Origin of the sequence: Bradyrhizobium sp. UFLA01-814 (assembly GCF_046718885.1) — a bacterium.
Lineage (GTDB): Bacteria > Pseudomonadota > Alphaproteobacteria > Rhizobiales > Xanthobacteraceae > Bradyrhizobium > Bradyrhizobium elkanii.
Window position 1 is genome coordinate 1 of record NZ_JAQOSR010000007.1, and the last position, 56,132, is coordinate 56,132.

Consider the following 56,132-nt stretch of genomic DNA (forward strand, 5'->3'; position numbering starts at 1 on the left):
GGCCGGCAGCGAACTTGTCGCCGCCGGGATCTGCAAATGACGGCCTGACTGGCGATGAACGTCGATCGACTTGGGCCTGTCCGTCAACGCGAAGCGAAGCACCTTCGCCTCCCCAACGGCGCGCGGCTGGCGCTTTGGGTTTGCCCGAATATTGAACACTACGAGTTTCTACCTGACCCCGTGGGAGCACGAGATCCGTGGCCGCGAACACCCCACCCCGACATCCTTGGCTACAGTCTTCGCGACTATGGAAATCGTGTCGGTCTTTGGCGAATGCTCGAAGTGCTAGACGAGCATCACGTGCCATGTACGGCATCGCTGAACGCGGCTGTCTTTGCACATTATCCAGAGATTCTCGATGCGTGTGAAAGACGACACTGGGATTACATGCTTCACGGTGTATACAACACTCAATACCTGTGGAATCTGAGTGAGCAAGAGGAGCAGAACGCAATTTATCAATCGTTGCGCCTCTTTGAGAACTACACCGGACGGCGGCCAGCTGGCTGGTTTTCTCCATCCGTCTCACACACTTTAAGAACGCCTGATCTGGTAGCGGAGGCCGGCTTTCAGTACTACTGCGACTTCTACCATGATGACCAACCGACGCCGATAACGGTGCGCAATGGCACTCTGGTGTCATTGCCGTATCAGATGGATTTGAATGACGCGGTTTTGTTCGTTCGTTCTTGCGAGGGAGAGGATTTCCTTCGCGTAGCCCGGGACATGTTCGATACCCTCTATGAAGAAGGTGCTGAGACCTGCCGAGTCATGAACATGGCCATTCACCCGTATATTAGCGGTCGGCCTCAGCGAATACGATTCCTCGATAAGGCACTCGACTACATTCTGTCGCACTCGGGCGTGTGGCTTGCTACCGGCGCCGAGCTAGCCGGCTGGTATCGCGACAGCTTGCTGCATCATGGCGATTCAGGAGAACGAAATGCCGACCAGACCTGAACGAGGAATGGATCACGACCTATATAGCTTCACTCCAATAAGTACTCGAGGGCATATTCAGGCGCAGGGCGCCCGTAAGGTATATTTCTATATTCTCCTTTACCTGGAATACTGGGCCATTGAACGTGCTCCTGACGTTTATTCCGATCCTCGTTTTGCAACTGAGTATGGATCTTATTTTCCAGAATTCAGAACTTGGTCCTACCGAGAATACGGCAATCGCGTCGGGATCTATCGCATCCTCAAGCTTTTCGATCAGGCCGACATAAAGCCGGCGGTTCCGATCAACGCACTTATTCCACGGGTTCATCCGGAGCTCATTGACCAGATCAAAAAGCGTGGTTGGGAAATCATCGCCCATGGACTGAGTGCGAACAGAATGATCACGAGCCAAATGGAAACTGAGGAAGAGCGGAGTGAGATTTTCACATCCAGAGACCTGCTAACGGCGGCGTTTGGGTATCGGCCTCGGGGATGGCTTGGACAAGACTTCGGGGGAACGAATAAAACAAGCGCGATCCTGGCCGAGGCAGGATTCACCTATACGCTGGATTGGGCCAACGATGAATTGCCATACCGACAATCCGGCAGCAACGGCTTGTATGCCGTTCCCGCATTTCCGGATTTTGATGATGTCGAGGCGCTCTGGCTGAGGCGGGTACCCTTGGCGCGGTTCACGAGTCTCATCTCCGAAGCCGTGAATAGGCTTGAGCATGAACAGGCTTGGGGTAGGGTTCTTGGCCTTGGTGTTCATCCCTGGGTGTTCGGGGCGTCTCACCGGATCAAGTATTTGAGTGCCATCCTGGACTCTCTCAAAGCAAACCCGAAGGTCGAGATCGTTACGCCGGGCAACGTAGTCGATCACCTTGACGAACGGACGATTAACTCAGGATGCTTCAAGACAGTTGCGGACTTCTAATGCAGAGGGACATCAGCTTCAAAACGCGAGATCGTGTAGAGCTCCGAGGTTGGCTCTTTACTCCGGATCCGAGCGCACCCCGGCTTCCGACCATCGTTATGACGCACGGATTGACGGTCCAGATCGAGCATGGACTGTCGCAATTCGCCGAGTATTTGGCCGAGAGAGGGTTCGCCGTTCTGGTGTACGATCATCGCGGTTGGGGGCGAAGTGATGGCGAGCCGCGCCGTGAGGCTGATCCGTTTCGTCAGATGCATGACACTCGAGACGCCATCACGTTCGCGACAATGCTGTCGGAGATCGATCCCGAGCGCATTGGCTTGTGGGGAACAAGTTACTCTGGCGGAACAGCACTGATGGTGGCAGCGGTCGATCGCAGGGTGCGATGCGTCGTAGCAGTCGGACCGCTGATCAGCGGATCTGCCATGGCGAAACATCATGTCGCATCCGCCGATTGGAATCGGTATCGAACGGAATTTGAAGACGCCCGCCGTCGAGAACTGTCCGGGGGGGACATACAATATCGAGTTCATACAACCGTGCAGGAGACGATCGACTGGTATAAGGACGTCGATTTGGATGGCACCTGGAAGAATGAGATCTCCGTCATCTCTCACGACATGATGATGGAGTTCGAACCCGGCGACTACGTTTCTCGCATATCGCCGACCCCACTATTGATGATCGTTGCAGATGAAGACACCCGTTGCCTGACCGATCTCCAGCTCGACGCCTACAACCGAGCCCGCGAACCAAAACACCTCGTGCTCATTCACGGAGGGCACTATGAAGCCTATGTGCGTCAACTCCCAACTGTCAGCAAGGCGACCTACGACTGGTTCAGCAAACATCTAACAAAGCAACCTGATCCTGCCGTCCTATGACCCTGTCGATTGGCATTCGACAGACTGCTCCGCAGTGAGCGACAGCATGTGCTTTTCGGCAAACGTCGGCCCAAGAGGCCGCTGTAGGAGCCACTGCCCATGATCGTCATGGATTAGTGAGAAAGCGTTCTGACCGGAAACACTATGCCGGAGCCCGAGGATGTGGATTCGTCGCCTTCGCACTCTGCTTCGTCGGGGACGCGATGGCGGGACTGGACAAATTCTGGCTTGAAAAACGGAAACGTTCCGTGTCGGTAATCAGGACTATGGATTCCGTTCAAGAGGCGTCGCAAAAGATCGGAGCATCGAATGAAGGTCGCTTCGGTTGGCTCAGACCCGACGAAGAAGTGGCCGAGCTTGGCAAGCGCTTATTTGCGGCGGGTTCGCGATCAGCCATAGAGATCGGCTGTGGAGCCGGTCGTCACGCGCTCGCATTGGCAGAAATAGGTTTTGCAGTTTCGGCTATAGATCTTTCGGAACTTGCGCTGAACCAGCTAAGAAAAGAGGCTAAGGCAAGAGGGCTCGAAATCGACGTCACCTCGGCGGCCATGACAGCGTTGCCCTACCCAGATGACTGTTTCGACTACACGCTAGCGTACCACGTCTTCTGGCATGGGGACGGTGATATCGTGAGAGCGGCAATAGCGGAAGTCCGCCGGGTCCTGAGAAAAGGTGGCATTCTTCAAGCCATCATGCTGTCCACGCGAAGCACGGCGGTGCAGAACCGTCGCAAGATCGTGCGAAGGACATTTGGCGATCATGGCGATACAGATCACGTCCATCCCGAGTTCTTCTGCGGCACCGAAGCCCTGAAGGAGCTCTTCGCTGGTTTTCACTGGTTCAAGATCGAAGACCGACGCGATGGAATGCTACCTGAGTGCTGGCGTTGGCATGTAGTCTTGGAGTGCGCTTAGTTAGCGATGTTGGATTGTCCTTGGAAAAACGCAATCGTGGCCGTGGCGACGGAAAAGACCAATTGGGGACACGCCACAGAGCGCTTCCGCTCGTCAATGCAAGGCTATCGGCGCTCCCGCGCACGCTGCAGCGGATTGCAGAATATGTTTTGGAGAATCCCGCTCTTGTAGTTCGCCAAACAGCGAACGAGTTGGCAACAGCGACCAACAGCGGCCCGGCAACCGTTGTCAGGTTCTGTAAGGTCGTCGGTTTTGACGGTTTTAAGGAATTCAAGCTGGCATTGGCGGGGGATTTGGCAGCCCGATGCTTAGCCTCAGCCGAGGGAAATGCCGACGCGCGAGCAAACACAGGCCTTACAGGCGAATTGACTGAACGCATTGTCCAAGCAATCCAAGAAACGCAGTTTGTGCTGGATCAAGCGGCGGTCGACCGCCTCGCCAATGCCATGCTGTCAGCTCGAAGGATCGACGTGTATGGCAGCGCCGTTTGCGGGCTCGTTGCTCAACACTTGGCATTTCGCCTGCTCCGGATCGGCATGCCGGCGCACGCAATCGTCGACCCAGTTTACGCAGCATATGTAGCAACCGGCCTCGGTCCGACCTCAGTGGTAATCACGGTATCCGACTCAAGAATGGTTGTCGAAGCACTAAAAGGTGCAAAATCGGCCGGAGCTTTTACCGCGGCAATAACACACCGAAGCGATGGCGCAATCGCGAAATACGCCGATGAGGTGGTCCTTACGGCAGGCGCCGACTATCGCTCAAAGGATGAGAAGCCGATCGTCGTTTTTACCAACCTGATCGCGATCGAAGTTCTGGTTTCGCTGTTGACGGCCAAGCTCGGCAATCCCTCTTCAACGGAGAACCTGACTTGACGGGGTGATATAGGTCTAACCACAATCCATTCGCTCCGTTCCTCGCGCTTCGCGAGATACCGCGTGAGAATTGGGACGGAGAGTTTCTGATGGTCCTTGGTCGGTCCGGCGGGCACGTTTGCATTTTCGCGAACCGTCGCCGGGCCCGAAGTGCCGGTTTAGGACATTTAGCGATCGCATCCGGCGATGGCCCCGTACAGTCGAATTGAGCCGTAGGCCTCCAAGCATCCGGCTGCGGGACCGAGTACGACCAAGCTTCTTAGAGTGGGGCGGCCGCACACTAATTCCCAAAGGCCGGACAATTCAGCTATCGCTCCCAGGATTACGCAAACCGCCCGATGATGCGCGGAAGATTCGGCTGGCCAGACAATACTCCCCCACGGGAATCGGGCCCCTGGCGGGCATGCCAAAGGCCTTCTTGGAGGTCACACGTCGACGGTATAGAACTTCTCTTCTCCTTTCAGCAGAAAAAACTTACCAGTTGCGTTGAGCTCGGAGCATGAGCGTGAGGCTAGTTTGGTCTTTCAGCTCGTACGCAGCACCCGGCTTGGCGACAGTCGCCTGCAGGGGCAGACTCACGGTGCTTCCGCTCGCATAATTCTCGTTCAGCATAGTGTAAGTGAAGTCGGCCGAGAAGGTCAGGTTTTTCACGGGAGTCCAGCGCGTGATCACACCGACTGCCGAATAATCGAAATCGGGATTACAACCAGCACTACCACTTGACAGTGCCAGGCCTGGGACGAAAGCGCCGCAGATATAGCCCTTGGCTTTGCTGTTATAGTGCACTGCAGCCCACGCACCGTAGACGCCAGTGCTCCAGTACGGATCCCAATTGTGGTTGTACCCGGCGCGGAACCCATACGTTGTAGTCAACTCTTGGCCAGCGCCTGCGACGAATACGCTATCAGAGACACCACCGATACCGAGGCTCTGGTAAGCACCCGGGAGCCCGGTGCCACCATACATCGCGTACGTGGCGGCCATCAGGTCCTGGAAATTGTAGCGGCTCGCACCATTCGTATACACACCCGACAAGTTGATTGAGTCGCCCGCACCCGTGGGAACGTTCTTGATCGACAACGTCAACTGTGTGGCCCAGCCCCACTTGTCGGCGGGATAACCGCTCGTCTCGGCCGCGCCATAGTAGGCAGCGTGGTTGTCGTGCGCAGCGAAGGAGGCTTGGAAGAGGCCCCAGGCCTGATCAATGCGAACCATAGCGATCAAGTCCGGAGCGCGCGAACCACCGATGTCGTTTGCGCCGTAGGCGCCGGTCGCAAGACCGGTGGCCGTCGCGCCGCTGATGTTCCAGATGTTCGTCGTATTGTAGGCGACCTGATCCTGCGCTGAGAACGAAGCCGTGATGCCGTGGCCGAAGTCAGCAGTGTAGGTGAACTGATTCACGCCAGTGACCGCGCTTCCGCCGCCGGGCAGCCCGTCGAAAAGGTTCGCCGGATAATTCGTCCAAGGTGCGGAGAACTGTGAGACCGCTTTACCCATTGTAAAGCCGCCGAATTGGATGAAGGCATAGTAGACGCCCAGCGAACCACCCGAGATCGCGCCGGAACCGCTGGCGCCAGTATAGCTTGTAGAGCCGTTCACGGCGGTCGTACCGGCGCCGGTATAGCTACCCGCCGTCCAGGTGAACACACCATTGAAAAAGGTGCGGAGCATGCCGTACTCGGTCGCCGTGCGCGTATCGATATCGAGGCTTTCACGAGAGCGCGTGCTGTAATAGTCGCTTAGGCGATTGTGTGCGCCGCCCACACTGCTATTGGCGGCATCATAGTGCGCGCTGCTATTGAGCACTGTCTCAACGCGCAGATACCCTCCCAGTTTAATGCATGTGTCAGTGCCAGGAATATAGTAGAAGCCGGCACCATACGGCGAGCAACTACTGACATACTCAACCGCTTTGGCCTTGACCGGGAGATCTGCAGCTTGCGCTCCGCCCACGGCGATTAGACACGTCGCAGATCCGAGAAAAAGCCTTTTTGCCATCTTCATAAAAAGTTCTCCAAACTGTTGCGCTTCAGACGCGGTCGCTTAGCGCTCGCTCTCGACCTTTACGGCCTTCTCGGGGGCGAACTGATTGAGCGAACCAGTGAACGTTGCAGCGCCGACCATTCCGCTGCTCGCGTGCCTACATGTGTCAGTTTTCTCTCGTAAGTGACGCGCAGACTTTGTACGGAACAAACCAACCTGGTTGACCGCTCGGCAGGAGTGATCCAATTGCGCCACAACGGTACACTCACGTGCACATCGTACGCTGCGGTTGCTATTCGCCGCCCGAAAGAGCCCGCCAACTTCAATTGGTCCGAAACTGCTGGCGAACGACTAAGCATGCACCGCTGCTACATGCCTTCTGCGCCATCCACTTATCCATATATCTGGGAAGTCATTCGCACGGACTGCGAGCGCGGGATATTGTCAGCAATGAGGAACGTCTCGCAGGAGCCTGAAAATATGAGAGCGCCGAAAGCATGATCCGCTAAACAGAGCGTCCAGCGAGCAGCTTTCCACCATACCGTCTAGACACGATGCAAGTTTGGCGTTTGCACTTTACGCGGCAGTCATCACTCGGCAACTCCGGGAAACGGAGCCTCGCTGCCGTGCTTCATGCCGAGAGTGGCATCCATGCGGCAGTGATCACCGGATTACGTTCCGAATGCGGTCATCCACTGTAGATTGGCTCTGAGCATCGCGTCGATCTCAGCCACTTGTTCGTCGCCAAAGCCATTTCGAATCCGATCTCTTCGATCAAATGTCTTCACGAAGTCGCCAACCAACAAGTACGATCACGCTCTCGTTTTCCATACCCCGGACCTTCCGGCGACGCGTACGCGTCTGTGATAGCGCCATAACAACTACATGCCTTCAGGCGCAGTTGCTTGTGGTCGTCGACCTTCAGGACACCTCGACTCTTTCGGATCAAGCCTTGTTCCTCAAACCGGATGAGCGTCTCCGTTATTCCGGCACGCCGTAGCCCTAAGGCGGTGGAAAGGTAGTCGTGGGTAACCGGAAGAACGTGGTAGTCGAGTGCATCGCATGCCAGGCAAAGCCATAACGCCAAGCGCTGCTCGCGGGTGTGCCGAGCGGCACACAATCCAGTTTGCGCGCTGTGCAAGGCGAGCGACTGTACATATGTCGAGATAACGTCTTGAATTTGAGGGCGCTCGTCCATAATACGACGCAAATCGTCGACCTGGATCCTTAACGCAGTTCCTGGAAAGAGAACGGCGGCTTGGTAAGTCGGAAGATGTCCCCCCAGCAAGAACGAAGCCCCGACCGCGCCGCGATGTCCTTGCAGGGCTGTCTCTAGAATGCTCCCTCCCGCAACAATCCTGAGCGAGATGAGGCCGATCTCTACAAAATACACATGCTCGGGTCGTCTCTTTGGCTCGTGCAGGACCGTGCGGGCTCTCAGGACGATCGGCTCAAGACATGAACTGATTGCCGCAAGATCCTGCACGGAAAGACGAGCTAGAATTGTATTTTTCACGCATGACTGCGTCCTGGAAGACGCAACCACCTTGCCTCTCTCGCCATCAAGTCTCAGCATTCGGTTTCGGTGTTTCTCTGCATTCTCGATCAGCATTGCACTCACCATGGAGAAAGCGAGGGAAAATTTTGCGACGCGAGCACGGCCTCGATCACGTTCGCAGCCACTGGAGCCGTCGTATCTCGTCCAGCCGCATTGGATACATGCGAAACAAAGATAAGCGAAAAGCGGTCCTTCACTTGACGGCGCCCTTTGCAAGCCCTTCGACAAACCATCGCTGAGCGGCGAGGAATGCGATGATGAGGGGCAGCACTATGAGCGTGGATGCGGCCATGAGGGGTCCGTAGTCGTTGCCGGCCTCCTGGTTGGCGAAGCTCATGATGCCGAGCGCCGGCGGCATAAGATTTTCGTCGCGCACAGCAATGAGCGGCCAGAACAGGTCGTTCCAGTGGCCAACGACCGAGAAGATCGCAAAGGCGATGATGGCAGGCATGGCCATCGGCACCATGATTCTCCATATGATGGCCAGCTCCGAGAGCCCGTCGAGCCGGGCGGCATGGATGATATCGTCAGGGATCGACCTGAAGAACTGTCGGAACAGGAAAATGCCGAAAGGAGAGACGATGAAGGGGAAGATCAGCGCAGCGTAGGTGTTCAAAATTCCGATGCTGTAACAGAGAATGAACAGCGGCAGCGACAAGACTTGGTGCGGCAGCAGGAGCCCGATCAGAACGAGGGAAAAAAGGGTGTCGCGGCCCCGGAATTCGAGCTTGGCAAGGGCGTAGGCGGAGGAAGCGCAGACCAGGATCTGCAACATCAGGATGGCGGCGCAGACGATGACGCCGTTGAGCATATATTGCTGCAATGGGGCGGCAGTGAGCGCCTTGGTGTAGTTCTCAAGGGCGTACCAGTGCTCGGGCAGGATCGAGAAGGAGCCTCGAAAGATCTCGCCGGGCGGCTTCAGCGATAGCGAGACCATCCATACAAAAGGTGCCATGATCAGCGCTCCTGTGATGAGCAGGATGGCATGGCGGACGATGGCCGCGGGGCGGGACAGACGAACGCCGCTCATTGGTAATGCACCTTCTTATCCATGACGTGCACTTGAACGAGGGTAAGCATCATAACGATCACAAGAAAGACGATGGTGATGCAGGCACCATAGCCGGTTCGAAGATATTGGAAGCTCTCGCGGTAAAGGGTGTAGAGGAGAACCTCGGAGGAATGCCCTGGTCCGCCGCGGGTCAGTATCTGCACGGTGTCGAAGGTCTCGAAGGCTCTTAAGGCGACCACGATGACAACGAACATGGAAACTGGCCCCAGCATAGGTAGCGTCACCGTCAGCAGCCGATCAAGCCATCGGTCGGCGCCATCGACATCGGCAACATCGTAGAGGTCCTGCGGGATCGCCTTCAGTCCAGCCAAGAACAGCACCATGGCGAAGCCGAGGTTCTGCCAGATCCCGATGACGGCCAGAACCGTCAGCACAGTGTCGTCGTCGCGCAGCCAGTTGGCAGTGGGCAGGCCGATCGCGAGAAGCGTCTGGTTGACCAATCCGATGGTGGGGTGCAGCAGCGCCTCCCAGGCGATTGCCATGGCGGCGAGCGTCGCCATGAAGGGCAGAAAGTGAGCGGCGCGGTAGAAGGCGCGGAGGGATTGTCCGCTCTCGATCAGGAGGGCTAGGAAAAGTCCAAGGACGACCGTTCCCGGCACCACGATCAGGACATAGAGAACCGTGTTGAGGAGCGAGGCGCGAAATCCTTCATCGACGAGAACCTCACGAAAATTGGCCAACCCCACGAATTTCAGGCTGAGCGCGCCGAACTGCCAGTCCGTCAGCGCGATAATAAAGATGGCGAGGACCGGGAGAAAGTACAGCACGATGAGCAGCAGCAGCGCTGGAGCGGTGAGCGCCCAGCCAGCCAGCGCCTCGGCGAATTTCTGCGCCCGCGCCGCTTTGTATAGCGAGCGGCTCGCTACACCGGGAGGCTGAGCAGGAGATGATCCCACCGGCTCTACTCCTCGTTTGCCGGAGACGGCGATCGCGCCGTCGCCGGACGACCGTGGCTCGATCATAGCAGTCATCGCACATACTCCCGCATCATCGTCGTGCTCGCCATACCGCGGACTGAAGATGGCGCACACAAGGAAGCTCGCGATCGGATGCGTGAGCCGTCACCGGCAAACAGCAGCACACGATCAGGCCGCACGTTGAGATGAAGCGTATGGCCTGTCGCGATGTCGGTTGCACGTTCGGCGGCCAGCCGCGCGATCACCGGTTCGGTCATGCCCGGCATCTCCAAATGGACATAGAGATCCGCGCCCATGTGCTCGACCAGCCGCACTGAACCTGTCAGCGAGCCAGGCCGGGCAGCCTCGGTCACATGGAAGGCTTCGGGACGGATCCCCAACGTCACGGCCTCTCCTGGCTTGCGATCGACCTCGATGGCAAGCGCGGAGCCCGCTACATCGACTTGCCCGCGCTCGCGCACGATGCCGTCCAGCATGTTGATGTTGGGCGAGCCGATAAATTCCGCCACTCGTCGCTCGGCCGGATCAGCATAGATCTCTTGCGGCGGCGCCACCTGCAGCAACTCACCATCAAGCATCACGGCGACTCGGTCCGACAAAGTCATCGCCTCGGCCTGGTCGTGGGTGACGTAGATGAAAGTCACACCCAATCGCCGGTGCAATTCCTTGATCTCCGCCCGCATCTGAACCCTGAGCTTGGCATCGAGGTTGGACAGTGGCTCGTCCATCAGGAATACCGCCGGCTGACGTACCATCGCTCGGCCGACTGCCACACGCTGGCGCTGGCCGCCCGAGAGCTGCCTGGGCTTCCTCAATAAGAGATGCCCGATGCCCAGCGCATCAGCCGTCTTTGCCACGTCGGCAGCGATCTCAACGCCGGCTCGCCTGGTCCCCGGCACCAGGCTGCGAAACACCGGCAGCCGCTGCCAGGCAGTCAGGCGCCGCATCCTGAGCGGAAGCGCCATGTTGTCGGCGACCGTCATGTGCGGGTAGAGCGCATAGGACTGGAATACCATTGCCACGTCCCGGCGCTTCGGACGCAGTCCGTCCATCAAGAGCCCGCCGATCATTACCGACCCGCCGTCCTGCACTTCCAGACCCGCCAGCACCCTGAGCAGCGTTGACTTCCCGCATCCAGAGGGTCCGAGGAGTGTTAGGAACTCGCCATCGCCAATCTCGAGCGAAACATCTCGCAAGACCCGAACGCAGCCATAGGACTTGGTAATGGATTGAAAAGAACAAGCGGCCATCAGTCTAATTTCTCCGCCGGACGTAGCAGACCGAGCTTGATAGTCAGCATGGAAGCCAGAACCTCGATCGCGATCAGATTAGTGAACGCGATGACAGATTTGGCTTCGGTCAAAGGAGAATTGACGCCCGCGGTAAGTAGTACCTCGTCGGCATATTTGACAATCGGTCCATCATGACGGTGTGTAATCACAGCAGTGAACGCGCCCGCAGCCTTTGCACGACGTAACGCCTCTACCGTTTCCTCGGTCATGCCGGATTCAGAGATTGCGATTGCCACGGACGTTTGACCCAAGCCGCTCGCGACATACGCGGCGTAGGTGGTATCGACGATAGCGTGAGCCGGCAGGCCAACACGCAGCAGCCGAAAAGCCAGATGTTGGCCTACCAGCCCGGAAACTGCAGCGCCGTAGACGTCGATGCGACGAGCTTTGATCATCGCATCGGTCAGACGATCAACGGCATTCTGGTTCAGCAGAGATTGTGTCTCGCGTGTTGCCCGTACAATTCGGTCGGCCAATTCGTCAGTCAGGCCGATATTTGCATTTGCTTCCTGGATTGCATCCCCCGCTTGGAAGCGCTGGGATGCCAGGTCGCCGGCCAAGGCGAGCTTGAATTCCTGCAATCCGCCAAAACCAACGACCTGACAGAGCCGGACGATACTGGCCGGAGCGCTGTTGGTTACGATCGCGAGTTCGCTGGCGGTCTGGCGGATCACCAGATCCGGGTTTTCAAGAACGTATTTTGCAATCCGCTGCAGGGCCTTGGGGAGGTTCGCCATATGGGCACGGACCAGAGGCAGCGCTCCATATCCTTTGGCACGCTGGACCGGCTCCGCACGAGATCCTTCGTGTCCTTCTGAAGCTGTCTCGCTCGCGTCATTCATCCTCTTCGCTCCGCAATCAAGTGCCAGTGCCAATATTCTGGTAGGGCAACATCCTGTCGATCCTCGACACGAAGCCAATCGAAGCCGTCGAAAAGCGCGTTGAGCCGAGCGGTGTCGCAGAAATAGTGCGGATGGTGATGGTCGGCCTCGCCGTCATCCCACACAAATGTGTCCGGCGCGACTTCGCGCCCACGATTCGGCGCCGTGCTGCGGGTGGAAAGCATGGTTGATTGCAGAATACCGCCGTCGCGCAGAACACGTCGTGCTTCAGAAATCGCCGCAGCGACGACAGCCCTGTCACCGTGACAGAATACATTGTAGGAAACAATGTAGTCGAAGAACTGATCATCAAAGGGAAGGCTTGTCATCGACGCGTGGTGCGTTTCAATGATGAGGTTCCGAGCCGACGCGGCTGTACGCAGTTCATTGAGGCCGACTTCGGACATATCCATCGCGCAAACCGAGTATCCGGTCTGCGCGAGTTGGAGCGCATGGCGTCCAATCCCGCATCCTAGATCGAGCGCCCGCCGAAACCCTTTTTTAAAGAGATGCGCCGCCGTGTCGACTACCTCGCTTTCAGGTCGGGTCCAGTCCGAACGGCCTCTTTCGGTTTCCCATTGTTCATCCCATGCGCGATAGGCCGTATCGGTTACAGTCTTTGGCATCGAAAATTCTCTCCGAGTAGATCGAAATGTCAGGCCTTGGGCAGCAATGCGTCGACGTCGGCTCGCATGGCCCTCAGCGCGTCTTCCGGGGTGACTTTGAGCGTAATGATGCTGCGCAGGCGCTCGAACAGCACGTCGCCGATTTTGATCGCATTCGGCCCGGGAAAGGAGTACCAGCTGCTGACGATTGGTAGTTGCTCAAGGCCAGCCCTTGCCTGTGGCGCCTTGGCATAAAAATCGTCCAGATTGGATGCAGCGTTGATGTTACCGGGAATGGCACCTGTCATGCGGACCACGATCTCCTGACCAACCGGGCTCGTTGCGAACTTGAGGAATTCCCAGGCGGCCTTCTGCTTCGCCGGATCGGATGTCGTCACGCTGAGAAAACCGCCGCCGACCGGAACACGCCCGCCTTCCACTTTCGGCAGCGGCGCCGCACCCAATTCGAACCGGCCCTGGATTGCCTTTTGATAGGCGCCAAGGCGCCGGTTCGACGTGAAGATCATTCCGGTCACGCCCGCGGCAAAACTTTGCCCTGCCTGGTCCGCCGTCATGTCCACCTGACCTGCCTCGCCGAATTTTCTCAGGATCTGAAGGGCCCTGAGTCCGATCGCATCATCGAAGACGATCACCCTTTCGTCGTTCGACATCATGCGCCCGCCCAAAGAAAACAGCAGGGCCTGATACATCCAGTTGCCATCGGCGGTGTAGTCGAAGAATGCGCCCATCTTGCCGCCACCGAGCGCCGTGATCTTCTTTGCGGCGTCGGTCACGCTGTCCCAGCCTGCGGCGAAGATTTGCGGATCGACACTCGCTTCCTTTAGAAGATTGGCGTTATAGAAAATGACCGGACTGGAGAGCGCGAGCGGAAGCCCCCATTGTTGGCCTTGAAACTCACCGAGGCTCATCAGGGCCGGAGAGTAGCCCTGCGCCGCCCAGTCCGACTCTTTGGCAATCAGGGGGTCCAGCGGGATCGCGGCCTTGTTCTGGGCAACGATCCGGAGCCGGTTGTAGCCCTGCACCGCGAGTTCCGCGGCGGCCCCGGTCCGCATGTCGAGGATTGTCCGCTGAAGCTGGGCGTCCCAGGTTTGGGCAGGAGTTTGGACGCGGAGTTCAATCTGCGGAGTCTGCTGGTTGAATCTGCGGATCAACGCCTGCATGACCGGCTGGAAAGCCGAGTCAAAAAATGAGACCTGAATCTGAAGATTACTCCGCGCGCGCGCGGAAGGTCCGCCGAAGGCAAGACCGATCGTACCGCCCGCCGCCATAGCAGCGGCCGAAGCCATGAAAGCCCGTCGCTTCATCGTCGTTTACCCCCATTGAAATGCCAAATCCGTCCTTCGTGACAACTTTCGATGGGAGGATATCGGAATAATGTTTCAGATTAACGACAGAAATTCGGAACGTCATTCCGACGTCATCATACGCGTGCTATGGGACAATTAGGAACTTCTGCACCGTCGGGATGAATGCCAATGTTGAAAATCATACAGATAACGGACCTGCATCTGACGCCGCCAGGCATTCAGCACATCGGTTGCGATCCGCGGCAGCGGTTGGAGGCGGCAATTGCGAGCATTAACGCTGAGCATGCGGACGCCGATCTGGTCGTCTTTACCGGCGACCTCGCCGCGCTTGGGCAAGCTGCAGCCTACCGACAACTCGGCGAGTGTCTTGCGAAACTAAAGCTGCCTTTCCAGCTTTGCCTTGGCAACGGCGATCATCGCGCGCGCTTTCGGGCTTGCTTCCCTGACGTGCCGACTGACGAAAATGGCTTTGTTCAATCGGTCACGGAAATCGATGGGCAGCATCTCGTTTTTCTCGACACGCTCGCTGCCGATGGTGACCATTGGGGCGAACTCTGCGATGCCCGTCTGTTATGGCTGAACGATCGTCTCGGCGAGATCGATGGCGCTCCGATCCTACTGTTCCTGCATCATCCGCCATTTCGCGTTGGCATACCTCTTCTGGATTCTCTCGCGCTCAAAAATCCCGAACGACTGGCGTCGGTACTTGCCGGTAGGAACATCCGGCACATGTTCTTTGGCCATCTCCACATGGCGATTGCTGGATCCTGGCAGGGCATCCCCCTTTCGGTGCTGCGAAGCACCGTTTCGCAATTTGCACTTCGATTGGGAGTGGATCCAGCAGCGCGCAGCCTGGAGGCACCGTTCTATGCCATCGCGCTCGTCTCAGCGGACAGCGTCGTGGTTCACTTCCATGACTACACTTATGAAGGGCCTCTTCTCGAATATACCCCAGTTCCTTCAGTGATCGTCGATGACGAAGCGATCGCCTACAGTTTTCAGAAGGCCAGCGCTTCGTGACCGGAAGCTGCGCTCATGCGCCTCAGCTGATCATTTGGGATTGCGATGGGGTGCTGATCGATTCGGAAAACATTGCCGCGTCTGTCCACGCGCGCCTCTTGAACCGGATCGGACTTCGAATAACGGAAGACGTGATCTTGCAGCGATTTGCCGGCGCAACCGACAGCGATCTTTACGCAGCATTCGAACGAGAGCTGGGCGCGCCTCTGCCGATTGACTATCACAGCACCGTCCAAGACAGGATCGCACAGCTTTACCAGTCAGCTCTTCGGGCAACTTCAGGGATCCACGACGTGCTCGGGATGGCTGGAAGCCGCAGCAAGATGTGTGTGGCGTCCAACAGTTCTCCTGAAAAGCTGCGTCTCGGGCTGGCCGTAACCGGACTGGATCGCTGGTTCTTGCCGCACGTATTCAGCGCGGCTCAGGTCACCCGAGGCAAGCCCGCGCCCGACCTATTTGTCTTTGCCGCAGAACGAATGGGTAGCTCATCGTCCGACTGTCTTGTCGTTGAAGACAGCATCAACGGCGTCAAGGCCGCCGTCACGGCTGGGATGACTGTGATCGGCTTTTCTTTTCACTCGTCAAGCCGCGAGGAACATGCTCGTCAGCTTCTCGCAGCAGGCGCGATTGCTGCCGCACATGACTGTACCGAACTGCTGGCCTTGATCGGCGGTATTGGCAAGCGCTCTCTCGGTGAGCACCCATGAGTGGTCCATCGCAAAAGGTCTGCGGATGGCCTGCTGCTCGACCGGAAGCGCCACAACAAGGTCTGCTTCGGCGACTCGGAACACGTAGGCGCTGAAGCAGCACAAGCAAATGGAGTGATCCATTCAAGAAAAAACATGGTCACCGACACCTCCCACAGGACATCGACCGTGCCTGTGGAAATTCGAGAGCTTCGATGAGCAATCACCGCGTCCCAGCACCGAAGCATACACCAGGCGGCAGAGACGCTCAGAATCAAGCAGTCGACGCTTAGTCGCCGCCTGCGAAATCTCGAATATAAATTGGGCGTCACGGTCTTCGAGCGCACCAACGGTGGCACGCGACCGACCATCGAAAGACAGGAATTCCTCGATGCTGACGGACGCATCGTGTAGGATACAGAAGCGCTGACGGTTCGCCTCAAGAACCGCTCGCGTGATGAGAGCGGTCGATTGATCATCGGCGTCCATGCCTCATTTCTCAGGCGGTAATCTCCGGGCCACGTTCCTCGACCACCGGAACCGCTTCCCAGATGTCGATCTACATCTGGTGGACGGATCGAGAGACCATCTCCGACCTCGCCAGTTCCGCGAGGTCGCCCGAAGCCAAAAGGATCCAGGGGCAAACATCAATTAATGTGATGGATCGTTCTAATTTGGCGATGGATAGTCGTAAGACCGAGTCGTCATCCAATCAAATTGGCTCTATTTAGCGAGCACAGCTTCAGGCAAACTGACCAGCCTTCATGCTTACAGCAGCGCCCCGTTCGAACCTGCTCCAATGATTCCATGATGTAGGGACGCTCGCCGAGCACATTGCGCCTATAGCAAGATCGGCGCGCCAATCAGAGACCGAGTAGTGGAATGCGCCCGAGAAGCTCGGCGCGATCACCCGTCAGAGAAGGAAATCCCCTATTCGATTGAAAGAGGTAACGGAAGCAGACAACAAAAAATGTCTACGCAACCTTAAGTATGCGGGAGCGGCGTTCAACTGGTGAATCCTAATGGCATGGGCTGAGATCGCAGGGCGCGTTCCGGCAGGAGCATTTGCCATGTGGTCCGGTGCCTCGCATGGCAGATTGAGCATGATTCGGTCTACGCTTACGTGGATATGAAGGGCATGCGGCTCGATCTGAAGACGATAGCCATTGAAGACGATAGCCATTGAAGACGATAGCCATTGAAGACGATAGCCATTTTGTTTGGTCAGAGAAGAAAAGCCTGCATTGGCTTTTTATATGCCATTGCAGTCTGATCATGGTCGCTAGGACCCGACAGTGCCGTCATCGAGGCATTCAATGGGCCGCTTCAGCGGGCAATTGAAGAGAGTTCTGAAGCTGCACAAGCAAATGGAGTGACCCATTCAAGAAAAGACATGGTCACCAACACCTCGCCACAGGACATCGAACGTGCCTGTGGAATTTCGAGAGCTGCGCTGGGCGATCACCGCCTCCCAGCACCGAAGCTTACGCCAAGCCGCAGAGACGCTCAGAATCAAACAGTCGACGCTTAGTCGCCGCCTGCGCCATCTCGAATACAAGTTGGGCGGCGCTCTCTTCAAACGCACCAACGGCGGCACGCGACCGACCATTGAAGGTCAGGAATTCCTCGATGCCGCCCGACGCATCGTGGATGATACGGAAGCCCTGGCGTCCCGCCTCAAAGCCCACTCGCGCGGCGAGAGTGGTCGATTGACCATTGGCATCCACACCTCCCTCTCAGCCGGCAATCTACGGGCCACCCTCCTCGAGCACCGGCACCGCTTCCCCGATGTCGAAACGCATCTCGTCGACGGATTGAGCGACCATCTGATCTCGGACCTCGCCAGTTCCGCCATTGACGTCGCCTTCGTGGCCGAACCCAATCCAAGGTGGAGCGACAGGTCATTATTGCTCTGGAGTGAACGTGTCGTCGCTGCTCTCCCCGCGAACCATCCGCTGACAGGCCGTGACGTGGTTCACTGGGGCGAACTGAAGCGCGAACCGCTTTTGATGTCACAGCGCGGCCCGGGACCGGAATTCCACAAGCTACTCATCAGCAAAATGGGTGGGTCCGATCCGTGCCCGCCGCTTCGCCATGATGTGGTGCTCGACCGGCTTCTGAGCCTGGTCGGCGTGAGCTGGGGTATCTTGCTGGCATTGGAAAGTGCGACGGGCGCTGCCTATCCGGGGGTCACCTTCCGCGAAGTGCATGATGCCGAGGGGCCGACGCGGCTGAGCTTCCGCGCCTATTGGCGGGAGGACAACTGCAATCCATCGTTGCGTCCGTTGCTCGACCTGCTTCGCGAGCGCTATCCGGATCTCTCGGCCGCCCCGGGGACGGACTGAGCAGCACTTCGCCGGGCCTTCGCAAAGGCTCGGTCGGTCGCCATGAAGCGCTCGATCATCGGCGCGATCAATTTGGCGGGCTCGATCGGCACCGTCGCGTCTCCGTTACGTGTTAGAATCTCCGCGTAGCTTTTGAGATCCCTGAAGATTGCCGCCGGCAGCTCAATGGTGAGCTTTACCGGCTTGTCGTCTTCGAGCGGGCCAAGCTTGAGTTTGGTCACGGTGTTCCTCCCTTGCGGTAGGGCGCCAGCACCAGGTCGCGCGTGACGATCACGCGGACCGGGAAACCTGGCCTGATGGTTAGCGTCGGCTGGATGTTGAGCTGGCGCTGCACGATCTGCTGGCCGGTCTGACTGATGCTGTTGGACGCGCCGCTGCGGATCGCTTGAACAAGATTGTTCTCGTTCTGGCTCGTGCCTGCTTCGGCTCCGACGCTGAGCATGGTCGAGAGGACGGCGGCCTTGAACAGCATGCCCCAATGATTGTCGACCTCATCCTCGAGCCCGGCATAACCACCGGTGTCGGCGCCGGGCTGACGCTCCAGCACGATCGAATTGCCGTCCGGCATGATGATGCGGGTCCAGACCAGGAGGATTCGGCTTTGGCCGAACGTGACGGAACTATCGTACTGGCCGATCAGCTTGGCGCCCTGGGGCACCAAAAGATATTTGCCGGACGGGCTATCATAGACAGCCTCGGTCACTTGGGCGGTGACTTGGCCGGGCAGATCGGAGCGAATGCCGGTGATGAGCGCAGCCGGGATCACGGTACCCGCCTGTACAACAAAAGGCGAGACCTTAGCCTCAAGCCGGTCTGGACTGACCTTGCGTTTGTCGGTCGAAGCGTTGAGGAAGGCAGCCTTGCGGTCCTGCATGTTCTGGGCGGAACCGGCATCGACGGGCGGTGTCGCGGCCGGGGTCGTCGCGGTCGCAGTTGAGCTATTCGGGGGGATTTGGCCGACGCTCTGCGGTTGCTGAACAGTCTGGGCGAAGAGGCGGCTGACCCGCGCCGCCTCGATCTCTTGGGCTCTGTGCTGTCCTTCCGGATCAGGAGTCACTCCGGGGACCACGGTGTTCGGTGCAGCCCCGGCGTTGAGGATCGGCTTGCCGAGATCGCCGGGCAGCGGCGGCCCGAGCGGCGGCGCCTGACGCGGCAGGCCGGTATAATCCTTCGGCAAGGCGGCAAGGCCCTCGGCCGAAGGGCTATTCTGTGTGCTGAGCAACTCCTGGCCAGTCTGCGCCTCGTTGCGGGTCTGTAGCGCATAGCCGAGCGCACCCGCGACTGCGAGGGCAGACACCGCGCCAAGGCCGACAAGGATCTTGCGCGAGAGGCGCGTGACAGGTGGCCGCTCGCCTCGGAGCCGAAGATCCGGCGGCGCGACGGGTGGGATGTCGCTTTGGCGTTCACCTTCGCTGCCTATCGCCATGAGCGCGGCCTTCCGTCGGCGCGGACAATGCGTACGCGCCGCTCGCTATCCTTGTCGCCAAGACGCAATTCGGCGGCGGCGAACAGGCGATCGACGATGTAGTAGTTGCGGTTCGCCCGGTAATTTACGAGCTCGGAGCCGCCGGCCGGACCGATGACGAACAGCGGCGGCATTTCGCCCTGGACGATCCCGCTTGGGAATTCGATGTAGACCTTGTTCCCGTCATCGAAGGCGCGAAGCGGACGCCAGGCCGGATCATCGCCCTCGATCGCGTAGCGGAAGTTGATCGAGGCGAGATCGACGCCGGCCGCAATTGGTGCTGCGGCCTCTGCCGTCGCGTTCTGCTGCCGCAGCGCGATGAGCTGGTCTTCGGGGTATTGCCAGGAGACCGAGGCCATATAGGTCTTCTCCGTCGAGCGCAGTTCGAGGAGATAGGTCCGCCGGTCGGTGTTGATCACGAGATTGGTGATCAACTCCGGCCTCGTCGGCTTGACCAGGATATGGATCTTCTTGGTCGGACCCGCCCCGCTCTCGGTATCGCCGATGATCCAGCGCACGGTGTCGCCGGCAGCGACCGGACCAGAGCCTGTGAGCTGTTCGCCTTCCTGGAGGGCGACGTCGGTGATCTGGCCGGGCGCCGTATAGACCTGGTAGAGAGCTCCGCCTGAGAACGGATAGACCTGGACCGCGTTGATGAAGCCGTTACGGACCGGCTGGACCCGTGCCGCAGCGTTGGCCTGCTTGACGCGAACCTTCGGATCAGCGGCTTCCGGGACGCGTTTGCCGGCGGCAAGCGGTTTCAACTGCCCGGGCAGCGGCAGCGGCTTGGGCAGTTCCACAATCTTGACGGGCGGCGGCGGATCAGAGGTGAGCGTTGCCGGCTCCGCGGTATCGTAGTTGATGTCGGGCGGGATGAAATTGTGCGCGCAGCCGCCAAGGGCCGTGACGGATATCAGTAAAGCCGTCAGTGCGGGTTTACGGATGCACGTATCGCCGTGCTTCCGGCTTCGATGAATGACGGACAGACGCGAAGCCGGACCGCCGGCAGTTGAGGAAATCGGCGGGGTCATTGTCCCAGCTCCTTCGACCAGTTGATGGCGTTGACGTAGATGCCGAGCGGATTCTTGCGCAGCCGGTCGGCATCGGTTGGCGGCTGAATCGCGATGGTGAGAATTGCGGTCCAGCGTGTGGTCCCGGCGAGCGCGCCGTCCTGATAGCGGTGTTCGACCCAGGCGACGCGAAAACTGTCGGGCGAGGCGCGGATGACGCTGGAGACGTCGATCGCGACCTGCTGCTTGCCGAGGCTGGCGAAGGGGTCGTTGGCGCGAGCGTAATCGTTCAGCGCCATCGCGCCTGCAGTGGTCGTGAAATCGTACGCTTTCAGCCAGTTCTCCCGCACGATGATCGGATCGGCCGGAAGCGAGCGCACCATCGCGATGAAGTGGGCAAGATACCAGGCAATCTGCGGGTCGCCCGGCCGGTAGTCGGCCACAGCGGGTGCCACTGCCTGCGCCTCGCCGAGCTTGTCGACCTGCACCACCCAGGGAACGACGGTGCCGTGCGTGGATTGCCAGACGAGCCCGCCGGCGAGGCCGCAGCTAAGGATCAGCGAACCGAAGGCCATCAGCCGCCAATTCTTGGCCTGCACACGCGCCGAACCGATGCGTTCGTCCCACACCTGTGCTGCGCGCTGATAGGGAGTTTCGGGTTCGGGCGTGCGGCCGTAGCGGACCGACGATCGCCGAAAGACTGACATTGATTATTCTCCTCCCGAGAGGTCGACGGAATGGCCGCCGCCATGGCTGTCACCGGATTTGAGTGCTTGCGCAGCCGTCTGCGCGCCGTGAACAACCGCCTGATTGCGCTTGACGCGCTGGGCCCACGCGGGCGGACCTTTCTCGCCCGCCGCTTGAGACGCGGCGCCATCGTTTGCGGCCTCGCCACTCTCAATGGTCCCCATGGTCGAGGAGCCACCGGTGTTTGCGAAACTGGCCCGGGCGCCAGCGGTGAAGTTGTCAGTCATTGTCCCGACTGCTTGCGCAGTGGCGCGTCTCGCGGGAGCTGCCGCCGCGCTGGCAGCCGCGCGGCCCGCGCCGCCGAGACCAGAGGCGACGCCGCCAGCGCCGGATCGGCCGGCTGAAGCGAGGCTGTAGGCGGAGGACATGCCGCCCGCCATCGCCGCACCACCACGTGCGGCCGCCGCGGCGCCGGAGCTCGCTGCCATCGCTCCCCTTCCGGCCAGCCCAAGCGCCGCGCTCCCGGCCATCGCCGTGCCGGCGACGGCAAGGCCAGTGCCGACGGCAGCGCCCGCCCCAAGTTGCGGCGCCCCGGAAACAAGACCGGTTGCGATGCCGGGACCGAAGATGCCGAGGCCGAGCATGGCGAGCGCCGCGAGCACGACGGAGAGCGCCTGCTCGATGGTCGGCTGGCCACTGCCATAGGCGGTAGTGAACTGGGAGAACAGCCCCGTGCCGATGCCGACGATGACGGCGAGCACCATCACCTTGACGCCGGAGGCGACGACGTTGCCCAGCACCTTCTCCGCAAGAAAAGCCGTCTTGTTGAAGAGAGCGAAGGGAATCAGGATGAAGCCGGCGAGCGTCGTCAGCTTGAACTCAAGCAGCGTGACGAACAGCTGCACCGCCAGGATGAAGAAGGCGATCAGCACCAGGAGCCAGGACACCATCAGCACGGCGATCTGCACGAAATTGGCGAAGAAGCTGGTGAAGCCCATCATCTGGCTCGCCGCGTCGAGCAGCGGTTGCCCGGCATCGAGGCCGACCTGGGCGAGCCGGCCGGGCCGCAGGAAGTCCGCCGCCGAGATCGACGAGCCGCCGGCCTTCAGGCCGAGGCCGGCGAAGCTGTTGAAGATGACGCCTGAGAGGCTCTTGAAGTTGATGATGATGAAGGCGAAGAAACCGATGTAGAGCGTCTTCTTCACCAGCCGCTGGAGGATGTCTTCGTCGGCGCCCCACGCCCAGAATGCGCCGGCCAAGGTGATGTCGATGACGATCAGCGTCGAGGCGAGATATGTGACCTCGCCTTTGACCAGGCCGAAGCCTGAATCGATATAGGTAGTAAACGTATTGAGAAAGGTATCGATGACGCCGACATTGTTCATGGCCTACCTCCCTCCTTCCGTGGCGCCTGTGGTCGACGACGTGGCCGGCGCGGCCTGCGGCAGAAGTGGCCGCGCCGGCCTGCCGAAGAAGCGCGCGCGGTTCTCCTCCCAGACCGCTCTGCAGTGCGGATCTTCGGCATCTTGGGGGCCAAGCGCACGGCAGCGGCGCAGCTCGGCCGAGAGATCGTCGGGTGCGGAGATGGCCGGAGCGTCCGATAGCTCCCGCGGCGGCGGCGTGGGACGCCGATGGATGTAGGACAGCGTCGCCATGAAGACGGCCAGCAGAATAACCATCGCCACTGCGCGCCAAAAATCCGAGCGATCCATCTTCCGCGCCTCAGTTGCCGCTGAACATGGTGACGTTGCCGGGCTGGTAGCCGCCGCGCGTCGCGAAGATCTTGTATTGCTGGGCGCCTTGCGACTCCGTTGCCGTCACGCGCGCCTGCTCCAGCGCATCCGCCCGTCCCTTGGCGGCGAGAACCGCGACAACATCCGAAAGCTGCTGGGATTGCAGGGCGAGAAGCTGGTTGCCGGCCTGGGCGGCTTGCAGGGCGCCACTGGCCGACTGGCTGGCTGATACCAGCGACGTCATCGCGCTGGAATTGGTCGAGATATTGCCGACGACGCCGGCCTGGACCTTCAGCGAGTCCTCGAATGCGCCAACCGAGTTCTGCCAGCGGGTTTGGGCGGCGGCGAACAGCATCGCGTTGGATCCCGCGGTCGGCGCCGCGCCGTAGCTGCTGGAATACGCGGTTTGAATTTGCTGAACGTTGAAAGAAATGTTCTGCGCTTGCGTCAGAAGCGATTGGGTTCGCGCGATCGTCGACTGGAGCTGAGCCAGCGTCGACATCGGCAGGCTGGCGAGGTTCTTCGCCTGGTTCACCAGGCTTTGGGCCTGGTTGGTCAGCATCTGGATTTGATTGTTGATCTGCTGCAGCTCGCGCGCCGCTGTCAGCACGTTCTGACTGAAGTTGCTGGGATCGTAGACGATCACCTGCGCGGACGCCGGCCCCGTCAAAAGCGGCTGAATCAATAGGGTGAGCGACAGGGCGGTCGCGGCCAGTAAGCCGGTACGCCGCGTCGAGCGGTCGGTCATGATTGCACCTCCAGGTTTGTCAGGTCAGGGATGAGATCGGCGGCCCACAGGAGCTCGTGATCCGCGAGCCAGGCCGCCGTAAAATCCTCGCGGCCATGCTCGGCGAGCAGCCGTTCGATTGCGGCATGATCAGCCTTTGAGGATGCCGCGCAGAAGGTGAGCGCGACCGGCCCGAGTCCTAGCTCGAAGAGCCGATTGCCTCGCCGCGACTGACAGTAGTAATCGCGCTTCGGCGTCGCTCGCGCGATGATCTCGATCTGGCGATCATTCAGGCCAAAGCGCCGATAGATCGCCGTGAGCTGGGGCTCGATGGCGCGCTCGTTCGGCAGGAAGATCCGCGTCGGGCAACTCTCGACGATCGCGGGCGCGATGTTGCTGCCGTCGATATCGGAGAGCGATTGCGTGGCGAAGACGACGGACGCATTCTTCTTCCGGAGCGTCTTCAACCATTCGCGAAGCTGCTGGGCAAAGGCCGGATCGTCGAGAACAAGCCAACCCTCGTCGATGATGAGGAGCGTCGGCCGGCCATCAAGCCGTCCCTCGATGCGATGGAAGAGGTAGGTGAGGACGGCGGGCGCAGCGCCAGCACCGATCAGGCCTTCGGTCTCGAAAGCCTGGACTGACGCCAAGCCGAGCTGCTCAACCTCAGCGTCGAGTAGCCGGCCGGAAGCGCCGCCGACGCAAAAGGGTTGCAGCGCCTGCTTGAGCGCGGTCGATTGCAACAAAACCGTCAGGCCGGTGATCGTCCGCTCCTCGACCGGCGAGGAAGCCAGTGAGGTTAGCGCCGACCAGACATGCTCCTTCGCGGTCGGGTCGATGGTAACGCCTTCCTTGGCGAGGATCGCGGTCACCCATTCGGCCGCCCAGGCGCGCTCCGCCGCATCGCCGATGCGCGCGAGCGGTTGAAGCGAGACGGAGTTCTCGGCACTGTTCGACAGGCTGCCGCCGAGGTCGTGCCAGTCGCCTCCCATCGCAAGCGCCGCGGTACGGATCGAACCGCCGAAATCGAAGGCGAAGATCTGACTTTTGCGGTAACGGCGGAACTGGATCGCCATCAGCGCCAGCAACACGGACTTACCGGCGCCAGTCGGGCCGACGATCAAGGTATGTCCGACGTCTCCGACATGCAGCGAGAAGCGGAACGGCGTCGAGCCCTCGGTCTTGCCAAAGAACAGCGGGGCGGCACGAAAATGCTCGTCGCGCGCAGGTCCAGCCCAGACCGCCGAAAGCGGAATCATGTGGGCCAGGTTCAATGTCGAGAGCGGCGGCTGGCGGACGTTGGCATAGGCGTGGCCCGGTAGCGAGCCGAGCCAGGCCTCGAGCGCATTCACCCCTTCCGGCATGCAGGTGAAGTCGCGACCCTGGATGACCTTCTCGACGAGGCGAAGCTTCTCAGTGGCGCGGCCGGGGTCCTCATCCCAGACGGTGACGGTCGCGGTGACGTAGGCCTGGCCGACGTCGTCGGTGCCCAGTTCCTGCAAGGCGAGATCGGCGTCAGTGGCCTTGTTGGCCGCGTCGCTATCGACCAGTGTCGAGGCCTCGTTCGTCATCACCTCCTTGACGATAGCGGCGATCGACTTTCGCTTGGCGAACCACTGTCGGCGGATCCTGGTCAGCAGCTTCACCGCCTCGGTCTTGTCGAGGAGGATCGCGCGGGTCGACCAGCGGTAAGGGAAGGCAAGCCGGTTCAGCTCATCGAGGACTCCGGGATGGGTCGCGGTCGGAAAACCGACCACCGTGAGCGTGCGAAGGTGATGGCTGCCGAGGCGCGGCTCAAGGCCGCCGGCGAGCGGCTCGTCCGCGAGCAGCGCGTCGAGATGCATCGGCGTCTCGGGAACGCGGACGCGCTGTTGCCGGGTCGAGATGGTCGAGTGCAGGTAGGTGAGCGTGTCACCATCATCCAGCCAGGCCACCTCGGGCATGAAGCCTTCGACCAGTTGCAGGACGCGATTGGTCCGATCGACGAAGCCGCGCAGCAGCTCATACGGATCGACGCCGCTCTGCGCGCGGCCCTCATAGAGCCAGCCCTCGATCCGCGAGGCGTCCTCGGCCGGCGGAAGCCAGACGAAGGTCAGGAAATAGCGGCTCTCGAAATGCGCGCCGGCCTCCTCGAAAGCGTCCCGCCGCTCCAGATCGACCAGCGCGGATGCCGCATCGGGAAAGGCGCTGTACGGATAGGTCTGGGCGGCGATCCGCTGGGCCTCGACAAAGATCGCCCATCCTGAGCCGAGGCGGCGCAACGCGTTGTTGAGGCGGGCCGTAACGCCGACCAGCTCCGCAGACGTCGCGCTGTCGAGATCCGGACCGCGGAAGCGCGCCGTCCGCTGGAACGATCCGTCCTTGTTGAGGGCCACACCGCGCTCGACCAGAGCGGCCCAGGGCAGAAAATCGGGAAGGCTGGCGGGCCGATTGCGATATTCGGCGAGGTTCAGCATGGAAGCCTCATGTGGCAAGATAGGGCGGATAGCGGAGATGACGCCGAACGACGTCCACGAACTGCGGGTCGCGCTTGGCCGCCCAGACGGCGGCGGCGTGCCCCACGGCCCAGATCAGCGCGCCGGGGATCCACAGGCGCAGGCCAAGCGCGATGGCCGCCGCCAACGTGCCGTTGGCGATCGCGACGCTGCGCGGCGCGCCGCCCATCAGGATCGGATCGGTGAGCGCGCGATGAACCGGCGCGAAAAAGCCCGGCACCTCTGGATCGACAACCGCAGCCATCAGACCAGCGCCCCGCCCGAGAAGCTGAAGAAGGTCAGGAAGAAGCTCGACGCGGCGAAGGCGATCGACAAGCCGAAGACGATCTGGATCAGCCGGCGGAAGCCGCCGGCTGTGTCGCCGAACGCAAGCGTTAGCCCTGTCACGGTGATGATGATGACGGAGATGATCTTGGCGACCGGTCCCTGCACCGACTCCAGGATCTGATTGAGCGGCGTCTCCCACGGCATCGAGGAGCCGGAGGCGTAGGCCGCGGGCGCGAACGCGACGGAGATGAAGGCGATCGCCGCGACACCGGTGAAGTGGCGGCGCATGCTTCGGATCACGGAAGCAAACTGAATCATGATGGGTCTCCGGCAAGCGAGGGGCCGCCGCCCGCCCCGGCGGACTGGACACGGTAATCGCCGGTGGCGGGATCGAGGCCGGCGACGAGAGCAAGTTCGGCAAGGCGGCGTTCACTGCCGCGGCCGCGCAGCACCGCTACGAGATCAATCGTCTCGGCGATCAGCGCCTTGGGAACGGTGAGGACGGCTTCCTGGATGAGCTGCTCGAGGCGTCGAAGCGCGCCCAGCGCGGAGCCTGCGTGAATCGTTCCGATCCCGCCGGGATGGCCGGTGCCCCAGGCTTTGAGGAGCTCCAAGGCTTCGCTGCCCCGCACCTCCCCGATCGGAATACGGTCGGGGCGCAAACGCAGCGAGGACCGGACCAGGTCCGACAGCGACGCGACGCCGTCCTTGGTGCGCAGCGCGACCAGATTAGGCGCCCGGCACTGTAGCTCGCGCGTGTCCTCGATCAGCACAACGCGATCAGTGGTGCCGGCGATTTCGGCGAGCAGTGCGTTTGTGAGCGTGGTCTTGCCGGTCGAGGTGCCACCAGCGACCAGGATGTTGTTGCGCGAAGCGACAGCGGCCTTCAGAGCCGTCGCTTGACTGGCGGTCATCGTACCAGCGGCGACGTAGTCATCGAGCGTGAACACCGCGACGGCGGGTTTGCGGATCGCAAAGGCAGGCGCCGCAACGACAGGCGGAACCAGCCCCTCGAACCTCTCTCCCGTCTCGGGGAGCTCGGCAGAGACGCGGGGGCTTCCGGCATGGACCTCGGCACCGACATGGTGCGCGACCAGGCGCACGATGCGCTCGCCATCGGCCGCCGTCATCGTCCGTCCGCTATCCTCCAGGCCGCCTGACAGCCGATCGATCCACAGCCGACCATCGGGGTTGAGCATCACCTCGACGATCGAGGGGTCTTCGAGGAAAGTCGTAATTGCCGGGCCAAGCGCAGTGCGCAGCATGCGCGCGCCACGCGAGAAGGCTTCCGAATGGATTGAAGTGACCCCCACGATCGTCCCCCGTCGAACGCCAATCACAAAGTGCGATGGGCGATGGGGATGAATAGAAGAGGCAGGAAATGGGTTAGTTCAACAAGTATTCAGCCGGTGTAGAAGTGCAGCGTAGAGCCGAGTAAAAAGACTTGCTGGATCGAAAGCGTGCTGATCGGACCGTGACCACGGATCTCTGCAACAGCTTGCGTCAATCAATCAGGTTGTGGCTGCGCAGTCCCTGCCCTAGTCGGAAATTCGGCTCCAACGTCTGCTGTTCAGGTTGGATCGAAGAGAGCGCCGTGTTGTGAAAGCGACGCTGTTGAGCCATCTCGAACATCCCGAATCAAGTGCCTTCCTAGAGAGGCTGCCTATTAAGTCCCCGCCGCAAAGTGCTATCCTATCCATTCCCTTGGCCGGGTCCTTTTAAAGGGGGGGCACATGCGACGGCGGGACGTCGTAACGGGTACGGCGATCACCGCAGCCCTGAGCTCGCCAAAGCGGCATATGCTCAGGCCCTCGGATCAACCGCATCGCGACTGTCCATCTGGCCCGCTTTAGATGCCTGCTTCCAGAGCAAGGCGGACCTTCAACTTCGATGCGTTACGCCACCCGATTTGTGAGTTTATGGTCCAGTGCGGTTGTCGAAATATTTCGATCTTCAGAGGGCATCGCCAATGTTCGAAAGAATAATAGGGATAGTCAGAGATTTTTTCCAAAGCCATTGGAGAGAGATTATTGAAAACTCTCCCATCTTGCGTCGGCTTTATAGATTACTTCTTTTGGTCAAGCGGAAGCTGCAAGGACTCCTAATCAGGAGATTTTTGCCCGTAGTTCTTACAGTATTGGCGTTATCGCTATGCGCAGTAGTATTTTTACCGCATTTATTTTTTTCTGATCGCTGCTATCTAATGTCAGTCACAAGCGTGACAGTAAGAAATACAACCGCAAGTCGCCCCTGCGTTCACGGAGCCCTGCTTGCCTTTACGACTAATGCCGGAAAGAGTGTGTTTTTTTCGGCAGAGATAACTTCTGAAGATCCAGTTCACGGCCGTTGGTATCAAAACGACTTTGTCAGCAAGAGCGCGTATCCGGATTATATCAATTTTCGATATGACGTAGAGGATAAGGAGTACCTGATTGATGTCGACCTCGGCAAATGTCGAATCGAGACACCTGACGATCCCAAGCCGCCCGGACGGGCTCACTTTACTGGCATTCGCCTTATTACCACAGAACCACGCCCCGGCCCCAACGCAAGGCCATCGAAATACTTCTGTAATACCGTGCCGGCCGACAATCCAATGTACAAGGATTGTGATTGGATTAGATACGAAATCGCCATACCAAACGTTATGCCGACACATATTTGCAAACCTCATGGTTGGCTTGATTTTTGGACTGGCAATAAGGAGATTGAATTGACGGACGCGAGATACATTTGCGGCAGACCGGTAAGATTCGATGCAGGTTCGAAAAAGATCGAGCCGCTGGAGAATTGGGAGCCTTGGGGGGCGATCGGGTCTGTATGGTGCGACTAAGCAAGATTCTGTGGCCTTCAGGTAAGGTGCTTCAGGAGTGCTCTTTGCGCAAAGGATGGATGTCAACGAGCGCGCCTGCGGTGCCGTCGGCTCTACCTGATCGAAGCGAATTTTAGGAAGGAATCGAACAGGACTCCGCCGTGATCAGGGCAGCGGCAACCGGCCCCAACATCTTGTCGGTGCGAAACGGCTCCTGTGGTGCTTGCTGCTTGTTGCCCTTGTGCGACATGGCGGCCGGCCCCGAGCAGGTGCGAGAGGCAGACCGGAAGTCATCGGTTTTAGGCAAAACGATGCAGATGCTGTGGGGCAGCATCTCTTGAAAATCCATGCTCGTCAACGCGATCTCCACGCTCGGAAAGCATAGAAAATGCGTAGCAGGCAGTCTTAGAAAATGGACCTTGCCTCTTTCTCAAGTTCTTTGATTCGTTTGATCCAAAGCCATGGACCTTGGATCATTTCCGTCGTTGTTGCGCTGGAAAGCGCCGGCGTGCCGCTTCCCGGAGAGACGATCCTAGTTGCTGCGGCTCTTCTGGCCGCCGCCACCGATCAGATCGATATCGCTGTCGTTGTAGCCGCGGCCGCTGCAGGTGCGATCGTCGGAGACGGGATCGGATACACGGTCGGGCGTCGCTTCGGAATGCCGCTTCTTCAAGAATACGGACGGTACATTCGTCTCGATGAAAATCGATTGCTGATCGGTCGCTATCTGTTTTTTCGGTATGGGAGCGCCGTCGTATTTTTTGGTCGCTTTATCGCGGTCCTACGAATGTTTGCGGCTTTGCTTGCTGGCGCAAATGGCATGGCCGCGGGTCGCTTTTTCTTCTTCAATGTGATTGGGGGCATTTGCTGGGCGTGTCTCTTCGGCTTCGGTGCCTACGCTGCCGGAACCGAAATCTATAAGATTTCTAAAGCGCTCAGCCTGGTGTCACTGGTATTGTTTATTGGCGCGGGATCTGCGCTTTCGATCGTTATTCGGCGATATGAAATTGTGCTTCTTCGTCAGGCCGAGCGCGCGACGTTGGATCGCTAATGCGAAATCGAAACGCATGTCCGTTGGCCCTTCTGCGACGTGAGCCGCCGACATCGTCAGACGCGTCCGCGTGCGTTGAGGAAATCGGCGGCGCAATGTCGGTTCTCGCGTTGGAACTGCTTGCGATGCACGGTCTTGAATCGCCGCGCGGCTGGATTTTCGTCCACGCAGGTGAGCGGTCATCGGACGAATAGGCGGCTACCCGCCCGTCGACTCGCTCTCCTGAATATCCTCCGGGATCTCCTGCCGCAGCTTCGGTCCTTGACTGAGCCGTCGCCCGAGGGCGGCGACGAAATTGTCGTAACGCGCGCCCGCTTGCGCCCGCGCTGCCTTTGCAGCTGGTTCGGGGAGTGGCGGTGTCGTCGTGAGCCAGAACCGGACGAACAAGGCCATGGTCTCGACCGAGATCCCCATGTCGCGCTCGAGCCGCGCGATGCGGCGATCGACTTGGTCGAGGCGCTTGGCAATAGCGGCCTCCCGCCGCTCGTCGGCGTCCGGCGACAGGAAGGACGCGATCGCGGCTTCGGCGATGAGCGACATCGGCTGCTCACGCCGGGCGGCATAGGCCGACAGCGCCTTCATGACGTCCTGATCGAGATAGACCGACATCTGGGCTTTCTTCTTCGGCGCGGTCATGCCTGCCTCACAATCCGAGATCGTCACCAGGATCGAGCGACGCTTGGCGCGCGACGCCCTGCATCATGTCATTCATGCGCCTGATCCGCGGGGCATCTTCAGCGAGCTCGTCGGCAAATTCAGACGCAAACTCGTTGTCGAGCGGTTCCTTCTTCTCCACGGTCTCACGCTCCAGTTCCGGTTGCCGCCGACGGTCGGCGGTCTTCGGATCCTCGACGTCGGTCTGGTCGTCGGCCGAGGTCGGCGCCGCTGTTGGGCGCGGCGGGAGTGGCCGTGAACTCCAATCGTCCGGCCGGCGGTCGTTGGGTTTGGTCAGCGCGGGCGGCGCCAGGATGCGCTCCTGGAAACGTCGATCCTCGTAATAGCGCGCCTTCTTGGCGCGAATCGGATGCAGGCCCGACATCATGACGATCTCATCTGATGGCGGGAGCTGCATCATCTCGCCGGGCGTCAACAGTGGGCGGGCGGTCTCCGATCGCGACACCATGAGGTGACCGAGCCAAGGGGCCAGCCGGCTGCCGGCATAGTTCTTCATCGCCTTCATCTCGGTCGCCATGCCCAATGCGTCGGACACCCGCTTCGCAGTCCGTTCGTCATTCGTCGCGAAGCTGACCCGGACGTGACAATTGTCGAGGATCGAGTTGTTTGGCCCGTAGGCCCTCTCGATTTGGTTCAGCGACTGGGCGATCAGGAAACTCTTGATGCCGTAGCCGGCCATGAAGGCGAGCGCTGACTCAAAGAAGTCGAGCCGGCCGAGCGCAGGGAACTCGTCGAGCATCAGGAGGAGCCGGCGCCGTCCGGCCTTGGCCTGGAGATCCTCGGTCAGGCGGCGGCCGATCTGGTTGAGGATCAGCCGGATCAGCGGCTTGGTGCGGTTGATGTCCGATGGCGGCACGACGAGGTACAGCGTTGTCGACCGCTCGCCCGCGACGATATCGCTGATACGCCAGTCGCAGCGCCGGGTCACCTCGGCGACGACAGGATCGCGATAGAGACCGAGGAACGACATCGCGGTGCTCAAGACGCCGGAGCGCTCGTTACCGGACTTGTTCAGCAGCTCGCGCCCGGCGGACGCGACGACGGGATGGACGCCGCCCTCGCCGAGATGCGCCGTCCGCATCATCGCGGCAAGCGTCGACTCGATCGGCCGTTTGGGATCGGACAGGAAGGCTGCGACGCCGGCGAGCGTCTTGTCCTCCTCGGCATAGAGAACGTGGAGGATCGCGCCGACCAGCAGTGCGTGACTGGTCTTCTCCCAGTGGTTCCGCTTCTCGAGACTGCCTTCGGGGTCGACCAGGATGTCGGCGATGTTCTGGACGTCGCGCACCTCCCACTCGCCGCGGCGGACTTCCAGCAACGGGTTGTAGGCTGACGACTTCGCGTTGGTCGGATCGAACAGGAGGACGCGGCCGTGCTGGGCACGGAAGCCGGCGGTGAGCTGCCAGTTCTCGCCCTTGATGTCGTGGACGATCGCCGAGCCAGGCCAGGACAGCAGCGACGGGATGACGAGGCCGACACCCTTGCCGCTCCGGGTCGGCGCGAAGCACAGGACATGCTCAGGTCCATCATGACGGAGATAGGCGCGCTCGAACCGGCCGAGAACCACGCCATCAGGCCCAAGCAGCCCGGCCTGCTCGATCTCCTTCGGCTCGGCCCATCGTGCCGAGCCATAGGTCTCGGCATTCTTCACTTCGCGCGCGCGCCAGACTGACATGCCGATCGCAACCGCCGCAGCGATGATGCCGCCGGATGCGGCGATATAGGCGCCCTCAATGAAGACATGCGGCGCATAGGCATCGTAGGCGTACCACCACCAGAAGAAGGCAGGTGGAAGGTAGAACGGAAAATGAAGCAGTTCGAACCAGGGTTGCCCGAGTTCGGCTTGGAAGCCGAGCCGCCAGGCGGTCCATTCCGTCGCGGTCCAGAACGTCAGCAGGACGATCGCTAAGACTGTGATGACCTGTCCCCAGAGTATTTTAGTCGCGGACATGGCGGTCGCCCTCTCCTTAGATTCGGTGATTGCTGGGATGGCTCACAGGCCGAGCCCCCGGCTGCGCCCAAAACCCCAATCGACGCCACCGTCATCGCGGGCGACGCCGGAGACATGTCGGCCGAGCTGCTTTTCGAGTGAGGGTGTCCACGGCACGAGCTGGAAGCCGAGACCGTCGTCGATCATCGCGAAGCGGCCGGATGCGAGCGCGAAGCGCTGTCGATAGGTCCCGGCGACATAGTCGCCGGCGGCCGGTGGATTGAACGGCTGGCCAGTCTCAGCCGCGAGCTGCTCACCCAATGCTCCCACCTCCCGACGGCGCAGCGTGCCGACGAGGTTCTTCGCGAACACCAATCCGCGCGTCTGGCGCTCGGCGAGACCTTGCTCGATGAGCTGATCGGCCCGCCGTTCCATGGCTTCGCGGACCTCGGCGCCGAAGCCGGCCTGGCCAAGTGCCACCGGATCGCGCGCTACCACCTGCCTGTCGAGCCATGTTGCGCCACTTGCCGTCACTTGCGCTTCGATCGAAAGATCCGAACGGACGGCCAGTGCCACGCGGCGCTGCCCTCGCGCGTCGTCGAATTTGCGGAGCTCGACGATCGAGCCCGGTGCGCTGTCGCCGGCGGCGTCGAGATCGGGCAGCCTGATGTGGTGGGTACGCCCATCGACGCCATCGACCACGGCATAGGCGGTCGCCTTGAGTTCGTCGTCGAGACCGCGATCGACGAGGCGTCCGATGACTGGAACGTCGAGGCTTTCGCCGGCAAGCACATAATTCGCAGTCCCGCGCTCGATACCGCGTTCGGTCAGACTGCGGTGGATGCGTTTAATAATGTCGCCGCGATCGCCGAGCTCGCGCAATGTCGTCTCGGCGACCTCGTCCATGACCCATTGGCCTGGCCCGAGTTGATGCGCGAGGCCGAGGCTCTCCAAGTGCCGCAGCCGGCCGACCTTTAACGCATGGAACTGATCGGGCTGCTGCGCCGGATTGGGTGCAAGGTCGATGACGCCGTGCCGGCCTGCGTCGCGAACAAGCTGGCGATCGAGCTGGGTCCAGCGTTCGGCGTCGACCTGGCGCTCGAGCGAGCGGTGAATGTCGAGATCGGAGCGCAGTCCAAGTTCCTGAGTGACCAGGTCCTGCGCGCGGGCGCGCATTCCTTCCTTGATGTAGGCTCGGGAGATGACGAGGTCCTGGCCGTCCTCGGCGACGCCGCGTACGAGGATGTGGACGTGCGGGTGCTGGGTGTTCCAGTGATCGACGGCCACCCAGTCGAGCTTGGTGCTGAGGTCCACTTCCATCTGGCTGACGAGCTCGCGGGCGAAACCCTTGAGGTCGGCCATATCGGCTGCGTCCTCCGGCGAGACAATGAAGCGGAAGTGGTGCCGGTTACCCTGACAGCGGTCGGCAAAGGCCTTGGGATCGGCATCGTCGGCCTCGGGGCCGAACAGATGGGCCCTCTCCCCGTCCCGGGTGACGCCCTCCCGCCGGAGATAGCCGAGGTGCGCGGCGAGCGGCGCGGAGCGTGCCGTGTGACGGACGACTCGGGTCTTGATCGTCACCAGACGCGAGCGACCAGTCAGCAGTCGGTTCGCCCGCTCACTGGCGACCCGGCCGCGGCCGAAGCGCGAATGACGAGGATTGGTAAGGCGGCCAGCTCGCGAAACGCCGCCGCCGGCGCGCTGAGTGGCAGCAAGCGCCTGGGCGATGAAGGGTTTTGCCCGCTGGCTCCTTGACGAGCGGATGCGGCCAGGCCGAGCCTGAAACTCCTTCTCCTCAGCCATGGCAAGTCTCGGCAATGTGCGAAATTGAGAAGCCGCGCAATGAGTTGATGGTGGGGCGCACATTGCGTGCCGCAGCCACACATTGTCGGTTCAGCAAAAAACGAAAGCAACACCAACCGACCGACCGAGCCGCACATTGCGGCCTTTTATCTCGCCATCGTTCGGTCGTTGCCTCCCCGTCTCCGTCCCCTGCTCTTTCCTCTTCGCAGACGAGCGCTGAGACACGCTTGAGCACGAATTCGCAACTGATGGCAGCGGAAAGCAGCCATCGCGCGACCAATGACCAGATGTCTGCAGCGTGGGTGCTCACCGACGTGCATCGATCTGGGTTTTCATGTTGGCGATGCGGTGCGGTCATTGCGATCGTCCCGTTGCCCCGAGCGCGACGAACAGGCCTTCCGACTGCGGCGCGATGGCCGAGAGATCGTGCACAGGAACGGCAGCCGGCATGTCGCGCGCTGGCCGATCGGATGCCACTCGCGCGGCAGATGACGGCCCGTCAGCGCGCCCGAAAAAGAGCGGCGCCTGTGTCCAGGATGAACGAGAAGAGGCCGCGACGAGGAGAGGTCCTGGCGTGCTCTCCGCATCGACAAAAGGGACGATGGCCGCGACATAGGCGACCGTCTCGGCGGGCAGCGGGCGATGTCTATCGCGAAAATCCTCGTAGCGGCCGGGACCTGCATTGTAGGCCGCGAGGAAACCCGGCGAGCCGTAGCGGTCGTGCAGCTCGCGAAGGAAGGCGGCGCCGGCGAGGATGTTGTCATGCGGCTCGAAGGGATCACGTCCGAGACCGTAGCGCGCGCGCATGTCCGCCCAGGTCTTGGGCATGAGTTGCATCAGGCCGAGCGCGCCCTTGGGTGACACGGCGCGCCGGTCGCCACCGCTCTCGATCCGCATGACGGCGCGGATCCAGGCTGCCGGAATGCCAAAGCGTCGCGCGGCTTCCGCCACATGAGCGGCATAGCGATCGCTTGCCGGTTGACGTTGCACCGCTGCTGCCTGCGCTGACACCGCCGGCGTTGGTCCGCTAAATACCAGCAGGCAGGCAAGCAGGAGAATGGCAAAACCCGCCATGTCTCCGCCATAACGTGAGCAAGCCATCGTGCTCGCGCTCGGCAAGGATGTGCGCGGCGCGCCAGCCTGCGCCCGCCCTTGACTGCCGCGGCGCACGACGGCCAACTGACGCCTGAGCCGGACGAGGCGATGTGATGACGTGAACAAGGAAACGAAGCTTTGATGCGCCTTGTCGCCGGCACGCGTGACGAGCCCCTGCATGCGATCAGTCCCGCTCGGCGCGCTGGGGCTGACGATTCCAGTTCAGCGTCCAGACCGATTTGTCATCGCCGGACTGGAAAAGATTGGCGCGGATCGGCCGCGACAGCGTGGGATCGTCGATGATCAGCGAAACATAGTCGCCGGCCTTCTCGCCGGTGCGCTTCCAGCCCGCGCCGATCTCGGGTCCTTCGCCATCGCCGAGGCGAACGCGGTAGTCGGGCGCGTTCTCGGCATCTGAGGATTCGGCCGGGACGAGGGTGAGAATTCGCTCGAAGAAAAGCGTTTCAATGCGTCCAGTGAAACCGGATTTCTCGCGGGTGAACTGACCGATTTGCGCCATGGGAAACCTCCTTGGTTGGCGGGTTTAAGAAGCGGGTCAATGGGTGGCGGCGCGCCAGACGAAGCGGCCGTCGCCGGCCTCGTCGGTCCAAAGCGGGACCGCGCGTGCGACGATCGAGGTGACAGGGAGCGAGCCGAAATAGCGGCCGTCCAGGCTGTCCGGAACGGTCGGGTTCATGAGGAAGACCTCGCCCGACTGGAGGGTGATGCAACCGCTCCAGCGCGGCAGCGGACGGCCGAGATGGTCGCGATCGTGCGCGTCGCCGACATCGACAGCATCGACGGTGACAGTCTCGCCCGACCGGCACACACTCTGCCCGGGCAGCGCCAGCACATGCTTCAGCAGCGGCACACCTTTCGGAAGAAAGCCGCCATCGGCGAGGAAGCTCGCGATCGGCTCTGGTAGCCGCATCACGACCAATTCCATTGCGCGCAGCTCTCCGACCGGATGCAGCGTGTAGAAGCCCGTCGGCGTGCTTGCGGTGGCGTTCCAGATCAGCCGCGGCGCGGGATGAAGGAATCCCAGGCCGCTGGCGGTGAGCATTGGTATGCACGTCAGCACGATGTAGCCTAAGCGGGTCATGGCGTGACGCTCCGGCGCTTGAGCCAGGCGACGTGCTGCTCACGCGTGTAGGCGCGCGGCGCGTGGCCGGCGGCCAGGCGGTTGTGGAGATGCCGCCAGTATTCGGGCGCGGCGTCGGCCGGATCGATGGCGAGCGCCTCAATGGCGTCGACCGCCTGCAACACGCGCTCGACCTTCGGCCAGCTATCGACACGCAGCAGTATCTCGCCGCCCGGCCGCACGAAGGGCAGTGTCTGATAGGGCTGGCCGGGTTCCACTGCGCGGACTATGTCCATGCGGGAGACCACGGTGCCATAGTCGTTTGAAGCCCAGCGGACGAAGCCGAAGATGCTGCCGGGCGCAAAACTAGAAACGCTGCGGCGGCGATCGAGGATCTTTTCTTCAGCGCGACGGCCGAAGCGCAGCCAGTGCTCAATCCTCTTCTCGACCCAGGTGAGCTCGACACGCGTGAGCGCAACGCCGCGCCGATGCGAGGCCGGCACGGCACGCGGCGGCAAGGCCTCATTGTCGTTCATGACGGCTCTCCGGTCTCAGTGGGAATTCTCGGGCCAGCAATTCGCGCAGCATGTCGGCGACGGTGACGCCGCGTTGGAACGCGACGACCTTGATGCGACCGCGCAGCGCCGGCGTGACATCGATGGTTAGACGCGCGGTGTACCCCGCTGCGTCATTCATGCGACGCGGCGAGGTCGCGCCGGCCTTGATCCAGCGTTCGGCATTGCCAGGTCGCGATGTGAATCCGCGCTTGGTCGAACGTTCGCTCATGGCCCGCACCTCGCGACTTCGGCGGCGAGCGCGGCGATCTCGCGGGCAGCTGCACTCCGCTCGGCGAGCTCGAAGACGAGCCGGCCTGACTGCGCTGCGTCAGCGAAGACGACGCGCTGACCGATAGTGCTCGCGAGCACCGGCGGATCATGATCGGCGAGCGCCTCAGCCGTCCCGCGGGCGATGAGGGAGCGCGCGCCATAACAGTTGAGCACGAATCGAGCGGCCAGTTGCGGACGATGGAATCGGGCCTCACGCAGCAGAGACAGCATCTCAGCCGACGCCCAGCCATCGAACGGCGACGGTTGCACGGGGATCAGCACGAGGTCGGCCGCCAGCAGTGCCGAACGTATCAGTCCAGCGACGCGCGGCGGTCCGTCAATGACAACGTGATCGGCAGTGCGCGCGATCTCCCGCGCCTCGCGATGAAGCGATTCGCGGGCAAGGCCAACGACGCCGAACAGCCGTGAGACGTTCTCCCGCGCCCGCTGCTGTGACCAGTCCAGTGCCGAACCCTGCGGGTCGGCATCGATCAGGGTCACACGCTTTCCGCTCAGCGCCCATTCACCGGCGAGGTGCAGAGCGAGCGTGGTCTTGCCGACACCACCCTTCTGGTTGAGTAGTGCGACAATCATCGCTTGCCTCCCGCCTTGTGGTCGAAAAGCAGAAGAGATTGTTGGCGGCTTGAGTGCTTGTTTGACTGCGGCTCAGCGCTCGCGCCGGCGTTATCCGCACGACGCACAGGTCCACTACAATAGTTAGATTCTAAGTTAGACTCTAAGTTAGATTCTAATACGTGCGTGCGAAGTCCCGATGGAGCTGCGTGCGGAGTCCAGATAGGGTTTGCGTGCGAAGTCCCGAGCGCTTCCACAGCGCCGTCCACAGGGTCAGTGGACAACTTTGCCGGCAGAATGCGAAGCAGCTCGCGGCGTCCCTCGCGTTCGATGTGTAAGCTGTAGCCAGGGAGTGGCTGGCGTGCGGCGATAAGTCGGATCTGCAGCGCGAAATCGGAAACTCGCACCAAGCTGCCGGATTTCTTGTGGAGGTGCGCGATCTCGAACAGCCATCCTTTTGGCTGACGACCGGCATGCTTGCGAGCGACGCGGTACAGCCAGCGTTCGATCCCGCCGGTCAGTCGGAAGTACGCCGGATCGATCGTGAGAACGAGGGAGCGATCGATCACGCCGCGATAGAGCCAGTCTGGGAGAACAAATTCCATGCCTTCCACGCGACCATCGTGCCTCGCGCATTCCTCCCACTCGTTGATCCAGGAAAATTGGTACCGCCGCCAATGCTCGCCCTGCCGGATGCTGGTGCGGATCACGGTCGCCTGCAGACGGGCCAGTGCGCCCTTCAAGAGCCTGTACTCGCGCGCCCCGGTCTGTCGGCCGACTGCGATCAGAAGCTGGTAGGGCGTGAAGCGCAGGAAGCGCGAGGTCTTCAGACCGAGGTTCTCAGCCTCGACAATCTGGCTCGCCGCCCAAATCAGCACGTCGGCGTCCCAGATCGTCGCCATACCGTGTTCGGGAACCGCATAGACTTCGACGCGCACGTCGCCGGCCTCGTAGAGGATCGGCCTCGTGCGCTTGGCCTTGGCGAGTGAGAAGAATGGCCGCTCCATCAGGTCGCGCTGATCGCGCGGGCTGGCATCGCCGGTGGCGACAACGAACGGGTCGAGCTTGCTTCGCTCGCTGGGCGTGATGAGGCGGCGCGACGACATGGGCGAGCGTTGCCTTAGCGGTGCGCGTGGCCGGCGGCGCGGGCCTCGACGTAGCGCGGATCGGACGTCGAACTGCAGGCGGCCTGATCCGCCCAGGCTTCGAGATCGCCGATGGCGTAGACAACGCGGCCGCCGAGCTTGCGGAAGGTTGGGCCGTTGCCATGGCAGCGGTATTTCTCCAGCGTGCGCGGCGAGAGGCCAAGCAGGCGCGCGGCCTCAGGGGTGCGCACGTAGCGCGTGGTGAGCTGCGCGGTCCGGTCGAGCATGGGAGATCTCCGTCTTGTCTCGAAGCGCCGCGGCCAAGTCGCGGCATGTCGGGGCCAGAGTGGCGGAGAGTTCAGGCGTTGGGGGTGGACGAAAATTTTCGCAGATGCGTGTCCCCCGCGTCGCAATCAGACGAAGCGAGGCGTAACCAGCGGGGCGCGGGTTGGCGTCATCACGGCGGTTGCTTAGAGGCGTCGACGGGCCGGTCAGAGGCCGCACAAAAGTTTCAGATACCCCCGTTCGACCAAGGTGATTGAATCATGAACGAGCCTGGTCGCCTTACGGCGGGCATGCGAATCCTTCCACTCGACCGAACGGCGCTGGGCGTGGTCGGAGGCGAGCACCTTCGCTGCCACGTCTCGTGGGCCGCCGCCCAAGTCGTGAACGTCGAAGGCGTGAAGGAGCTGGATCAAACGCCGCCTTTGAAACGATGTCAGCCGCAAGGCCGCCGGCAGAAGACCGATACGCTGGTCCCCAAGGCGGCGGACCAAATGTAGCGCCACCTCAAGTCGCAATTCGGACATGCTGTCGAGCGGCAGAAGCACAGCGGGACGGCGCGCCGCCTGTTCGTCCGGCAAGCGAATATGGAGTTCACCAGATTCGTCTGCGATCACCAGCTCACGCCCGTCGGCATCCGTCCGCTCGACGAGCGGCAGCCCGAGGACGTTGCGATCGAAGGATGTGGTGGTATCGAAGCCGGACGGCGCCGGCGCCAAGATCAGCGTTCCCGGTGATACCTGGGGGAGCCATAGGGCTGGTTCGAGCCCAACCGGAGTGCCTGGGTCATGGGCGAAACCGCAACCCCCAACGACGTGCAAGTTCGGAACGGACAGTCTCGGGATCAACGCCGCCGCGCGCGATCTGATGCTGTGTGCGGGCGAAGTCGCGGCGGTACTCAGCATTGCGGCGCAGGAACTCAAGGGCGAAGCCCGGGCGCTCGAGCCGCTTCAGGCGCTCAATCGTCTCCGGCGAGCGCCAATACTGTGTGGGCATGGGGTGTATCCTCTTGCTTTTCTTGTTCTGTCGTCCCGAAGGACGGACACACCACCGTCTCGAAAGACAGTCCGGCAAACTAGACCCGTAGGTTGCATCACCTACGATCACAATTTGCGTGACTGTCGACCGCGGTCACTGCATCCGCGGCTCGAACAGATGCCGATATCCGGCTTCCGTCATCCAGCGGGCGCGCGCGAGATGGCTATCATGGACGATTTTGGCACGGTCTGGTTCTCGGGCAGGGTCGAGACCGAAAATCACCTGGACGACCTCACGCCAGTCGGCGCCCTCTTCTTCAGCCATTAATAGCTGAATATAGATCGCGAGATTTTTCTCGTCGTAGGCGTTCACACGATCGGTTTGTGGCGGCTGGTCCTGAAACGGCGCTTCGTTCATTGCAATCATTTCCCCCTCAGCATCAAAGCAACACTAGACATTCATTTGGGTGCGGAACTTTGCAAGCTGCGAATTGTCACGCGACCTTCACGCGATGCGCAGACTGCATCGCGGTGCTCCCCCCAAACGGCAAACATGCCTTGGGCAGAGCTTATGAATAGCATGGCGCTGCACGAATCGGAACGATCGTTCCTGGAACGATAGTTCCGATATTGGTTCCCTTGTCGCCATGGATCTCAAGGAGGTCATGGCGATCAATCTGCGTCGGAGTCGTCATGTGAAGAAGATGACGCAGGAAGAGTTGGCCGATCGCGCCGGACTGAGTGTCCGTTACGTTGGCGCAATCGAGCGTGCCGATGTGTCGGCCAGCGTGACGGTGCTGGGCCGAATCGCAGAGGCGCTGGGCGTCGAAGCAACTGACCTGATTAGGCGAACGACGGTTCATTCTCATCGTGCGCGATAACAAGATGCGTTTGTGCTCGAAGGTGGCACTAACACATTGGGAATCATCTCGACGTTGCGTCACGCATAAGTGGATAGGCCGGCTTCACGCAAATCTGATCTGTCTCCAAAGAACGCTTGCTCTGGTCCAATGGACGAAGGCGTAGTTGGCGAGATGGAGTAGGTGCAATGACCGCCCTGTACGAGCACTTGCCAGTCGATATCCGCGAAACGGTAGACGCCTATGTCGCGGATCTCAGGCCCCACCCTTGGCGAACTCGGTTCTTCGCACTGATTGACCTTCTAGAAGAGAAATTGGAGTCTAGAGCCGAGCCAAAGCCCTGGCGCCTGATCCAACAATGGACAGGCATCGTGACGGCGACGTTGGAACACTTGCGGCCCGACAGTTCGGTCGTCGAATGCCTAGGGCTGATGAGCATCAGCTTCAACGAGCAGTGGCGCGCTCAGGCGCTCGGCCAGATCGAACGCGATCCGACGGTGCTGGACCGGCTCGTCGCGATCTGTCCCGACTGGGAAGACATCGTCGATAGCGTTTTAGAGGCCCATCAAAGACGGCCGATCAAACCGGGACGCGGGCGCTGATCTGTTACGCCCTCCCCACTCGCGTCGTCACGGCCAACGAAACGCCTTCGGAGCCCTGAGCTTGGCAATACCTCGCCCGGACTAGCCGGACGTCGCATGGCCATTATGGCGATATCTGCATAACGCGCACAATGGCCAAAGGGATTCGAGAAACTACTGATCGACGCAATGCAGCCATTGACGACAAATACGCCGAACGGCCCGATTTAGCCTACATCTGACTTTGAATGCTACCGTTGCGCGGAAACAAGAAGCATCATCGGTCGCTCCAACTCTTCCTCCAGCTCTGGCGTTTGTGTGATCTGCTCGGGAGACGGGGCAAACTCTTCGACGGCAAGGATCCGGAAGCCTGAACGGATCAATGTGGTGAGCGTCGTGCCGATGGTCCGGTGATACTTGATCACGCCTTTCGCAAACCAGTCGGTCTGGCGCTCTCCTTCGATCGAGTAGCCATTGACCAGCCACGTCTTGCGCCCCTCCTCGTCGGCGATCCACTGCGGATGGACCGCTGCCATGAAGATCGGATGCTCGATGGTGAATACCATATGCGCGCCCGGCACGAGCGCCTGGTGGACCATGCGGACGAGACGGCTGAAATCCCTGATATAGTGGAAAGTGAGTGCACTGTAGGCGAGATCAAAGGCTGCCCCTGGCAACTCCACTGTCTCCAGGTCTGCAATCCGGTATTCAATTTCTGGATCGTGGGTATCTGCCTTTGCCCGGCTGATCATGTTTTCGGAGAGGTCCAGGCCAAGCACCGAGGTTGCGCCTTGCTTGCGCATCCAGCGCGATGTCCAACCAAAGCCGCATCCCAGATCGACGACGCGCTTGCCGGAAATCGTCGGCAACATCGCACGTATGGAAGGCCATTCGGGCGCACCGTCCAGGCCGCGAATCTGTCTTGGAAGCTGACTGTAACCGGCGAAGAAGTCCGGATTGTCGTAGATATTCTGTGCCATGATGTTCTCCATCTGGTTAGACGGAACGAGGCACATTCACAAAACGGAAAACCTCGTCCGCATGGGGCGAGGCCAAAGTTGGCGATACGCTTGATGAGTTAGCGTGGTCGGCATCCCGGCATCCCGCCTGTGGGGATACCGGTAAACCGGGAGACAATGTGGGTGTCCTTGTCGACCATGGCGTTGAACATCCCTTATTCAGTTGTGCTGGTCAAGCTATAGCGGGTCAATCAGAGTCAACAAAACTCTTGCGCGCGACATTATCGGGCAATCATCTCCGCGACTCCGACGCCAGCCCGATTGTCGCGCGCTTCAGCCCAGATTGTCGCAGTATGGCGCGCTCTGGCGCTTGGCCAGATCGAACGGGATCCCGCGGTGCTGGACCGACTCGTCGCCATCTGTGGAATGACATTGGCGAAAGCGTGTTGGAGGCCAATGAAAGACGGCCAATCAAACCGGAACGGGCTCACCGTCGTTGATCGGAATCTGCTACGCCGTCGACACCTGCGCCGTCGCCACCGCCGGAAAGGTCCGCGCGCCCAGCCCTTCAACATGGCGATGCCCCGCCCGGACCAGCCGGGCGAGGCATTTTGGGTCGGGTCAGTCGCCGTTGCGACGGCTGGGGCGGGACCAGATCAGGCTGAAGCCCTCACCGCCCTCGTCGTCGAAGAGGTTGGCGAAGATCGGAGCCGTGAAGCTCGGATCGTCGAGCTTGAGACCGAGATAATCGCGGCCCTCGTTGGAGCGCTTGGACCAGCCGGCCCCGATCTCAACTCGGCCGACATAGACCCGGTGGCTGGGTGCATTGTCGCCCGAGCGGCTGGTTTCGGGGACGATCCGGACGTTCCTCGCCTGGAGCGAGAGGGTGACGATTTCGCCGGTGAACTCGTTGTTGCCGGTCTTCTTGAAGGTGCCGATGGTCGCCATGGTAGTTCTCCTTGATCTCTGTTTTCCGAGCCCGCACCTTGCGGCCTCGATGGTGATCGACAGGGCCGGAGGCGATCGACGGCGCACCCCGAAGGGGCTCGACAGCAAAGGAGGAGCTTTCTTGTCTCGCGAGGAATGACGGCGCAGCCGGCAGGGGAAGAAAGTTGTGACGCCGCTGTTGCGCCATAGGCGGTCGAGGCGTCAGCCGGCCTTCGGCCAGATCAATCCATCGAAGAGGCCGTTCGGTGCGCTCGATCTAAACAGAGCTGGCATCAAGGAGAACGTGGCGACGTATGCGCCAACTTGGGATCCGGCAAGAGAACGGGCGAACGAAACCTCCCCGCGTGAACCGAAAACGGGCAGTTGCTTCCACGAACATTGCTCGGCGGCACGCCCCCACCTATACCAGTCGGCATTGCACCGTGGCCTGGCCGTGGCTGAGCCCACCATCGCTCACGGGTGCCTCGCGCTGGGCTCGAGCGACGATCGGTCTGAGCTTCGCCGCTCCGATCAACACCACGCCTTCACACGGCGACGGCCGCGTAGCTATCGAAAGTATGATCTGGTCCCGCCTCGTCTTCCGCTGAGACGGGATCAGTCTCGTACCAAGCCTTGTCCGGCTGGTCCGGGCGCGGCCACGCCTGTGAAACGCAGGAACGCCGTGACGCTGACCGCGATGGCGCCGACGACCGAGATGATCATCTGCCAGGTCGCCGACGGCATCACCATTTGAGCGATCCCATGCGTGGCGCTGTAGCCGGCAACGGTTGCCGGCGCGACGAAGAGGAGAATGAGCAGCAGTCGCAACCACGTCCACGGTACGAAGCCGAGCGCGAATTGTCCGACGCCGAAGGTCGCGCCACCGGCCGAAAGACCGATCAACATACCACCGAGCAAACCGGCGCCGGTGTCGAAGGCCCAGATGCCAACCGTCAGGCCGACAAAGAAAGGCAGCGCAAAGACGGCAAGCGTGAACATGAGCCAGCACAAGAAGCCGATGCCGACGATGACGAGCGGTGGTCCAAGGATCATCATGGTGGTCTCCGCGAGATACAATTCTGACGGTCGCGTCTTCCACCACCACCACGGCGCAAGCCGGAGCATAGCCGAAAGGGAATGTGATCGGGAGCGGAAATCCGAAAGGACTTCCGCTGGCGAACCGGCACGCTACGGCATTCCCTCCTCATGGAAAGGGATCGAATTCGTGGACGACGGCAGCAGGATCGCCGTCGTATTCGGCGGCCGGCATGACGCCGTATCCGCCGGTGCCGGCCCGGAAGATGACGACGCAGACCATGAGGGTGGCGGCGAGGCTCCAGCCATTGGCGAAAGCGAGAGACTGAGACATTGATCCGGCTCCTGTGCTGTGGCGGGCGCCATCCCCGCGCGACAGGCGCCCGATGTGTCCGGCCAGGGGCCGCAATCACCGCGTAGGTAAAGGCGAAGTGGCGGCACGCTTCAGCGTAAGCCGACCCCTCGCGGGTTGATGGCGTCAGGCTCCTGGCCGGACCAAGGATCAGCGCCATGGAAGCGGGGTGGCGTCTGCTGGCAGGAGCCGTGTCCAAGCCCACTGTCGATTGCGGCCGAAGCCTCGTTCTCCTCACGGTACGCCAACCGTTCGGCTAAGCTGCGCTTACGGGTCGACACGATGGCTGAGGTGGGCGCCATGGCAGAGTTCACGGGACGCGAACTGCATCTGGTGAAGAAGGCGCTTGCCATTGCAGTGCTGGCTATTGAAAGGCAGCCGGGACCGTTTCAATCGACGTCTGACCAGAATGACATGAAGGCGCTGCTTGACGGGCTGATCGAGAGCGATACCGAGCTGGCCTTCTATGCGCGCGCTGCACGGATCGCCGCTACTGGCGAGCCGGACTGATTGGGGCCAATCGCCAATACGGGCAGTCCGCCTCCTGGCCGCGTTAGCGATTGAAGCCGAATGGCGGAAACACGGCAACGTCGTGGTTCCGGCGCAGCCGAAAGCGCGGCCCGTAGGGCAACGCACAGGTATTGACGTTCGACGGAAGGGAAGCGTTGTAGCCGGACGTCTACCCTCTGTAGCATCATGGACGACTACCGTAGTAAAAGAGAGCGCCTGCGATTTTTTAGACTTGTCCTGATATTATTTGTCGAGGCATTGCGATTCTTACGGTGGCTGACTTCCCGCCTACGTCTGCAGCCCGAAGTCGTCACGACCATTCGAGCCTCAACAGGCAGAACGAGGACGCGATATGGGAGAGATCAATATCCCCCGTGATCAACAAGATGCCCTTGCGGCGATCGATACCAACGAGCTGGACAGGGTTATCGAGCAAGCCATCCGCGGGGAACGATTGGGTGATTTGCACCGTCTCCCTCTCACGGGCTGCGGCCCCTACATTGCAAAGCAACTCCATTCCTTGGAACAGGCCTTGACGGAACACCGCGAAGCCAAGGCGCCACGAAAGCGCGCGGAAACAGCAGACACCCTCCGACGCGCGGGCCGTGACCTATCCTTCGCAGTTGCGGCTATGAAGCGCCGGATGGAAACGGAACAGAAGGATGGCCAGCTCTTCCACGTCGATGACCAGATCATACCGCCCTACCGCTTTGACAAACGCCTGAGTGTCAGAGTGAGCTATCGGTGGCGCCGGACCGGCGATGACGAGTGGAGGCTCGGCAGCATAACCTTCGTCCATGACGTGGATCCACGTCCCGACTATACGACTCCTGCTCCCAAGCGAAAGCCGAGCGCTGCCAAACAGGAGCAGGAACGACAGTCCAAGCTGTATCAAACGTGGGAGCACCTGAAGAGAGGAGCGCTCTATTCGGTCAGGGACTATTTTAGAGACGGTGGTGACGGAGACAAGATCCCGAAAACATTCCAGGCAACGGTCGATTCACAAACCCGCGAGCTGAACAACTACAGCACTCAGTTCTGGCGCCAGCAACCTTGAATTCCTTCGTCTATCCGGAGGACTGAAGGTGGCGGCGCTTAAGCGCCGCCCGTGCCGAAGCTCCAAACCGGGATGCCGAGCTTTTTGGCCTTGTCGGCGAGATTGTCCTGAATACCCGTGCCTGGGAAGTGCAGGACGCCGATCGGCAGCTCGTGGAGCATTGCGTCATTGCGCTTGAACGGCGCGGCCTTGGCGTGCTTCGTCCAGTCAGGCTTGAAGGCGATCTGCGGGACCTTGCGATTGTCGGCCCATTTGGCCGCAATCAGCTCGGCGCCCTTTGGCGATCCGCCGTGCAGCAGCACCATGTCCGGGTGCTTGGCGTGGACCTGGTCGAGCTTGGACCAGATCAGCCGGTGGTCGTGGAAGTCGAGTCCGCCGGTCAGCGCCACCTTCGGCCCTGCGGGCAGAAGCAACTGGTTGTCGGCGCGCTTCTTCGCGGCCAGGAAATCGCGGCTGTCGATCATCGCGGAGGTCAGATTGCGGTGGTTGACCTTCGACCCATTGCGCGGCCGCCAAGCGGAGTGGGTCTGACGTTCGAACTGGTCAGCGGCCCGGTCGCGCATCAGCTCAAAGGCGTTGCGTCGCTCGATCAACGTCTGCCCTTCTGCCGTCAGTCGTTCCAGCTCGACGGATTTGATCTCGCTGCCGTCCTGCTCCCGCTGAGACCGCTGCTGCGCCAGCTCGTTGTCGTCGAGCTCGCGCTCGATCCTGTCGATGGCGCGATGGAAGACGTTCGCCGTCGACCAGAGCAGGTCTTCGAGGTCGGGCTCAAGGCGGGTATCGCCCAGCGCCACCACCAGGGCATCGAAGATGTCGGCGATGCTGCCGGCGAGAACGTTTGCTTCGGGAAGCGGCCGGGGATCGGGCTCGTCGTGGAAGGGTCTGTAGCCATGGAGCTGGAGTTCCTGGAGGACCTGGTCGGTCGGGGATGAGCCGTGGTGCGGCTCGAAATCATCATTGTGGTCCGTGGTCATTGCGGCTTTCCTTCGGTGGATTGACCGCGCCCATCGCGGCCTTCATGGCGACGAAGGCGGCGGGCGGAACGGACTTGCACCCGCAGCGCAGCGAAAGGCCGAAGCGAAGCGGAGGACCGAAGGGGGCCGACTATTTTGCCTCGCGATGTAAAGGCGGCTCTGCCGCCGACGGAAAATAGTCGGCCCACGAGGTTGCCGGTCCGGGCCGCTTGCCGCCCGATCGCCCTCTCAGAAGGCCGTGGGCGCGGTCCTCTTCGACGAAGAGGGGAAGCATGGCCATCGACCCTGTGGTGGGGGAACTGCCGCGCCCCCTCCCCCCGTTCCGGCTATGCCGCCAGCTCCATAAAACGCGCGACGTCCTGCGCCGCGATCTGGACCCGACTGATTGCGCGAAGCCTGTCGATCCCGAGCAGGCGGAGATCTTCATTGAAGTCGCCAAGCCGTGGCGAGATCACGATCGCTTCGATCCTGGCCTCCTGCGCCCGGTCGATCAACGTGGCCATCGCGCCGTCACCGGCTGGGTCGTCGTCGCGAGCGATGTAGAGCCGGCGAAGCGCATCCGGGAACAGGATTGCGGCGAGATGCGCGGCGGAGAGCGCTGCAACCACCGGCATGGTGGGGAGGACACATCGCAGAGACAGCATCGTCTCGATGCCTTCGCCGGCCGCCATCACCTCGCCCGCCACGCCAAATCGAACTGCGTGACCGAGGAGGTCGCCCATCGCTCGTCGCGGCGTGTCGATCGGCGCTTTGCCGAGCGTCGCCTCGCTGAAACCGTCCGGGTCGAGCCAGGTGCGATGCGCGCCGGTCAGGTGGCCCGAAAGATCGGTGACGGCGGCAATCATCGCCGGCCAGGTCTCGGTCGCACAGTGCTCGTCGGGCCGATAGTAGCAACTCGGGTGAAAGCGCAGACTTCCGGTTTCGTGCAAAGCCGTAATGCCGCGATTGCGGAGATACGATTCTACGAGTGTGCCCACGATCGACTGCGACATGCCGAACAGTCGCCGCGCCGCCTGTGGTGATCCGAGGGGCGCGGGCGATTTTCTCGATCGGAGGCGATTTGGCTCGGGCTCCAGTTCTGGACGCGGCAGACTCAGAAAGCGTCGTGCCTCATTGGCGACATCGCGAAAGTCGATGAAACCGCAGCTTTCGCGAATCACATCGAGGAGATCGCCATGTTCGGCCGAGGCGGCATCGGTCCACTTGCCGGCCGGTCCCTTAGCGGACTCCTTGAGCCGCACGAACATCGAGCGGCCGGGCGTATTGCGAACGTCGCCCACCATCCAGTAACGGCCCTGGCGCTGCCCATTAGACAGGTAATGGCGGCACACCGCCTCGGCGTCACGCGCGAGACGGCGGGCCAGGTCGGAGGCGTCGTGGCGGGCCATCAGGCGGCCTCCCGTTCGCCGATGCGCTCGACCGGATAGTGGTCGAGCACCTTCGCCAACACGGCGGCGCCGGTCGCATCTGATGGCACGAACATGCGCAGCTTCCATGAGATGATCTCGCTGAAGAGGCCGTAGGCGCGCAGCCGGTCACGCATGGTATCAGTGAAGCCGGACAGCTCGATGCGGTGGGCCCCCATCACGCGCACGCGGCGGAGCTGCAAGCCCTGGGCAAGGTCAAGGACGGTTCGGCCCTCCATCAGCGCTGAGTAAGCTTGATCGGGGCTCAAGCTGGTGGTCCCTGCCACGGAAGCGTTCGCCGCCCAGGCCGACGTAACCCTGCGACCGATGATACGCTCGCCCCCGTCGGTCTGAAGCCGATAAACTCGGGTCGAGTCGTTCGGGAGCCGCTTCCAGATCGGCAGCAGCAGGCCGGCGACGATGTAGAGCGTGCTTTCAGCGAACGCCGGCACGTCGGTGACTTCGCCGTTCCATGCGGCGGCAAAAGCCTCGCGCTCGGCCACCTGCCAGTGGCTCTCGTCCACCATCTTGAGCGAAGCATGTTGATGCTCCATCGGGCGGATCAGCCGCACGCGGCGTTCGATCTCGCCGTCATCGAGCATGAGGCTCGGCGCGGGGATCTGCGCCGCGGCCCGGCCCGAGCGCTCGTTGACCAGGAGCACCGCGCGCGAGTCGGCGAGATACTCGATCGCCTGTTCGAGCGTGAGAGGCCGATTGCGGCGGCGCTCGGTGATGGTGAGCAGCCGCGTTTCCGCGCCGGTTGCAGGGTGCGTGTAGATCGAGCGCCGGTTGGTGACGACGAAGCTGTCGGCCTGCAGTGTCTCCAGACCGACGTCGTAGACGCCGCTGGCGATGGCACCCTCAACCTTGGCGTTGAGGAGCTGCTCGAAGGCCGTGAACAGCACCCCTTGCAGGTCGATAGTGAGTGCAAGCAACCGGTTCAGGAACGTGGTGATCGGCGGCAAGTCGTCCTTGATGCCGTTCGCGTCCATGAGCTTTAGGCCTGTGGCGTCCTCGAACGTCTGGAGCGAGCAGCCTTCGACCTTGCCGCATACCAGCAGCAGATAGAGCTGGCGCAGCGCATCTCTGGCGTAGTGGCTCTCCAAATTGTCCTCGGGCCGGAACAGGCCCTGGCCGCCGGTCTGGCGCTGGCCGCGCGTGATGGCGCCGAGCGTGTCGAGGCGGCGGGCGATCGTCGATAGGAAGCGCTTCTCCGCCTTTACGTCGGTCGCAATGGGGCGGAAGAGCGGCGGCTGCGCCTGGTTGGTGCGGTTCGTCCGCCCGAGACCCTGGATTGCGGCGTCGGCCTTCCAGCCGGGTTCGAGCAGATAATGGACGCGCAGCCGCCGGTTCCGGGCTGACAGCTCGGCGTGATAGCTGCGCCCGGTGCCGCCGGCGTCCGAAAAGACGAGCACGCGCTTCAGATCATCCATGAACGCGGCGGTCTCTGCGAGATTGGCGGAGGCGGCACGGTTCTCCACGGCAAGGCAGTCACCCTTGCGCACCACGCGCCGCGAACGTCCGGTCACCTCGGCCACCAGATCTGTGCCGAAACGCTGCACGATCTGGTCGAGCGCGCCGGGAACAGGCGGAAGCGAAGCGAGCCGCTCGATCAGCTCGTTGCGGCGAGCAACCGCCTCGCGGCTTTCGACCGGCTGGCCGTCGCGGAAGATGGGCCGGGACGAGAGATTGCCGTCGCTGTCGGTGAAGGGCTCGTAGAGCTGCACCGGGAAGGAATGGGCGAGGTAATCCAGCACGTATTCGCGCGGCGTGATGTCCACGCGCACGTCGTTCCATTCCTCAGTCGGGATCTCGGCGAGCCGGCGCTCCATCAGGGCCTCGCCGGTCGACACGATCTGGATCACCGCGGCATGACCGTCGGCCAGGTCCCGCTCGATGGAGCGGACCAGGGTCGGCGTCTTCATGCTGGTAAGCAGATGGCCGAAGAAGCGCTGCTTGGCCGACTCGAACGCCGAGCGCGCGGCCGACTTGGCCTGGCGATTGAGCGTGCCGGTCTCGCCGGTGATATTGGCGGCCTGCATCGTCGCCTCGAGATGATTGTGGATGACGCTGAATGCGCCGGCATAAGCGTCATAGATCCGACGCTGCTCGTCGGTGAGCCGGTGCTCGACCAGTTCATACTCGACACCGTCGTAGGAGAGCGAGCGGGCGGTGTAGAGGCCGAGCGCGCGCAGGTCGCGGGCCAGGACCTCCATCGCCGCGACGCCGCCCTCCTCGATCGCCTCCACGAACTCCGCGCGTGTGGCGAACGGAAAATCCTCCCCGCCCCAGAGCCCGAGCCGTTGGGCGTAGGCAAGATTGTGGACGGTCGTGGCGCCGGTCGCCGAGACATAGACGACGCGGGCGTTGGGCAGCGCATGCTGCAGGCGCAAGCCCGCACGGCCCTGCTGCGAGGGGGCGACATCGCCCCGCTCGCCCTTGCCGCCGCCGGCATTCTGCATGGCATGGCTCTCGTCGAAAATGATTACGCCGTCGAAGTCGGAGCCCAACCATTCAACAATTTGCCGGACGCGCGAAAGCTTCTCGCCGCGGTCGTCGGACCGCAGCGTAGCGTAGGTTAAAAATAGGATGCCTTCGGTAAGGAGGATCGGCCGCCCTTGGGCGAAGCGCGACAGCGGTGTGACGAGCAAACGCTCCATACCGAGCGCCGACCAGTCGCGTTGGGCGTCCTCGAGTAGCTTGTCCGATTTCGAGATCCAGACCGCCTTGCGCCGGCCCTTCAGCCAGTTGTCGAGGATGATCGCGGCGGACTGGCGGCCCTTGCCAGTGCCGGTGCCGTCACCGAGCATGAAACCGCGGCGGAAGCGGATGGCGTTCGGCGCATCGTCACGCGCGGCCGTGACAAGGTCGAAGGTCTCGTCAACCGTCCAGGCGCCAGCAAGATAGTCGCCATGCGCCTCGCCGGCATAGATCACCGTCTCGAGCTGGGCGTCGGACAAGATGCCGTCGCTGACGAGGTTCGCCGGCAGGCGCGGCCGATAGCTCGGCTTCGGCGGCGCGACCGAGGCCATCGCGGCCGACTGCACCAGCTTGGTCGGGTGCGTCTGCGCGCCGGCAATCCGGATCGACTGCAGCCGGTATTCCTCGTAGATGGCGTCGCTGAGGCGCGCGCCCTCGGGCGGCGTCCAGTCGATCGTCTCATAGGCGAGATCAACGGATTCGGGATCGTTGACCGACGCCTTGGCCGGCTGTGCGGCGGCCCGTGCGAGATAGCCGCGTACAGTACGAGGCGCCGGCGACGCTGACGTGAGAAGCGCGCCGGTCGATGCGACGGTCAGGCGAGGTGGAACGTGTTCGCCGATCCACCGGAGCAGCGTCGCGACGTCGGGCGCCATTCCCGGCGACTCCGGGAACGCGCGCGGATCATCGGCCGGCGCCTTGTCGATAACGGTCAACCGCGTCTCGATCGTCGTGCCGTGCTTGGCATAGACCGCGCCAGCGATCGCGGCGGTGAACACCACGCGGCCGCGCTCCTGCAGCCGGGCGAAGGCATCGCGCCAAGCCGAGGCTTTGGGTGAGACGTTTGCGCCGGTGATCGTGACGAGCCGGCCGCCATCGGCAAGGCGAGCCAAGGCCGAGGCGATGTGACGGTACGCAGTGTCGGCCATGCGGCCGGAAACATTCGCCATCGCCGAGAACGGCGGGTTCATCAGCACGACAGTCGGGACGACGGCGGGATCGAGGTGATCGTCGATTTGGGCTGCGTCGAAGCGTGTGACTGAGATGGCCGGAAAGAGGGAGGAGAGCAACATCGCCCGGGTCTCGGCCAACTCGTTCACGACGAGCGCGCCGCCGGCGATCTCGGCGAGGATGGCGAGCAGCCCAGTGCCTGCGGACGGCTCCAGCACGCGATCCGTCGGCGTAATGGCGGCCGCAGTAAGCGCGGCAAGGCCGAGCGGGATCGGCGTCGAGAATTGCTGGAACGTCTCGCTTTCGGCAGAGCGGCGCGTGTGGGTCGGCAGAAGGCCCGCGATCTTGTCCAAAGCGGAAAGTCGTGAAGCCGGAGAGTCGGCTTTGCGGAACAGCGCCTTCCCGTATTTGCGCAGGAACAGGACGGTAGCGGCCTCACAGGCGTCGTAGGCCAACTTCCAATCCCAGGCGCCCGTCGCATCGGATACGCCGAAGGCCGCTTCCATGGCGGCGCGCAGAATTGCGGCATCGATGCGTCGGCCATGCTCGAGATGCGGGAGAAGCTCCGCGGCAGCGATGATGACGCTGGCGCTCTCGGGAGCGCGGACAGGCGAGATCGGCGCGGCCTGGTCGGCCGCGATCGGGGAACGGTCGGTCATGAAGGAAGCCTTAAGGAGAGCGGGAACAGGCGAGCCGGACGGCGCTCTCTCTTGGACCGCACCGGCTCAAACCCGTTCCGGCCGACCTCTCCCTCTCAGTAGTGTGGCCGTGGCCGACATGAGAAAAGACGCCTCGCCGGCTGGGCGGGGGCGCCTTTCACTGAGCGTTCGTCAATGTCCGAACTGCCAGCATGGCCAAGCAGTATTGCCGCTCGCGGCGGCGACCGCTTTCGTGAGGTAGCTCGCATCGCCTTCGACGACGGTGACGATGTATTGCGTCATGACGCCTCGATCGGATCGTTTTCGCCCGCGAGAATGGCCTCGGCCTTCGCGATGGCAGCGTTCGCCCGTCGGCGCCAAAGCTCGACATCGGCTGAGCCGCCTTCTGGATCATGAGCGAGGATCTTAAGCAGACCGAGCAGCAACTCGAAGTGATCGGCCTTGCGCTGGACCTGCTCGCCGAAACGTGAGGGGATCGGCAGGGGCCGGCCGATATAGGCGGCGTCGCGGCCTTCCCAGACGCCGGTGACACAGGTGTCGCCGGACGTTTCGACGTCCGACTTCTTGTCGTCCCAGTCCTCGTCGGCAATCGCGAGATCGCAGGCTTGGTCGAGCGTTTCGGCTTCGTAGTTTCGCTGTCGATGGATCGGCAGATGATAGGTCGTCTCGATGGTGAAAAGGGGCACGTGAGTCTCCAGAATGGAAAAAGCCCGGCGCGAGCCGGCCTTTGGGTTGGATTGGCAGTGAGCGACGCGGGACGGCCCGAGCCGGCCCGCATGGTCGCGCTATTCGGCAGCGATCATGTGCGGATCGTCCGCTTCATCGACCGGAGCTTCCTCGTCGTCGGCGCCGAGAAATTCCGGCAGCGCCTCGTCGACCTCTGGCTCCACGGCGTCGACGGCCGCGGGCTGGTCCGGGTCGGCCATCCTCAGGGGCTCGGGCAGCCAGCCGGTCTCGGCCAGGAGGCGTTCAGCCTCCTTGGCCATGTCGCCCTTCTTGAGGTGATCGATGAGCTGGGTCGCCCGCTCGCCGGCGCCTTCGCGCACAGCCTCGAGGATGCGGCGCTTCGGGACCCGGCCGAGATAGTTCTCGGCGGTGGGACGCCAGCCGGATCTCACCATGTCGAGATCGACGGCGCTTGCAATGCGATCGGCCTCAGTGATGCGCTGCTCGACGGTATGCGGCGTGGTGCCGCCACCGTAGCGGTCGCCCTTCTCATAGAGCGCGCTGACGCCGAACGAGGCGCAGTGCGCAAAGAGCGCCGCCTGCTCGTCGCCCGTGAGACCGGTGAGCCAATCCCAGAGGCCCGCCTTGTCCTTCGGCAGGCGCTCCTCCCAGGTCTTGTGGCGCGCGTCGATCGCCTTGGCCGCCGGCGTGTCCTTCAGCCCCGGCGCCTGCACCGGGAAGCTGGCGCTGCGCACCGAGACCTCCATCGCCGTTCCGTAGGAGGAATAGCGGGAGAAGACGTCGAGGCAGAATTTGTGCAGCACCGCCTGGAAGGCGACCGAAGGCGTGATCGCCAGCTTGTCGCGCAGCGCCAGCGTCCGCTCCGCCGTGAGCTCGGTCAGCAGGCGGTCCGGCAACGGCTTCACCGCATCATCGTCCTCGGGCTCCGCAACCTGACCGCCGATGGTGATGACGGCGCGCTGTGTGGCCGATGGTTCGGCGCCGTCCACGACCGCAGCAGCGGGTTCGCCATCCCTGTCCTGCCCCGGCTCGGCCACGGGCACCTCGTCCTCGGGCCGGACATAGCCGCGGTCGACCAAGAGCGTGCCTTCGGCGTCGATGCTGACGAACACGCCCGCGCGGGCGATGTCGGCTGGCTGATAGTTGACGAGCCGATTGTCGAAAGCGGCGAGAGCCGTCTCAATCTCGCCGAGCCGCTGGTCAACCTCGTCGGGCAGCTCGTCCATGCTGTCATGCTCGGATTCGAGCCTGGCATATTCGGCATTGAGCGCCTCGATGGTCGACTGCTCTTCGGCCGTGAGATCGGCGGGCTCGCCGCCCAGCTCGCGCAAGCCACGGGTATGCCCGTAGGGGAAGTCGACCCCGACCTCGATCCACTTCCAGCCTTCGGCAGCGATCGTTTCCGCCTCTGCTTTCAACTTCTCGGCGACCAAGCTGTCAAGCAGAGCGACGTCCTCCAACCAGCCACCGTCGTCGGACTGAAACAGATCGCGCAGCACCACGCCACCAGCCGCCTCGTACGCGTCGAGGCCGACAAACACGGCTCGCCGGTCGGAAGCGCGCACCGTCCTCTCTGTCAGCATGCGGCGGATCTGATAGGGCTCCTTCTGCCAAGAGCCGGAGATAGCCTGCCAGACCTGCTCCTGGCGAGCATGCTCCG

The 56,132-nt window shown here is 61.7% G+C and carries 57 protein-coding genes and 1 pseudogene (1 of these 58 running past the window's edge); 15 read left to right on the forward strand and 43 right to left on the reverse strand.

Annotated elements, in window-relative coordinates:
- Positions 1-54: 54 nt before the first annotated feature.
- The 5 genes from PMN64_RS03520 to PMN64_RS03540 all read left to right on the forward strand — a co-directional run bounded on the left by PMN64_RS03520 (position 55) and on the right by PMN64_RS03540 (position 4,552).
- Complete coding sequence (locus PMN64_RS03520) at positions 55-960, forward strand: polysaccharide deacetylase family protein (RefSeq protein ID WP_411779721.1); 906 nt, start codon at positions 55-57, stop codon at positions 958-960.
- Positions 944-1,879, forward strand: coding sequence for a polysaccharide deacetylase family protein (locus tag PMN64_RS03525; protein WP_411779722.1), 936 nt, complete (start codon positions 944-946; stop codon positions 1,877-1,879). The genes PMN64_RS03520 and PMN64_RS03525 overlap by 17 nt, the downstream gene beginning before the upstream one ends.
- On the forward strand, positions 1,879-2,763 hold the full coding sequence (locus PMN64_RS03530) for an alpha/beta hydrolase (RefSeq protein ID WP_411779723.1): 885 nt from the start codon (positions 1,879-1,881) through the stop codon (positions 2,761-2,763). The genes PMN64_RS03525 and PMN64_RS03530 overlap by 1 nt, the downstream gene beginning before the upstream one ends.
- A gap of 203 nt (positions 2,764-2,966) precedes the next feature.
- Entirely contained in the window at positions 2,967-3,677 is a 711-nt protein-coding gene (locus PMN64_RS03535) for a class I SAM-dependent methyltransferase (protein ID WP_411779724.1), read from the forward strand.
- A gap of 20 nt (positions 3,678-3,697) precedes the next feature.
- On the forward strand, positions 3,698-4,552 hold the full coding sequence (locus PMN64_RS03540; RefSeq protein WP_411779725.1) for a MurR/RpiR family transcriptional regulator: 855 nt from the start codon (positions 3,698-3,700) through the stop codon (positions 4,550-4,552).
- 474 nt (positions 4,553-5,026) lie between these two features.
- Here PMN64_RS03540 and PMN64_RS03545 read toward each other — a convergent pair whose 3' ends face one another.
- The 8 genes from PMN64_RS03545 to PMN64_RS03580 all read right to left on the reverse strand — a co-directional run bounded on the left by PMN64_RS03545 (position 5,027) and on the right by PMN64_RS03580 (position 14,167).
- Complete coding sequence (locus PMN64_RS03545) at positions 5,027-6,556, reverse strand: porin (RefSeq protein ID WP_411779726.1); 1,530 nt, start codon at positions 6,554-6,556, stop codon at positions 5,027-5,029.
- Between the two features lie 763 nt (positions 6,557-7,319).
- Entirely contained in the window at positions 7,320-8,147 is an 828-nt protein-coding gene (locus tag PMN64_RS03550; protein WP_411779727.1) for a Crp/Fnr family transcriptional regulator, read from the reverse strand.
- A gap of 139 nt (positions 8,148-8,286) precedes the next feature.
- A complete protein-coding gene (locus PMN64_RS03555) occupies positions 8,287-9,123 on the reverse strand; it encodes a carbohydrate ABC transporter permease (protein ID WP_411779728.1) in 837 nt (278 codons plus the stop codon).
- Positions 9,120-10,136, reverse strand: coding sequence for a carbohydrate ABC transporter permease (locus PMN64_RS03560; protein WP_411779729.1), 1,017 nt, complete (start codon positions 10,134-10,136; stop codon positions 9,120-9,122). Before PMN64_RS03560 ends, PMN64_RS03555 begins: the two co-directional genes overlap by 4 nt.
- The gene (locus PMN64_RS03565) at positions 10,133-11,332 is read right to left on the reverse strand and encodes an ABC transporter ATP-binding protein (RefSeq protein ID WP_411779730.1); all 1,200 of its coding nucleotides are present in this window, start codon (positions 11,330-11,332) and stop codon (positions 10,133-10,135) included. Before PMN64_RS03565 ends, PMN64_RS03560 begins: the two co-directional genes overlap by 4 nt.
- On the reverse strand, positions 11,332-12,216 hold the full coding sequence (locus tag PMN64_RS03570) for a MurR/RpiR family transcriptional regulator (RefSeq protein WP_411779731.1): 885 nt from the start codon (positions 12,214-12,216) through the stop codon (positions 11,332-11,334). Before PMN64_RS03570 ends, PMN64_RS03565 begins: the two co-directional genes overlap by 1 nt.
- Complete coding sequence (locus PMN64_RS03575) at positions 12,213-12,881, reverse strand: class I SAM-dependent methyltransferase (protein ID WP_411779732.1); 669 nt, start codon at positions 12,879-12,881, stop codon at positions 12,213-12,215. Before PMN64_RS03575 ends, PMN64_RS03570 begins: the two co-directional genes overlap by 4 nt.
- Before the next feature lie 29 nt (positions 12,882-12,910).
- Entirely contained in the window at positions 12,911-14,167 is a 1,257-nt protein-coding gene (locus PMN64_RS03580; RefSeq protein ID WP_411779733.1) for an ABC transporter substrate-binding protein, read from the reverse strand.
- 189 nt (positions 14,168-14,356) lie between these two features.
- On the opposite strand from PMN64_RS03580, the gene PMN64_RS03585 reads away from it, so the two are divergent.
- The 5 genes and pseudogenes from PMN64_RS03585 to PMN64_RS03605 all read left to right on the forward strand — a co-directional run bounded on the left by PMN64_RS03585 (position 14,357) and on the right by PMN64_RS03605 (position 18,239).
- On the forward strand, positions 14,357-15,208 hold the full coding sequence (locus PMN64_RS03585; protein WP_411779734.1) for a phosphodiesterase: 852 nt from the start codon (positions 14,357-14,359) through the stop codon (positions 15,206-15,208).
- Positions 15,205-15,915, forward strand: coding sequence for an HAD family hydrolase (locus tag PMN64_RS03590; protein ID WP_411779735.1), 711 nt, complete (start codon positions 15,205-15,207; stop codon positions 15,913-15,915). The genes PMN64_RS03585 and PMN64_RS03590 overlap by 4 nt, the downstream gene beginning before the upstream one ends.
- Before the next feature lie 252 nt (positions 15,916-16,167).
- Complete coding sequence (locus tag PMN64_RS03595; protein ID WP_411779801.1) at positions 16,168-16,308, forward strand: LysR family transcriptional regulator; 141 nt, start codon at positions 16,168-16,170, stop codon at positions 16,306-16,308.
- Positions 16,309-16,889: 581 nt separating this feature from the next.
- Positions 16,890-17,062 (forward strand): annotated as a pseudogene (locus PMN64_RS03600) (4-hydroxybenzoate octaprenyltransferase); the annotation flags it as partial.
- Between the two features lie 259 nt (positions 17,063-17,321).
- Positions 17,322-18,239, forward strand: coding sequence for a LysR substrate-binding domain-containing protein (locus PMN64_RS03605; RefSeq protein WP_411779736.1), 918 nt, complete (start codon positions 17,322-17,324; stop codon positions 18,237-18,239).
- Here the strand turns inward: PMN64_RS03605 and PMN64_RS03610 are convergent.
- The 12 genes from PMN64_RS03610 to PMN64_RS03665 form a co-directional block, all read right to left on the reverse strand.
- The gene (locus PMN64_RS03610) at positions 18,203-18,460 is read right to left on the reverse strand and encodes a DUF2274 domain-containing protein (protein ID WP_411779737.1); all 258 of its coding nucleotides are present in this window, start codon (positions 18,458-18,460) and stop codon (positions 18,203-18,205) included. The genes PMN64_RS03605 and PMN64_RS03610 overlap by 37 nt on opposite strands.
- Complete coding sequence (locus PMN64_RS03615) at positions 18,457-19,665, reverse strand: TrbI/VirB10 family protein (RefSeq protein WP_411779738.1); 1,209 nt, start codon at positions 19,663-19,665, stop codon at positions 18,457-18,459. Before PMN64_RS03615 ends, PMN64_RS03610 begins: the two co-directional genes overlap by 4 nt.
- Positions 19,656-20,735 (reverse strand): P-type conjugative transfer protein TrbG, encoded by a 1,080-nt coding sequence (gene trbG / locus PMN64_RS03620; RefSeq protein ID WP_411779739.1) that lies wholly within the window; start codon positions 20,733-20,735, stop codon positions 19,656-19,658. Before trbG ends, PMN64_RS03615 begins: the two co-directional genes overlap by 10 nt.
- Positions 20,732-21,421, reverse strand: a complete 690-nt coding sequence (gene trbF / locus PMN64_RS03625; RefSeq protein ID WP_411779740.1) for a conjugal transfer protein TrbF — start codon at positions 21,419-21,421, stop codon at positions 20,732-20,734. Before trbF ends, trbG begins: the two co-directional genes overlap by 4 nt.
- A gap of 3 nt (positions 21,422-21,424) precedes the next feature.
- Positions 21,425-22,786, reverse strand: coding sequence for a P-type conjugative transfer protein TrbL (gene trbL, locus PMN64_RS03630; protein ID WP_411779741.1), 1,362 nt, complete (start codon positions 22,784-22,786; stop codon positions 21,425-21,427).
- Positions 22,787-22,789: 3 nt separating this feature from the next.
- Positions 22,790-23,113, reverse strand: a complete 324-nt coding sequence (gene trbK-alt, locus PMN64_RS03635) for a putative entry exclusion protein TrbK-alt (protein WP_411779742.1) — start codon at positions 23,111-23,113, stop codon at positions 22,790-22,792.
- Positions 23,114-23,123: 10 nt separating this feature from the next.
- On the reverse strand, positions 23,124-23,882 hold the full coding sequence (trbJ, locus tag PMN64_RS03640) for a P-type conjugative transfer protein TrbJ (protein ID WP_411779743.1): 759 nt from the start codon (positions 23,880-23,882) through the stop codon (positions 23,124-23,126).
- Positions 23,879-26,317 carry a conjugal transfer protein TrbE gene (gene trbE / locus PMN64_RS03645; protein WP_411779744.1) on the reverse strand — a complete coding sequence of 813 codons (2,439 nt, stop codon included), beginning with the start codon at positions 26,315-26,317 and terminating at the stop codon, positions 23,879-23,881. The genes trbJ and trbE overlap by 4 nt, the downstream gene beginning before the upstream one ends.
- Positions 26,318-26,324: 7 nt before the next feature.
- Positions 26,325-26,600 carry a VirB3 family type IV secretion system protein gene (locus PMN64_RS03650; RefSeq protein WP_411779745.1) on the reverse strand — a complete coding sequence of 92 codons (276 nt, stop codon included), beginning with the start codon at positions 26,598-26,600 and terminating at the stop codon, positions 26,325-26,327.
- Positions 26,600-26,911, reverse strand: coding sequence for a TrbC/VirB2 family protein (locus PMN64_RS03655; RefSeq protein WP_411779802.1), 312 nt, complete (start codon positions 26,909-26,911; stop codon positions 26,600-26,602). The genes PMN64_RS03650 and PMN64_RS03655 overlap by 1 nt, the downstream gene beginning before the upstream one ends.
- A 26-nt stretch (positions 26,912-26,937) precedes the next feature.
- Positions 26,938-27,936, reverse strand: coding sequence for a P-type conjugative transfer ATPase TrbB (trbB, locus tag PMN64_RS03660; RefSeq protein ID WP_411779803.1), 999 nt, complete (start codon positions 27,934-27,936; stop codon positions 26,938-26,940).
- A 1,632-nt stretch (positions 27,937-29,568) separates the two neighbouring features.
- On the reverse strand, positions 29,569-29,793 hold the full coding sequence (locus PMN64_RS03665) for a hypothetical protein (protein WP_411779746.1): 225 nt from the start codon (positions 29,791-29,793) through the stop codon (positions 29,569-29,571).
- Between the two features lie 54 nt (positions 29,794-29,847).
- On the opposite strand from PMN64_RS03665, the gene PMN64_RS03670 reads away from it, so the two are divergent.
- Positions 29,848-30,486 carry a DedA family protein gene (locus PMN64_RS03670; RefSeq protein ID WP_411779747.1) on the forward strand — a complete coding sequence of 213 codons (639 nt, stop codon included), beginning with the start codon at positions 29,848-29,850 and terminating at the stop codon, positions 30,484-30,486.
- Between the two features lie 198 nt (positions 30,487-30,684).
- On the opposite strand, the gene PMN64_RS03675 is transcribed toward PMN64_RS03670, so the two are convergent.
- The 14 genes from PMN64_RS03675 to PMN64_RS03740 all read right to left on the reverse strand — a co-directional run bounded on the left by PMN64_RS03675 (position 30,685) and on the right by PMN64_RS03740 (position 41,232).
- On the reverse strand, positions 30,685-31,122 hold the full coding sequence (locus tag PMN64_RS03675) for a CopG family transcriptional regulator (protein ID WP_411779748.1): 438 nt from the start codon (positions 31,120-31,122) through the stop codon (positions 30,685-30,687).
- Positions 31,123-31,129: 7 nt separating this feature from the next.
- Positions 31,130-33,112 (reverse strand): conjugal transfer protein TraG, encoded by a 1,983-nt coding sequence (locus PMN64_RS03680; protein ID WP_411779749.1) that lies wholly within the window; start codon positions 33,110-33,112, stop codon positions 31,130-31,132.
- A gap of 42 nt (positions 33,113-33,154) precedes the next feature.
- Positions 33,155-34,894 carry a relaxase/mobilization nuclease domain-containing protein gene (locus tag PMN64_RS03685; RefSeq protein WP_411779750.1) on the reverse strand — a complete coding sequence of 580 codons (1,740 nt, stop codon included), beginning with the start codon at positions 34,892-34,894 and terminating at the stop codon, positions 33,155-33,157.
- 354 nt (positions 34,895-35,248) lie between these two features.
- Positions 35,249-36,169, reverse strand: coding sequence for a lytic transglycosylase domain-containing protein (locus PMN64_RS03690; RefSeq protein ID WP_411779751.1), 921 nt, complete (start codon positions 36,167-36,169; stop codon positions 35,249-35,251).
- Between the two features lie 4 nt (positions 36,170-36,173).
- Positions 36,174-36,509, reverse strand: a complete 336-nt coding sequence (locus PMN64_RS03695; RefSeq protein WP_411779752.1) for a DUF736 domain-containing protein — start codon at positions 36,507-36,509, stop codon at positions 36,174-36,176.
- 36 nt (positions 36,510-36,545) lie between these two features.
- Complete coding sequence (locus tag PMN64_RS03700; protein WP_411779753.1) at positions 36,546-37,091, reverse strand: S26 family signal peptidase; 546 nt, start codon at positions 37,089-37,091, stop codon at positions 36,546-36,548.
- A complete protein-coding gene (locus PMN64_RS03705; RefSeq protein WP_411779754.1) occupies positions 37,088-37,606 on the reverse strand; it encodes a DUF2840 domain-containing protein in 519 nt (172 codons plus the stop codon). Before PMN64_RS03705 ends, PMN64_RS03700 begins: the two co-directional genes overlap by 4 nt.
- Complete coding sequence (locus tag PMN64_RS03710; protein ID WP_411779804.1) at positions 37,593-37,856, reverse strand: hypothetical protein; 264 nt, start codon at positions 37,854-37,856, stop codon at positions 37,593-37,595. The genes PMN64_RS03705 and PMN64_RS03710 overlap by 14 nt, the downstream gene beginning before the upstream one ends.
- Positions 37,853-38,491 carry a ParA family partition ATPase gene (gene parA, locus PMN64_RS03715; RefSeq protein WP_411779755.1) on the reverse strand — a complete coding sequence of 213 codons (639 nt, stop codon included), beginning with the start codon at positions 38,489-38,491 and terminating at the stop codon, positions 37,853-37,855. Before parA ends, PMN64_RS03710 begins: the two co-directional genes overlap by 4 nt.
- Positions 38,488-39,576, reverse strand: a complete 1,089-nt coding sequence (locus PMN64_RS03720; RefSeq protein WP_411779756.1) for a replication initiator protein A — start codon at positions 39,574-39,576, stop codon at positions 38,488-38,490. The genes parA and PMN64_RS03720 overlap by 4 nt, the downstream gene beginning before the upstream one ends.
- 14 nt (positions 39,577-39,590) lie before the next feature.
- The gene (locus PMN64_RS03725) at positions 39,591-39,842 is read right to left on the reverse strand and encodes a helix-turn-helix transcriptional regulator (protein ID WP_411779757.1); all 252 of its coding nucleotides are present in this window, start codon (positions 39,840-39,842) and stop codon (positions 39,591-39,593) included.
- Positions 39,843-40,046: 204 nt separating this feature from the next.
- Entirely contained in the window at positions 40,047-40,556 is a 510-nt protein-coding gene (locus tag PMN64_RS03730) for a DUF2285 domain-containing protein (RefSeq protein ID WP_411779758.1), read from the reverse strand.
- Between the two features lie 67 nt (positions 40,557-40,623).
- Positions 40,624-40,833, reverse strand: a complete 210-nt coding sequence (locus tag PMN64_RS03735; protein ID WP_411779759.1) for a transcriptional regulator domain-containing protein — start codon at positions 40,831-40,833, stop codon at positions 40,624-40,626.
- A gap of 135 nt (positions 40,834-40,968) precedes the next feature.
- Positions 40,969-41,232 (reverse strand): DUF2285 domain-containing protein, encoded by a 264-nt coding sequence (locus PMN64_RS03740; protein ID WP_411779760.1) that lies wholly within the window; start codon positions 41,230-41,232, stop codon positions 40,969-40,971.
- Between the two features lie 229 nt (positions 41,233-41,461).
- Between PMN64_RS03740 and PMN64_RS03745 the strand changes: the two genes are divergently transcribed.
- Positions 41,462-41,695, forward strand: coding sequence for a helix-turn-helix domain-containing protein (locus tag PMN64_RS03745; protein ID WP_411779761.1), 234 nt, complete (start codon positions 41,462-41,464; stop codon positions 41,693-41,695).
- A 167-nt stretch (positions 41,696-41,862) separates the two neighbouring features.
- Positions 41,863-42,276 carry a hypothetical protein gene (locus tag PMN64_RS03750; RefSeq protein WP_411779762.1) on the forward strand — a complete coding sequence of 138 codons (414 nt, stop codon included), beginning with the start codon at positions 41,863-41,865 and terminating at the stop codon, positions 42,274-42,276.
- A 230-nt stretch (positions 42,277-42,506) separates the two neighbouring features.
- On the opposite strand, the gene PMN64_RS03755 is transcribed toward PMN64_RS03750, so the two are convergent.
- The 4 genes from PMN64_RS03755 to PMN64_RS03770 all read right to left on the reverse strand — a co-directional run bounded on the left by PMN64_RS03755 (position 42,507) and on the right by PMN64_RS03770 (position 45,510).
- The gene (locus tag PMN64_RS03755) at positions 42,507-43,235 is read right to left on the reverse strand and encodes a class I SAM-dependent methyltransferase (protein WP_411779763.1); all 729 of its coding nucleotides are present in this window, start codon (positions 43,233-43,235) and stop codon (positions 42,507-42,509) included.
- 600 nt (positions 43,236-43,835) lie between these two features.
- Positions 43,836-44,162, reverse strand: coding sequence for a DUF736 domain-containing protein (locus tag PMN64_RS03760; protein WP_411779764.1), 327 nt, complete (start codon positions 44,160-44,162; stop codon positions 43,836-43,838).
- Positions 44,163-44,756: 594 nt separating this feature from the next.
- Positions 44,757-45,197, reverse strand: coding sequence for a hypothetical protein (locus PMN64_RS03765; protein ID WP_411779765.1), 441 nt, complete (start codon positions 45,195-45,197; stop codon positions 44,757-44,759).
- Between the two features lie 148 nt (positions 45,198-45,345).
- Entirely contained in the window at positions 45,346-45,510 is a 165-nt protein-coding gene (locus tag PMN64_RS03770; RefSeq protein WP_411779766.1) for a hypothetical protein, read from the reverse strand.
- 318 nt (positions 45,511-45,828) lie between these two features.
- On the opposite strand from PMN64_RS03770, the gene PMN64_RS03775 reads away from it, so the two are divergent.
- On the forward strand, positions 45,829-46,038 hold the full coding sequence (locus PMN64_RS03775; protein WP_411779767.1) for a hypothetical protein: 210 nt from the start codon (positions 45,829-45,831) through the stop codon (positions 46,036-46,038).
- Positions 46,039-46,390: 352 nt separating this feature from the next.
- Positions 46,391-47,095, forward strand: coding sequence for a hypothetical protein (locus PMN64_RS03780; RefSeq protein ID WP_411779768.1), 705 nt, complete (start codon positions 46,391-46,393; stop codon positions 47,093-47,095).
- A 38-nt stretch (positions 47,096-47,133) separates the two neighbouring features.
- Here PMN64_RS03780 and PMN64_RS03785 read toward each other — a convergent pair whose 3' ends face one another.
- The 5 genes from PMN64_RS03785 to PMN64_RS03805 form a co-directional block, all read right to left on the reverse strand.
- Positions 47,134-48,069: a DUF2493 domain-containing protein gene (locus tag PMN64_RS03785; RefSeq protein WP_411779769.1), complete on the reverse strand. Its 936-nt coding sequence runs from the start codon at positions 48,067-48,069 to the stop codon at positions 47,134-47,136.
- Between the two features lie 326 nt (positions 48,070-48,395).
- Positions 48,396-49,457 carry a toprim domain-containing protein gene (locus tag PMN64_RS03790; RefSeq protein ID WP_411779770.1) on the reverse strand — a complete coding sequence of 354 codons (1,062 nt, stop codon included), beginning with the start codon at positions 49,455-49,457 and terminating at the stop codon, positions 48,396-48,398.
- Positions 49,457-53,785: a strawberry notch-like NTP hydrolase domain-containing protein gene (locus tag PMN64_RS03795; RefSeq protein ID WP_411779771.1), complete on the reverse strand. Its 4,329-nt coding sequence runs from the start codon at positions 53,783-53,785 to the stop codon at positions 49,457-49,459. The genes PMN64_RS03790 and PMN64_RS03795 overlap by 1 nt, the downstream gene beginning before the upstream one ends.
- Before the next feature lie 278 nt (positions 53,786-54,063).
- On the reverse strand, positions 54,064-54,471 hold the full coding sequence (locus PMN64_RS03800; protein ID WP_411779772.1) for a hypothetical protein: 408 nt from the start codon (positions 54,469-54,471) through the stop codon (positions 54,064-54,066).
- 99 nt (positions 54,472-54,570) lie between these two features.
- A protein-coding gene (locus tag PMN64_RS03805) for a ParB/RepB/Spo0J family partition protein (RefSeq protein WP_411779773.1) crosses the window boundary here: on the reverse strand, positions 54,571-56,132 show its 3' portion. 568 nt of this gene lie beyond the right edge of the window; only the last 1,562 of its 2,130 coding nucleotides appear in the window; its start codon lies beyond the right edge, outside the window; it ends in the stop codon at positions 54,571-54,573.

Excerpts from the sequence above, each read along its gene's own strand:
- PMN64_RS03520 (WP_411779721.1), top strand. The coding sequence starts at position 55 with ATGAACGTCGATCGACTTGGGCCTGTCCGTCAACGCGAAGCGAAGCAC.
- PMN64_RS03525 (WP_411779722.1), top strand. The coding sequence starts at position 944 with ATGCCGACCAGACCTGAACGAGGAATGGATCACGACCTATATAGCTTC.
- PMN64_RS03530 (WP_411779723.1), top strand. The coding sequence starts at position 1,879 with ATGCAGAGGGACATCAGCTTCAAAACGCGAGATCGTGTAGAGCTCCGA.
- PMN64_RS03535 (WP_411779724.1), top strand. The coding sequence starts at position 2,967 with ATGGCGGGACTGGACAAATTCTGGCTTGAAAAACGGAAACGTTCCGTG.
- PMN64_RS03545 (WP_411779726.1), bottom strand. The coding sequence starts at position 6,556 with ATGAAGATGGCAAAAAGGCTTTTTCTCGGATCTGCGACGTGTCTAATC.
- PMN64_RS03550 (WP_411779727.1), bottom strand. The coding sequence starts at position 8,147 with ATGCTGATCGAGAATGCAGAGAAACACCGAAACCGAATGCTGAGACTT.
- PMN64_RS03555 (WP_411779728.1), bottom strand. The coding sequence starts at position 9,123 with ATGAGCGGCGTTCGTCTGTCCCGCCCCGCGGCCATCGTCCGCCATGCC.
- PMN64_RS03560 (WP_411779729.1), bottom strand. The coding sequence starts at position 10,136 with ATGACTGCTATGATCGAGCCACGGTCGTCCGGCGACGGCGCGATCGCC.
- PMN64_RS03565 (WP_411779730.1), bottom strand. The coding sequence starts at position 11,332 with ATGGCCGCTTGTTCTTTTCAATCCATTACCAAGTCCTATGGCTGCGTT.
- PMN64_RS03570 (WP_411779731.1), bottom strand. The coding sequence starts at position 12,216 with ATGAATGACGCGAGCGAGACAGCTTCAGAAGGACACGAAGGATCTCGT.
- PMN64_RS03575 (WP_411779732.1), bottom strand. The coding sequence starts at position 12,881 with ATGCCAAAGACTGTAACCGATACGGCCTATCGCGCATGGGATGAACAA.
- PMN64_RS03580 (WP_411779733.1), bottom strand. The coding sequence starts at position 14,167 with ATGGCTTCGGCCGCTGCTATGGCGGCGGGCGGTACGATCGGTCTTGCC.
- PMN64_RS03585 (WP_411779734.1), top strand. The coding sequence starts at position 14,357 with ATGTTGAAAATCATACAGATAACGGACCTGCATCTGACGCCGCCAGGC.
- PMN64_RS03615 (WP_411779738.1), bottom strand. The coding sequence starts at position 19,665 with ATGGCGATAGGCAGCGAAGGTGAACGCCAAAGCGACATCCCACCCGTC.
- trbG (WP_411779739.1), bottom strand. The coding sequence starts at position 20,735 with ATGACCCCGCCGATTTCCTCAACTGCCGGCGGTCCGGCTTCGCGTCTG.
- trbF (WP_411779740.1), bottom strand. The coding sequence starts at position 21,421 with ATGTCAGTCTTTCGGCGATCGTCGGTCCGCTACGGCCGCACGCCCGAA.
- trbL (WP_411779741.1), bottom strand. The coding sequence starts at position 22,786 with ATGAACAATGTCGGCGTCATCGATACCTTTCTCAATACGTTTACTACC.
- trbK-alt (WP_411779742.1), bottom strand. The coding sequence starts at position 23,113 with ATGGATCGCTCGGATTTTTGGCGCGCAGTGGCGATGGTTATTCTGCTG.
- trbJ (WP_411779743.1), bottom strand. The coding sequence starts at position 23,882 with ATGACCGACCGCTCGACGCGGCGTACCGGCTTACTGGCCGCGACCGCC.
- trbE (WP_411779744.1), bottom strand. The coding sequence starts at position 26,317 with ATGCTGAACCTCGCCGAATATCGCAATCGGCCCGCCAGCCTTCCCGAT.
- PMN64_RS03650 (WP_411779745.1), bottom strand. The coding sequence starts at position 26,600 with ATGGCTGCGGTTGTCGATCCAGAGGTGCCGGGCTTTTTCGCGCCGGTT.
- PMN64_RS03655 (WP_411779802.1), bottom strand. The coding sequence starts at position 26,911 with ATGCGCCGCCACTTCACCGGTGTCGCGGCGATCGCCTTCATCTCCGTC.
- PMN64_RS03670 (WP_411779747.1), top strand. The coding sequence starts at position 29,848 with ATGGACCTTGCCTCTTTCTCAAGTTCTTTGATTCGTTTGATCCAAAGC.
- PMN64_RS03675 (WP_411779748.1), bottom strand. The coding sequence starts at position 31,122 with ATGACCGCGCCGAAGAAGAAAGCCCAGATGTCGGTCTATCTCGATCAG.
- PMN64_RS03680 (WP_411779749.1), bottom strand. The coding sequence starts at position 33,112 with ATGTCCGCGACTAAAATACTCTGGGGACAGGTCATCACAGTCTTAGCG.
- PMN64_RS03685 (WP_411779750.1), bottom strand. The coding sequence starts at position 34,894 with ATGGCTGAGGAGAAGGAGTTTCAGGCTCGGCCTGGCCGCATCCGCTCG.
- PMN64_RS03690 (WP_411779751.1), bottom strand. The coding sequence starts at position 36,169 with ATGCAGGGGCTCGTCACGCGTGCCGGCGACAAGGCGCATCAAAGCTTC.
- PMN64_RS03695 (WP_411779752.1), bottom strand. The coding sequence starts at position 36,509 with ATGGCGCAAATCGGTCAGTTCACCCGCGAGAAATCCGGTTTCACTGGA.
- PMN64_RS03700 (WP_411779753.1), bottom strand. The coding sequence starts at position 37,091 with ATGACCCGCTTAGGCTACATCGTGCTGACGTGCATACCAATGCTCACC.
- PMN64_RS03705 (WP_411779754.1), bottom strand. The coding sequence starts at position 37,606 with ATGAACGACAATGAGGCCTTGCCGCCGCGTGCCGTGCCGGCCTCGCAT.
- PMN64_RS03710 (WP_411779804.1), bottom strand. The coding sequence starts at position 37,856 with ATGAGCGAACGTTCGACCAAGCGCGGATTCACATCGCGACCTGGCAAT.
- parA (WP_411779755.1), bottom strand. The coding sequence starts at position 38,491 with ATGATTGTCGCACTACTCAACCAGAAGGGTGGTGTCGGCAAGACCACG.
- PMN64_RS03720 (WP_411779756.1), bottom strand. The coding sequence starts at position 39,576 with ATGTCGTCGCGCCGCCTCATCACGCCCAGCGAGCGAAGCAAGCTCGAC.
- PMN64_RS03725 (WP_411779757.1), bottom strand. The coding sequence starts at position 39,842 with ATGCTCGACCGGACCGCGCAGCTCACCACGCGCTACGTGCGCACCCCT.
- PMN64_RS03735 (WP_411779759.1), bottom strand. The coding sequence starts at position 40,833 with ATGCCCACACAGTATTGGCGCTCGCCGGAGACGATTGAGCGCCTGAAG.
- PMN64_RS03740 (WP_411779760.1), bottom strand. The coding sequence starts at position 41,232 with ATGAACGAAGCGCCGTTTCAGGACCAGCCGCCACAAACCGATCGTGTG.
- PMN64_RS03745 (WP_411779761.1), top strand. The coding sequence starts at position 41,462 with ATGGATCTCAAGGAGGTCATGGCGATCAATCTGCGTCGGAGTCGTCAT.
- PMN64_RS03750 (WP_411779762.1), top strand. The coding sequence starts at position 41,863 with ATGACCGCCCTGTACGAGCACTTGCCAGTCGATATCCGCGAAACGGTA.
- PMN64_RS03755 (WP_411779763.1), bottom strand. The coding sequence starts at position 43,235 with ATGGCACAGAATATCTACGACAATCCGGACTTCTTCGCCGGTTACAGT.
- PMN64_RS03760 (WP_411779764.1), bottom strand. The coding sequence starts at position 44,162 with ATGGCGACCATCGGCACCTTCAAGAAGACCGGCAACAACGAGTTCACC.
- PMN64_RS03765 (WP_411779765.1), bottom strand. The coding sequence starts at position 45,197 with ATGATGATCCTTGGACCACCGCTCGTCATCGTCGGCATCGGCTTCTTG.
- PMN64_RS03770 (WP_411779766.1), bottom strand. The coding sequence starts at position 45,510 with ATGTCTCAGTCTCTCGCTTTCGCCAATGGCTGGAGCCTCGCCGCCACC.
- PMN64_RS03775 (WP_411779767.1), top strand. The coding sequence starts at position 45,829 with ATGGCAGAGTTCACGGGACGCGAACTGCATCTGGTGAAGAAGGCGCTT.
- PMN64_RS03780 (WP_411779768.1), top strand. The coding sequence starts at position 46,391 with ATGGGAGAGATCAATATCCCCCGTGATCAACAAGATGCCCTTGCGGCG.
- PMN64_RS03785 (WP_411779769.1), bottom strand. The coding sequence starts at position 48,069 with ATGACCACGGACCACAATGATGATTTCGAGCCGCACCACGGCTCATCC.
- PMN64_RS03790 (WP_411779770.1), bottom strand. The coding sequence starts at position 49,457 with ATGGCCCGCCACGACGCCTCCGACCTGGCCCGCCGTCTCGCGCGTGAC.
- PMN64_RS03795 (WP_411779771.1), bottom strand. The coding sequence starts at position 53,785 with ATGACCGACCGTTCCCCGATCGCGGCCGACCAGGCCGCGCCGATCTCG.